The following is a 57671-nucleotide window of genomic DNA, read 5'->3' on the forward strand; positions in this document are numbered from 1 at the left end:
TCAATACTTTTTTGTTCTATCATAAGCAAGATTATACAATCGTTTAGCTATAATTGTGCTTTAAAATTTACAAAGAGTTTGAAATGGATATATTTTTTATAGGTCATAGAGACCCTATTTTTGGGCTTATTGTGCTGTTTGGTATTATTTTTATAGTTGCGTTTTTTAGCTATGCTTGGGGGCTTTTTAGAACCAAGGATGAAAAACGTAGAATAGAAAAATTTATCAAAAAATTTGATAATTCAAACTCATTAAGCTCAGAACACAAAGAGCTTTTAAAAGGGCTGGAGCTTGAGATCTCAACTCTTTGTTTTTTAGGCAAAACATTTGCCAAAAATGGTGATTTTGAAAAAGCCATAAGCATTTATCTAATCACTCTATCAAAAGCCAAAACAAAAGCCGAAAAAGAAATTGTCTTAACCGAACTTGGAGTAGTGTATTTTAAAGCTGGTTTTTTGCAAAATAGTGCAGAAGTGTTTTTACAAGCCGTGGAATTAAGCCCTAGAAATACTATTGCTTTACGATTTTTAACAATGATATATGAAAAACTAAAAAGATACAACGAGGCACTTGATACGCTTAACTCACTTGAAGCACTTGGTAGTGACGTGACATCAGCACGAGCATATATAAATGCAAATATCGCCATAAACAATAAAGAACTAAGTATAGACGAAAAAACACAAATTATTTTGCAAGAGAGTAAAAATTTTAAACTTTTAAAACGCATGGCTATGCAGTTGTGGTTAAAAAATGGCATGAGTTTAGATGATTTTGTTGATTTTCCGCCATTAAGCGATGTCATAGATATAATCTATCACGAGACTCGCCCTATAAATTTAAACAATGATGCATATAATGCATTAGCTAACGCAAAGGGATTAATACAAAGCGACAAACAAAGTGAAATTTTTGAAGTAAATGTAATTCACAGCTTAAACAAATCAGGATTTAACAAGGCTGAGCTTAGTTTTAGTTACGTGTGCGATAAATGCAAGGGGTCTTTTCCTATGCATTTTTACAGATGTCCTATTTGTCATGAGTTAGGAAGTGTTAAAATTTTACCACATGTTACGGAAAAGTCATTTGAAAACAGTATGCCTTTTTAGTGATGGTTCATGCCTAAACAATCCAGGTCCTGGCGGATGGGCGTATATTTTAGAATATAACAAGGCAGTTAAAAAACAAAGCGGTGGCGAGGCAAATACTACAAACAATCAAATGGAGTTAAGAGCTGTTATAGAGGGTTTAAAGGCTTTAAAAGAGCCGTGCAATGTTATGCTATATACAGATAGCTCTTATGTTGCAAACTCGATAAATGAGTGGCTTGATGGGTGGATACGTAAAAATTTTAAAAATGTAAAAAATATACCGTTATGGAAGGAGTATATTCAAATATCTGGTGTTCATAACGTAAAGGCTGTATGGGTCAAGGCTCATAACGGACACCCACAAAATGAAGAGTGTGATGAGATGGCACGCAAAGAGGCAATGAAAATCAAGGAAAAACATGAGTGAGTTAAAACAATTAGAGAAAATTTTACAATACGAGTTTAAAGATATTCAAAAACTAAAAGAAGCACTAACGCATAAAAGTTCAAAAGTAGATTACAATAACGAGAGATTGGAATTTTTGGGCGATGCGGTCATGGATCTTGTTGTTGGAGAGTATTTATTTAAAGAATTTTCACAAAAAAATGAAGGTGATATGAGCAAATTGCGTGCTGCTTTGGTAAATGAAAAAAGCTTTGCAGATATGGCAAGAATGCTAAATCTTGGAAAATTTATATACCTATCTGCATCAGAAGAAAACAATGGAGGCAGAGATAAGCCTAGCATATTAAGCGATGCGTTTGAAGCGATAATGGGTGCAATATACTTAGAAGCCGGACTTGAAATGGTGCAAAAAATAGCCATCAGGATACTAAAAGCCTGTCATCCAAAAATAGACGCAACAAGTTTAGTAAAAGACTATAAAACAGCACTTCAAGAAATCACTCAAGCCAAACTTGGTGTGACACCAAAATATGAGCTTTTAAGGAGCTTTGGACCAGATCACAAAAAAGAATTTGAAATTGTTTTAGTGATAAATGATATTGAAATTTCAAGAGCAATTGGAAATTCTAAAAAACAAGCCCAACAACTAGCCGCAAAAATAGCGATTGAAAAGATTAAATAAGGGTTTATTTAAAATATGCTTTAAATTTTAAGGAATAAATTTGAATACTTTTGGCACAAGATTAAGATTAACAACATTTGGTGAAAGTCACGGCGTAGCAGTAGGTGCAGTGTTAGATGGTATGCCTTGTGGTGTGCGTATTGATACTAAGTTTTTACAATCTGAGCTTGACAAACGTCGTCCTGGACGAAATAAATACTCAACAGCAAGAAACGAAGCAGACAAGATTGAAATTTTTAGTGGAGTATTTGAGGGTGTAAGCACTGGCACACCGATCGGTTTTGCTATTTTTAACTCAAATCAAAAATCAAACGATTATGATAATTTAAGAGAAATTTTCCGTCCAGGTCATGCTGATTTTACATATTTTGCAAAGTATGGCATACGCGATCATCGTGGAGGTGGGCGTAGTTCAGCAAGAGAAAGCGCTGTGCGTGTGGCAGCTGGAGCATTTGCACAAATGTTGCTTAATGAGTTTAATATTAGTGTTAATAGTGGAGTTTTTAGCGTAGGCGATATCAGTAGTGGCGATGTGCTTGATTGGGACTTAGCAAATAAATCTGAGATATTTTCGCTTGGCAACGAAGACGCTATGAAAGAGCTTATTATGAAAACAAGAGATGAGCATGACAGCATAGGAGCTTGCGTGGTAAGTGTCGCAAGTGGCGTTATGGCTGGACTTGGAGAAGGACTTTATAATAAACTAGATGCCGCATTTGCCGAGGCACTCATGGGAATAAACGGTGTTAAAGCGGTCGAGATAGGACAAGGCACAAATGCAAGTCGCCTAAAAGGCAGCCAAAACAACGATCAAATTGCCATAAAAAACTCATCTAAAAATTTAATTAAAAACGTAGAGTTTTTAAGCAATAATTCAGGTGGAATACTTGGCGGCATAAGTAATTCAGACGATATAGTGTTAAAAACGCATTTTAAGCCAACGCCTTCTATTTTTAAATCACAGCAAACCATAAATTTAAATGGCGATAAGATTGATTTTGAGCTTCGTGGCAGACACGATCCTTGTATAGGCATAAGAGGCTGCGTTGTAGCAAATGCTATGATTAGGCTAGTCATTGCTGATATGCTGCTTTTAAATGCCAGTTCAAACATAAATAACCTTAAGAAAATTTACAACTAAGCATTAAACATGATGTATTTTAAGGACACAAAGCGCGAAAAAATCATAATAAAAACAGCAATTATTGGCATAATCGTAAATGTAATACTTGCAAGTATTAAAATTTTAATTGCATTTTTTTCAGGCTCCATTGCTATTGTAGTAGATGCTATTAATAACCTAAGCGATGCATTTTCAAGCGTTATAACGATATTTGGCTCAAAATTATCATCAAAGATGCCAGATGAAAATCACCCATACGGATACGGCAGAGCTGAGTATATTGGCGGTCTTGTGGTGTCTGTGATAGTATTAATACTTGGAATTAATTTTTTAAGCACATCTATTGAAAATATCGCAACTCCAGCACAAACTACGTTTAGTCTAAGTATGCTTGTTGTGCTATTTATAGCAATATTTGTGAAATTTTTTATAGGATTTTATTACAAAAAGATAGGCAAACAAACAAACTCAATCTCATTAAAAGCTGTTGGAGCCGAGGCTATTGGCGACGCGATAATCTCATGCGTGATACTTTTGTGTGCAGCACTTTCGTATTTTTATGAAATTTACGCAGATGCATATGCTGGTATTATAGCATCGCTTTTTATAATTATAAATGGAATTTTGCTAATTAAAGAAACCTTTGATGAGATAGTTGGAAGGCGCGTTGATAAAAGCGTAAGCGATGAGCTTTATAAAGCGATAAATGAGTGCGAGATAGTCCTTGGCTCGTATGATTTGACACTACATAGCTATGGCATGATGAGATATAGTGGATCTGTAAATGTCGAGATTGATGAAAATTTAGGCTTAAGCTATGTAAGTAGTAGGCTAAATCGGCTTCAAATTGAAATTTTTGAAAAATACGGCATTTACTTAGTTTTTGGCATATATAGTATAAATTTAGGACAAAATCCTATTAGAGATTATGTGCAAAATGCACTATGTAATATACAAAATATAAAAAGCACTCATGCGTTTTTCATGGATGTAAGCAACAAGAGCATTAGAGTAGATATCGTGATTGATTACGCCCAGAAAGATATAGCATCACTTAGAAACGAGGCACAAAATTTACTTAAATCAATGTATCCTGAGTATAAAATTTTTATAGTTGTTGATAGAAAATTTTATTAATTTTATTTGATTTAATCTCAAAATCGCTATAATTAAATAAATTAAAATGAAAGAAAAATGTAATAAATGAGTAAAAAAAAGTGCGAACATTGCAGACTTAGCTTTGATGAAAATTTAATGCTATCTGATGATAATGTGAAGTTTTTTTGCTGCACTGGTTGCAAAAACGTCTATGAAATAGTGCATACTCAAGGCTTTGATGAGTTTTATTCTCGTCTTGGTAAAACTACACTAAATCCAGTAAATAGCAACCAAAATATTAGTGAAAATATACAAAGCCTGTATCAAAACTACGTCAAAAATGATAATCAAATTTGTAAAATCAACCTAATAATTGAAGGCATTCATTGTGCGGCTTGCATCTGGTTAAACGAAAAAGTTCTATTTGCTACAAAGGGTATTTTGCAAGTAGATATCAACGCTACAAACAATAAAGCCATGATAGTTTGGGACGATACCGAGATAGGACTTGCTGAAATTTTAGCACGAATTAATGCAATAGGCTATCGTGCTTACGCATATGATGCACAACGCGAAGATAGTAGGCTAACTACAAAACGAAGAGAATTTTACACAAAGCTTCTTGTTGGCGTGTTTTGCGTGATGAATATAATGTGGATAGCCGTGGCTCAGTATTCTGGATATTTTATGGGCATAGACGCACAAACACGCGATATTTTAAATTTTGCCGAGTTTATTTTGGCTACTCCCGTGCTTTTTTATACTGGTTCTAGCTTTTTTGCTGGATACAAAATCGCCATTAAAAGCAAAACACCAAATATGGATATGCTAATAGCAACTGGGGCAACACTAGCTTATATATACTCTCTTTATGCGATGTTTTCGCGCAAAGGAGAGGTTTATTTTGATTCGGTTGCGATGATTATAACCTTTGTTTTTGCTGGTAAATTTTTAGAAATTTTAAGCAAAAAACGAGCAAATGACACGATTGATGCATTAAATTCAATGATTATAAGCCAAATAAACATTAAAGATCAAGATGGCATAAAAACAAAACAAATTGATGAAGTAAGAGTGGGCGATATAGTTGTATTAAAAGCTGGAGATAAGGCATTAATAGATGGAGTGATTGTAAGTGGCGAGGCGGAATTTGATTATTCTTGTTTAAATGGAGAGAGTTTGCCTGTGGAGCTAAAGGTGGGCGATGAGTTAAAAAGTGGCTCGATATGCCTGGATGGATATGTTGAGTATGAGGCAAAGGCTGAGTTTAAAAACTCACTTTTAAACAAAATCATAACAATGCTAGAAAACGCAAATTTAAAAAAACCAAACATCCAAACTCTAGCCAATCAGCTTTCGGCTAAATTTTCTATTACAATTTTATCAATCGCACTTGTAACCTTTTGCGTTTGGGCGTATTTAGATGGATTTGAGATAGCCTTAATCACGGCAATTTCTGTTATTGTTATCGCTTGTCCTTGTGCTTTGGCACTTGCTACGCCAGTTAGCACATTAGTAGGGCTTAGCGTTGGGCTAAAAAATAGCGTGATATTTAAAGAAGCACGCATGATAGAAAGCCTAGCCAAGTGCGATACAATCGTGTTTGACAAGACAGGGACATTAACAAAAGGCAAACTATTTGTTACACATGCTGAAATTTTTAAACCTGAGCTTATAGACTTAATAAAAGCCATTGCAAACGTGTCAAATCATCCAGTAAGCAAGGCCGTTGCAAGGCATTTAACAAATGACAGCAGTTTAAAGCTAAGTCAAGTAAAAGAGATACCAGCACGTGGCGTAAGTGGCATGTATAACAACAAGCAAATTTTAGCAGGAAACGCAAAATTGCTTATGCAAAATGAAATTTTTACAAATGAAAAAAATGGCGTAAGTGAATATTTTGTAGCGTTTGAGAAAGAGATTATAGCTAAGTTTGATTTAAGCGATGAGTTGCGTCAAAACGCAAAAAAAGTCATTGATGAGATTAAAAACCTAGGATATGATACGCATATCTTAAGCGGAGATAAAGCAGATGTCGTGCGTAGCGTAGCTCATGAGCTTGAAATAAATCAATTTAAAGCCGAAGTTATGCCAGATGAAAAGGCGTTTTATATACAGAATTTAAGCAGCAAAAATGTCTTGATGGTAGGCGACGGCATAAATGACACTTTAGCCATGAGTTACGCTAGTGTAGCTGTATGCATGGGAAGTGGAGCTGATGTGAGTTTGCAAAAAAGCGATGTGGTGCTTTTAAACGATGATTTGGCTTCGCTTTTGATGGCTATTAAAATTTCAAAACGCACATTAAAAACTATAAAGCAAAATTTAGCGTTTAGCCTATGCTACAACGCCCTTACCATACCGCTTGCAGTGCTTGGATATGTCATACCGCTAGTTGCTGCAGTATCGATGTCTCTTAGCTCGATTATTGTTATCTTAAATGCACTTAGAATTAAAAAGTGCAATTTTGTAAGCAAAAGGAGAAATTAATGGAGAATTGGGTTTTATTGATAATGCTTAGCATATCTATTATCTTAGGTGCTTTTGCGCTTTTTGGGTTGATTTGGGGGATAAAAACAAGACAATTTGAAGATTATAGAAAATTTTTAGATGGCAACAAATACGATGACGAAGATGCCTTAAATGACGCTGCTATGCTAGAGCAACGCAAAAAAGATGCTATGAAAAAACGACAAAATTATATGCCACCTGATTGATTTTAAAATTTATAGTAGAGATTTTAAAATCAACTTTTTTAATAAATTAAAGGAAAAATATGTATGAATTTTTAGCTGGTTTTGCGTTATCCTTTTCGCTTATTTTAGCAATTGGCGCACAAAATGCTTTTGTTTTAAAGCAAGGAATTAAGCGTGAGCATGTATTTATAGTGTGCTTGTTGTGTGCTTTAAGTGACGCTTTGCTTATTTTGGCTGGCGTGTTTGGCTTTGGTTATTTTGTTTCGCAAAATCCACTTGTTTTAAAATTTGCTTTATGGGGCGGTTTTTTATTTTTATTTGCATATGGAATAAGAAGTTTATGGAGTGCATATAAGCACGAAAACGCTTTGATTGTCGATAACAACACACCAAACAATCTATTAAAAACCATCTTACTTACACTCTCTTTTGCGTGGTTAAATCCACATGTTTATCTTGATACAATGGTGCTTATTGGCTCTGTTTCGCTCAAATACGATAGCAACTTTGCTTTTGCACTTGGTGCTATTAGTGCTTCTTTTGTATTTTTCTTTACACTTGGATACGCCGCTAGAGTGCTTACACCACTTTTTAAACAGGCAAAATCATGGAAAATTTTAGATACAATTGTTGGTATAATTATGCTAATTTTGGCATTTGCTTTAATTAAATTTTAAAATTACCATATAAAAATACCGCTTATTTATAGTAAATTTTATCTATATTTGTGCCAACAAAGATACTAAAATGCATTATTTTAATCTCACAATAAACAAGAACTATAATCTATTAAACTCAAACCCTAACAAAAAGCTTTAAGTTATGATTTTACATATGAAAATAAGCATATAATCCGTTCAAGAATTTCTGAAACAAAATTTAGAGAAATTTTAAGATATTTTTGCACAGATATAAAGGCTAGTAAAATCTCTAAATTAACCAGAATTTCAGAGCGAACTTTATGTGAAATCTTTAAAAACTTGGGATTTTTAATAGCACAATAATATGAGAAATATCAAAGTTTGATGGCAAAATTTCTAGTTTGATAAGCTCACCTAGAAGCTACGCTTTAAAATAAGCGACTTCACAATCCTTTAGATAAGGTCAAAAGAGCAAGAGAAAGACTTATGGTCGTGAAGCAAAAAATAAACAACCAGTGTTTGGCATGACAAAACAATATGGCAAAGCAATTAAAACTAGTAAGTCAGTACCAATATATCTCAAAGATGACGACATGGTCGCAAGAGTAAGTTAGAAGACTCTATTGTTTATAGCAGCAGTTAGAGAGTTTTGATAGATTATGAAACTAAAGCTTATCATAGATAAATACTGTAAAAATAAATTTTTACTTCACTACGCTCGTAGTTTTACAAGAAACAAATGGTAAAAACCATATAAATGGCATAGGAAAATTTTTGTGTTATGCACTAAACATAAACTAAGCAATTTCATTGTGTTTATACTTTCTTTGAGAAAGACATAAAAAAGAGATTTTATACCATACCTAAATTAATGTTTGATAACAAAAATCTATATCGTCTGCTTACAACTACGAGCGTTAGCGAAGTAGAAAATCAGCTTAAGTTTAATTGAACTAATAGATCTTTTAAATTACATGAAAACAAAGCTAAGATAAAATTAAAATATCTCAAATCAATTTATAAAACATATCATAAAAGTATTTTTATTATCTTCATACTTGTATTTTAGAGTGTGATTATGTTTTTTAAAAATTTGGTTTGCTATATAAAGTCCAAGACCAAGCCCTGAATTTGACGTCTCTACCTTTCTGTTAAAAGCTCTTTGAAAATCAAGTCTTTCAGGCTCAAGCTCATCTCCTATACTACTTATGCAAATTGCGGTTTTGTCTATATTTATTAAAATTTTATCACTAGAGTATTTTAGGGCGTTATCGATTAGATTTTTAACTGCTGTTGCATAAAGCTCAAAATCAACCTGCACCGCACTTATTTCATCGTCACAATGCACATGTATGCGACTTGTGTCTTTTAATAAAAGCAGATCGATTGAGTGATCGATGATGTCTATAATTCGGTGTTTATTTTTCTTAAGACCCCATTCGTTAGATACAAATTTTTCCACCTTTACAACCTCGCCTAGTATGATTTCAAGCCGTATAAAGACCTGTTTTAATCTGTTGTTAAATTTATCATCTTGCAAAATATCAGCTATCATATCCGCCATGATCCGCCCTTTCATTATCGGATTGCGAAATTCATGCAAAATATTACGCAAAAATAATGCCCTAGCCTCTTTCATTGCATTTACCTTTTGCATTGTTGTGTTAAATTCACTAGCGATTTGATCTATTTCATCATTTGCTTGTATTTTTATTAGTTTAAACTTATCTCTTTCTCCTGCTTCTCTTATCATATTTTTTAAATTTCTAAGTTTAAGTAATTTTCTTAAGACTGTTATAAAAAATGCCGTCATTACGGTATTTACTATAATCCAAAGTATCCAGATCCTATGCGTAGAAAAATCTTGTAAATTTTCTAAAACCAGCTCGTGTATTGCGATATCGTTTTTTGATGTCTTAAGCCCTGCTGCAGCCATAATGCGAGATAACATCTTGTCATCTACAGAAGAAATTCTAGGCACAAAATAAAGCTTTTTGTTATATCTTATCATATCAGCATACGAGTCGCTAAAAATTTTCTCGCCATTTTGTCTGATTTTGCCAGGCTCAAGCTCACTATTTTTAAGCCCTATTTGCTCTAGTTGTGCAGTTGTATTGTCATCTTCTTGTGAGCGTATTCGCATACCTAACATAAACCGCTGATAGGTAAAATACTCCTCATCTCTTATTTGCCGTTTCGTTTCTATAAAAAATCCCAAATTTACTATGATTAAAGCAATAATAAAGAAAAATGATATTAGTTTGATTATAGATATACTACGCATTAATAAATTTATATCCTATACCACGCACAGAGTGGATAAATCGTGGATTTTTAGGATCGTCTCCGATTTTTTGGCGTAAGCGTCCTATGGCTACATCGATACTTTTTAATCCGCTTTGAAATTTTGACTGACCTAAATTTATTAAAATATCTTCTCGCGGTATAACTATTCCCTCTTTTTCATAAAGATAGATAAAAATATCAAACTCCGCCTTTGTTAGTGCTATTTTTTCTTTGTTTTTTATGATAATACGCCTTTGTTTATCGACTAAAAATGTCTTAGCTTCATTGCTAACTTGTATGCCTCGGCGCAATATTGCTCTTAATCTAAACACAAGTTCTATTGGCTCATATGGCTTTGAGATATAATCATCCGCTCCAAGCTCAAAACCTTTTATCTTATCTAGTGTTTCAGTGCGAGCCGATGAGATGATTATGGGTAGCGACGCATAGCTTTGTCTGACATTTTTACACACTTCAAGACCATCCATATCAGGCAAACCTAAATCAAGCACCAATGCATCAAAAGTGCTTTTCTCATTTAAAATTTTAAGCCCTTCAAGCGGATTTGTGGCTATGCTTACGCTAATATCACTCTTTGCTAATGCGTATTTTAAAAGCTCAGCTAGATCAAGATCATCTTCTATAAGTAAAATTTCTATCATACTATGATTATATCAAAATTTTAAAAATTAAAACTAAAATTTATTTTTTAGCTAATGTTACCAAAATCTTACCGTTTTTAATCAACACTCATGTTATGATTTCGTTAATAATTAAAAAACGCTTTAAACAAATAGGGCTTTTAGCACGTTTGCAAGGAGTGTTTCAAAACAAAGGAGGTTATGATGAAAACACATTTTTTAACAACGAGTAAGTGTAAATTTACTCTTAGTTTAGCCACACTTATGGCTATGGTATCTAGTACAAACGCTAGTGACAACTTAGCACAAGCACTGCAAGCAAGCACAATGAGTGCGACTGTGTTTTCATACTACGATATGGACAAGACTGAATACTTTCCACCAGCTAGTAGCACAAATCCAAATCGCCAACATATCGGTGGCGTCGGTGCTGAGCTTAGATTTTTAACAGGCTCTTACTATGGCTTTAGGCTTGGTCTTACAGCTCAGGGCTTGGTAAATTTTGCTCCATCAAGCAGTGCAAAAGATTTTTATGCATATGATTGGAATAGTGAAGGCATAGCACTTTCAGAAGCTTATCTAGGGTATGAAAATGAGTATATCGATCTTAAAATCGGTCGTCAATACTACAACTCAAAATACACCGGCTTAGTCCCTCCGATCGTCGCTACAAACACAGACGTAGGCTACAAAGAGGCATTTGAGGGCGTGAGCGCTAGGATAAAGCTTGATAGCATTGATACGGTTATCGGCATAGCTGATTTTTGGAAATTTGCAGGCAGATCTAGTGCTGTAACTGGTGGTGATCACGGGGCACCAAATTTTAAAGATAGAGTTATCATCGGTGGCTTTGGACCTTATGGCTATAAATTTGATAATATCTTTAACTCATTTGTAACATACAGCGGACTTGCTGGAGTATCACTTACGGCTGCTTATGCAAATGTATCAGGTATTGAGTACGATGATGAGACCAATTCAAAGGGTGATATAAATTTTTACTTCGCACATGCTGGATATAAAACACCTATGCTTTTTGAAAATGCAGTAGTTGGCATAGACTTTATGTATAAAGGCTCAAGAACAAACGGCACTTTAAAAGAAAATTTTGACTTTAACGGCAACTACTACACAGGTATGATAGGGCTTTATAATACTTATGGCTTTGATTTTAGATATGCATATTCAACCGTTAGCAAAAATCAAATGGCACTTCAAGGCGTAGGCAACGATGTTGGTGCATTTACAGCTACTCCGATTTATGGTCCATTTTTGTTTATGTCATTTGCTGGTATGAATTTACATAAACTTAGCGTGGGTTATAATCTTAGCAATGTAGGTATCAACGGACTTAGGCTAGATGCTGATTATTGGTATGGCAAACAACACAACGGTAGCAACGTCCGTGCGGGTGGCTTACACGGTCAAGCACCAGGCACTAGGATAGATGTAGAGGGCTGGGATGTACAGGTTAGCTACAATGTCCCTGCGGTGAAGGGCTTAAAACTATCTGCCATCTATGAAACTATGGATAGAAAGCTAAAATACACTGACGGCAGGTCTGATGGCAAAACAACGGACGAGGAACTTTGGCTAAGAGTATCTTATGATTTTGATATATTAAAATAGGAGCATGAAATGTTAGAAAAAAATGAACTATCGCGTCGCTCGTTTTTAAAGCGTAGTAGTGCGCTCACACTTGGCTCAGTAGCTGCTACATCAGCACTATTAACAGGCTGTGAAAACCCAAACAACCATCTTATCCATTTAGAAAAAGAGGTTGCAAAAGAACCCGAAGTACCAAAGTGGCTAGGGATTGAGCCACAAATTTCAGACAAAGATATCACAAAAACACTTGATACTGATGTGCTTATCATCGGAGCTGGAGTTTCGGGTCTTCATGCCGCGCGCGCCGCTAGTGAAAGGGGCGCAAAAGTCATCGTTATAGAAAAAGCTGGTCGCTTTCAAGTTAGAAGCGGTCAGTACGGCACTCTTGGGAATAAATTTCAAAGAGAGCTTGGCATCACGTATGATAAGCATGCAGCTATAAATGAGCATTTAAAACAGATGGGATATCGTGCCGATCAGCGTGTGTGGAACTATTGGGCAGATCATAGTGGCGAAGATTTTGACTGGATGTTAGAGCTTGCACCTGCTGTGCATTTTATGATGGAAACCGACACACAACTTGATAGAAGTAAGATAAATTTGATGCTTATGCACTATCCTCTTCCGGCAACGTATGATCCAAACGAAGAAAATAGCCCAAGCTATCCAACTGTTATGACATTTTTACCTTCTCAAGAGCCGATGATGGAACTAGTTTATCAAAAATCAATCGAGCAAGGAGTGAAGTACATCTTTAAAACTCGTGCACAAAAGCTACTTCGTGATAAAAAAACTGGCAAAATGCAAGGAGCGATCGCTCAAGATATGGCTGATGGCTCGTATATCAAAATAAATGCTAAGTCGGTGATTTTAGCCACAGGCGATTATATGAATGATCCTGAAATGGTAAAAACATTTGTGCCGTGGGTGGCAAATTTCTTCTGTCCATTTCCAAATGTGGATTATAAAAACAATCCAACAAACACAGGAGACGGACACAAACTAGGCTCATGGATAGGTGCAAAGCTAGAAGACGGACCACACGCACCAGTGGCTCATACCCTTGGTGGACCACTTGGCGTTGATGCATTTTTGCTAACAAATGCAAAGGGAGAACGCTTTACGAACGAGGATCTAAGCGGACAGCAAGTCACTCAGCCACTGTCTCGTCAGCCAGGAGGCTTTGGATGGCAAGTATTTGACTCTAAATTTCCAGAGCAAGTCGAGTTTATGGGCGTATCGCATGGTAGCGTAAATCACTGCGTGGCACCAGAAGACAATCCAAAACTTCCGCCTGATTGCCAGTGGGCGATAGGCAAAACATCGTATATATCAGTAAAAGATCTTGAAGAGATGCCTGGTGTCTTTAAGGCAAACAGCATAGAAGAGCTTGCTGGCATGCTCTATCCTGATAACAAAAAGGCACAAACGCAGTTTCTAGCGACTATAAAACGCTACAACGAGCTATGCGATAAGGGTCACGATGATGACTTTGGCAAGACCGCAAAAAGGATGTTCCCCGTCCGTCATGCGCCATTTTATGCTGGAAAGATGGATGTTGGCGCAAGTCTAGTTGTCATGGGTGGTTTTAGTGTTGAACCAAATACAGCAAATGTGCTAGATACTGACTATAATGAAATTTCAGGGCTTTATGCATGTGGTAATGTCATGGGCGGACGCTTTTTAGGTGATTATCCTGTAGTATTAGCCGGAACTAGCCACGCTACATGCCTATGCTATGGGCGATTAGCCGGATATCAAGCTGCAGCAAATGCAAAAGGAGAAAAAGCATGAGCAAAAAAAGGAAATACGCGCTAATAGGACTAGCAATAGCCACTATCGTTGGTTTTATAGTGTTTCATCAAGTACAAAAAGCTAGTCACAAGGCTGAATTTTGCATTCTGTGCCACAACATGCAGCCAGAATATGACTCTTTTGTCAAGGGAGATATGCTAGCTAAAAAGCATAATGACGCAAATGTAACTTGCCATGACTGCCATATCCCAACCCTAGCGGAGCAGCTAAATGAGGTTAGGATGTATGTAACTGGCGACTTTGAGATGCCGGCACACCAAAGAGGCTTTAAAAACGAGCAGTGCATAGGCTGTCATAAAATAGACAAAATCAGACAAAAAACTGCACACTACGGTATGTCTAATCCACATGAAAGTGTTCATAATAAAGATAATGAAATGCTAGAGTGCCAATCATGCCACGCCGTACATCACCCACAAAGACTAAATACTTGCACATCTTGCCACCCAATAGACTGGAAAGTAGATAGTAGCTGGAAGATGTTTTTACCTAGTGAAAAATAGTCTTAATCCGCCTTGCTTGAGGCGGATTATTCCGATATTACATAGATAAGATATAAAAACTTTTACTGCACACATTGGCCACTATATAATTTTAAGTTATTTTTTAATTGTCCTTATCCGTGATATAGATACCAATATTTGCTTACTTTTTAAATTATTCAACATAAAAAATCAAAATTAAGCGTCTAAAAAATAATTAAGCCAAAATTATATATAAACAATAAACAAAAAACTGCGTCATAAAAATAATGCCATAATGCCACCAAATTTTTACACTTTTGTAATGTGAAATTTATCAAAAAAGATAGCTTATGTATGCCCTTATGCTTATAGCAAATCTTTTAGACCTCACACTCCATCATAGGAGCCTAAGCTTCATCTAAAAACACACAAACAAACACTCCAAAAACCACAACGAGATACAAATTAATGCTATCAAAAAGCGGTACGCGACGCTTTTACTAGCTTGTTTCATCAGAGTGGAGTATAAAAAATGCCTACATCATCACACTAAGTAGTGAGAAAATTTACGACTTTAAGCAAACACACTTCATGTGCTTAACTACTCAGAGCCTATAAATTTTAACCTTAGTCACCCCCCCTCTCCTTAGTCTCAGGAGCACCTTTGCTAACTATCTGATGATATGTCAGATGCCATGCTGTATGCTACTATCAAAGGTGTTAAGGCTTTTGTATATCCCAAAGCAAACAAGATAAGATACAAGACGGTGAATATCAAGTCTTTATAGATAGTAAGCTTAATAAAAATAGCGAACTAAGCAATCCAGTCATTTGGAGCAAACTATACATCTATCTGTCAAATCTCAAAGAAATAAAATACAACTACCGCTTCATGATCACACCATGGACCATAGACTCCATTGTCTATATCAGTCAAAATTTTAGTGTCTTAAAGGTAAATGTTAAAGCTGGATTTGTGCTAACTTGTATAGGTGATGTACTGACTAATGTCCTTAGAGATAAAGTATTGTTTCATACCATCAAATACCTTACAAATGAGCCAAAATTTACCGTGACTCATACAAAAAACAGTTTAATGCTTCTTCTTTAAATTTAGGTGTTACAACGCTTTGCAGGTCAAAATTTAGTAATTATAAAGAGCATCATACGAGCCTTAGATAATCTAAAATTAGTCACATAAAAGGGTTTAATGGTGGTTTTTGTTTATCAAAAACTGCATTTTAAACCTATAAGTCAATGCCAAAACCATATATAAGCCAAATCTAGGCTCACGTGGACTCATGCAAATCATAAACACCAATCCAAAATACCAAACCAACATAATGCGTCTTAGAAATTTCTTAGCACTTTGCAATAGAGGCTATAATGTGATAGAGATAGCTGAAATTTTAGGAATTCAGACACTTGAGCTAGGCATATCATAGAGAGATTAAAAAATTTAGGTCCATTAAGAATGTAAAATGAGCCTAAGAAAATAGGCTAGACAATTATCACAAACAATGAAAAAGCATACTAGAAGACATAAAAGATGTAAGGCAGGCGATAAACTGATTGTGTATAGCAAGATATTTGATCTTTGGGTTGCATTGCTACCTATAAATACTTACTTAAAGTGCTTGTGTAAAATAATTTTACTACAGGGCATAGGACAACAGCACCTTAGTCATACCAACACACACTTATAACTTTTGCAACTCTAAATTTTATGACACTCAAAACTCATCAAGCAAAATGGGTGTCTTAAACAAATACTTCTATAAAAACTGTCAATTGCATACTTGATCTAAATTTTAGACACGCCATGTATGGCAAGAACGCCAAAGCTACACTAAATACAAATCCTTACTATAGCTTTGACAAAGACAACATTTTGCTTTACTAAATTTAACTTAATCAGTAATTTTACTTGCAATTATACTTGATGATATAGATTTTTATTTTATGTAATGTCTAAATTTATGCTCTTTTAAATATATAATAAATTTATTTAGTGCTCTAAAATTTGCCATTTATCTTTACAATAAAGCCACAAACAAAGAAAAGATAAAAAACACAACACCGAAATTAAAAACCAAATTTTAGTTTGTTTTGCTTTAAAAAATGCATGACTTATGGTTTAAGTATGTTAAAAAGATGATAAATTTATATACAGTCTGCTTGAAATTAACTAGTTAGTAGAGATTTAATGATTGATAATAGTATGATATACAAAAGACAAAGGTTTATATTAAGACACAAGATCTCATTACCCAGCAAAGCACTACAAGAATTAATTTACTAATAACTATAAAAGGGTTTATTATAAATTTAAATTAAGTAAATTTCTTGTGTTTGCACTCTATTTAAAAACATAATATCTTTATTAAAAGACATATTATTAAAATAACAAATAAAATTTTACTAAAATTAGCAAGAAAATCAAAGTTAATTTACTTAAGATAATATAAAATTTAATATAACACTTTATAAAAGCTATCTTAAGATAAAATCATAAAATTCAGGCTTAAAATCCGTATTGCCAACTTTATTGTATTGTATTACTGCGGCTTCTATATTGTCTATCTCGTGATACAAATACCCAAGTGCTATGCGGTTTTCTATGGCATTTTCATCGCTTACCCTGGTTAGCTCAAGTAACGCAATCGCACTAGGCACATCACCAGCACCAATAGCAGCCACTGATGCCAAAAACAGCGTCACAGCATCGTCTTGCTTATAATCATCTATCAAGCGATTGTAAATTTCATAGCTATGCTTAAAGTCATTTGTAAAAAGTTCAATATATGCTAAAGTTTGCAATAAATTTATATTTGCCGGAGCCGACAACAAGGCGTTTCTAAGCTTATCTCGCTCATAATAAAGCAATCCAGAAATTTGAAGCAATTTAACATATTGTTTTTTGACAATATTTGCACCATTATAAAAGCTGTCTTCATTTAAATCAAGCGATTTAAAATACTTTTGCACATTTAATGCATATGTTTTTACATCATTTGAATTATCATTTGCTATGAAATTTAGCACATTTGCCACGATATCGTCTGGTAGTTTTTGAACCAAAGTAGCACTTAGCTCTTTCATTTTGCTATTTTGAGATAAAGCTTTAGCTATTATCGTTTGATAAGCTATGCTTAAGATACCATCATCGCTTGGCTCTTCAAGATATCTAATAAGAGATGAGTTGTTTTGAGATATCAAATCAAGCAACGAATTATACAAGTTAGGCGTTTTAATACTTGTATCTAGCCCTAAACTCTCACTTATATCAGCTACAAATTTTGGGTTTAAATTCCCCGTAATGTCAGTGCTGATGGCATGAAACACACCAGCTAAATAATTTGTAGGATCCAGGTGATAGCTTGTAGCAAAGTGCTTAGCCGACATGGTAAAATTGCCAAGTTGTGCGTATGTTAAAGCAAGATTGTAATGAAGTATCGAATGCTCTGGATAATCACGCACAAGTGTGGCAAATTCAGCATTTGCAGCTTTTAGCTCGTAATTTAGTGCTTTTGCTGTCGCATGAGTAAGTCTTGCATTTACGCTAGATAAAGCGGACGAATTACGCAAAAAGGCATCAGCTCCGCTCGTATCGTCCAAAAACACACTCATGCCACCCTTTCGTATCTGACTCATAGCCTGAGCAGCATTAAAGACCTTATAAGGTGCGAAATAAAATAGCGTCTCGTAGCGCCTAATTTTATCAAAAAACATATCATTATTAAAACGCATTTGAGCGATATTTACATCAAAAATTTCAGGATTTAGCACGGTTTTTAGACGGTAAATTTTGCTTGGGATTAGCGGATCTTGCTTAAAAACTTCTGCTATAAAAGCACCAGCATCACCATAATAGCTAGTCTTTAAATCAATCATACCAGCTGTCATTTTTATAAGGTCTGGATTGGTTGTATTTTTAGCCGCCCTTTGTAAATAATCTCTAGCTCTAGAATAATCAGCAATCCTTGCATATAACTGCGCTAGTGTGAAATTTGCATCAAATTCACGTTGTGCCTCTAGTTTGACTATAGCTTCACTATCCCTGCCAAGAGAGGTTAAAATTTTGCCACTTAAATATAAATATTTATCTTTATAGTGCTGACTACTTGGGTGATTTAGTGCATGTAGCGCCTGTGTATAGTTACCTTTGTAATAATTTATCAAAGCGTAATAATAGCTATAAAGTGGCGAGTCTGCTTCGTCTGGCAAAAATGTATTTGCTAGTTCAATATAGTAGTTGAAATTTTTAGTATTGTTTAGATCAAGCGAACAAATAGCCGCATTTATAGCACTTACAGCACCGTTTTCTTTGTTTGATATAGCCTTAGCAAACGAATCAACAGCCTCTACGCAATTACCCTGCTTCATCTGCGATACGCCAAGATTATAATTTGATAGCGACTGACTATGCGTTGCAATGCTTTCATATATCTTTAATGCTTGGAATTTATCTCCACGCTCATAGAGTTGGTTTGCCTTATTTATCATCTCATCTACACGCGAAGCAAGAAATTCTTGCGTCGGATAGCTCTGCTCTATCCGTCTTGCCAAGTCATTGCCAATATCTTGACTTTTTTTACCACTCTTTAACACCAAAATCAAAACAATCAAAACAACTATAATCACAGCGACAACTGCTGCGATTATGATAAGTAGTCGTTTTTTGCTTTTTTTAGTGTTTTGTGGCGATATCTCTTCGTCATCTATCTGCTCGGATTGAGCATTATCATTGCTTGGTAACTCTTCGATAGATACTATTTCGTCAGGCTTTTCTTCTTCGCCTGCTGGTTTTAGTATAACCTCATCATCAGCCACTACATATACCTTTTAAGCACTTCTGGTATTGCGATACTTCCATCTTCTTGCTGGTAGTTTTCAACTATCGCGATTAATGTCCTGCCTACAGCTAGACTTGAGCCGTTTAGTGTATGAACTAATGCATTTTTCTTGCCATCTTTATAGCGGATTTTGGCACGTCTAGCTTGAAAATCACGAGTATTTGAGATAGAGCTTATCTCTCTGTATTTATTTTGCCCAGGTAGCCAAACTTCTAAATCGATAGTCTTTGCTGCTCCAAAACCCAAATCCCCACTGCACAAGAGCATATGTCTGTGTGCTAGACCAAGCGAAGTAAGCAAATCAGAAGCACAATCAATCATCTCTTGCAATACTCTATCGCTATCTTGTGGCTTTGTGATACTTACAAGCTCGACTTTTTCAAACTGGTGTTGGCGTATCATGCCACGAGTATCACGCCCTGCACTTCCAGCCTCTTTTCTAAAACAAGCAGAATAGCAAGTAAATTTAATAGGCAATGCACTCTCGTCTAAAATCTCATCATTGTAGATATTTGTAACCGGAACCTCACTTGTAGGGATTAAATACAAATCCTCATCTGCAACCTTATATAAATCATTTTCAAATTTTGGTAATTGTCCGGTGCCATATAATGTGTTTGAATTAACAAAAAATGGCACATTTACAAGCTCAAACCCACGTGATTGGTTAAAATCAATCATATAATTAACCAACGCTCTACTAAGCTTTGCCATATCTCCACGCAAAATTGTAAATCTCGAACCTGAAATTTTTGCACCACGCTCAAAATCAAGCTCACTAGTTAGTTCATAATGAGCCTTTGGTGTAAAATCAAAACTAGGTGGAGTAAGAACTGTCTTTATGCAAACATTATCGTTTTCATCATCGCCAAATGGCACATCATCATCGATGATATTTGGGACGTTATCTGCGATTTTGCTTAGTTTTTCATCCAGCTCTCGCACGACTTCATTTTGCTTTGCTAAAGCTTCTTTATTTTTACTTAACTCATCTTTAAGACCACTTACATCAGCACCTTTTCTAGTTAGCTCACCTATCTCTTTGCTTTTGGTATTTTGCATAGCTTGCAAGGCTTCTAGTTCTTGTCTTTCTTTGCGTAAAGTAACAAAAGTATCAACCAAATTTTTTAGCAAAATTTCATCTATTTTTTTAGCTTTTAGTTTTTTATTAAACTCGTCAAAATTACTCTCAAGTAGTTTTAGATTAATCATAATATTTCCTTTAAATTTTAGATTATTTTATCAAAAATTTGCTTAAGAAATTTAACGAAAAGTTTTTAGTTTTTATTTAAAAATATATCAAAATAAGTAAGTTTTATGAGAGAAGTCCCCGCTTTTGCGGGGAATGGTATTAAAATGAGTATTTAGCCTCAAATCTGTATCTGTGGTTTTTGTCTTTCTCGCCACCTTTTTCTTTATCAGTTAGATAAGAGTACCAAGTTGTAAATTTAAGCTTTTTGCTGTAGTCATATCCAAGTCTAGCAACACTCTCTTTAACATTGCGTTTTTTGTTTTCTTCTTTGATTGTTCCTTGAACATAGTCAGCACCTACAAAGAATTTATCATATGTATATCCAGCTGTTACAAACCAGAAGTTACCTCTACCTTCGATTAAAGTATAATCAGCTACATCTGCAAATTGCTCACCTGGATCGATTAAAGAGCCTTGATCTTCTAGAGTAAAGCTTGTAGTTCCTTTATTTTTAGCCTTCCAACCGATATAACCAGCACTTAGATCAGCACCAAATAGTGATGTGCCAAGCTCAGTCGCATAGAAGTTACCATCTGTTGTTTTAAAAGTATCTTTTGCTTTTTTATCTGCGTCTGAGTTTACATACTGAGCTACAAAGCTAAATGCCACATCGTCATTTAAAGCTATATCAGTGTTAAACTCTACAGCTATTAAATCAACTACTTTATCTAAGCTAGCATACCATAGCTGGAAGCCAATTGGATCGTATGAACCGATAGCTGCTACGCCGTATAAGTTGCCAGTTTTGTAAAATTTAGTATTTGCTGTAGGTATTAAACCACCATCTACTTCAGCTGTATTTTCTAGTGCATCAGCATAAAGAGCAGCCAGAGTTAAGCCCTCTACATCGCTATTTACTATCTTAACACCAGTACCAATTAGGTCATCAGTAAAGTATGTACCAAGCACTTGCTTACCAGCTGTGATAGTTGTATTGCCAACTGTATAGCCTAAATATGCTTGATGTAGTGCAAAATGCTTATCTACATTTGTCTCTCCACCAATACCATTGTTTCCTTTGCTTGATAGGTCGTTTGCATTGTATCTTAAACCAATAACACCAAAGAAGTTATCGTCAATAGCTGCTTTGAAGTTTGTGATAATTTTAAAATTGTGTTTGCCATCGTGTATTTTTTTACCAGATTCTTTTCCGCTGTTATATGTATAGCGGTATCTTGCCATTCCTGATACATCTACGTCTTTTATAGCTTCTTCAAGTGGTGTAGCTGAAGCCATGCTTGTGAATGCACCAAGTGCAACAAGTGCTGCTAAACTAAGTTTTGCTATTTTCATTTGTTCTCCTTTTGAAAAATTGTAGTCGTATCTTAAAGCATTTAGCCTTAAATACCACTTAAATTTCACTAAATAGTTACCAATTATTTACCAAAAGAAACGAGAATTTGCAAAAAGATAGTATAAAATCGCCATTTATTTACTATCGCACAAATTTAAAATAATCACTTTAAAAGCACTTTAACCAAAACTATACAAAGCAGATAGTTGGCAAAAATGCGATAAAACACCGCAAGAATGAGTTTAAGCTTTGCTTGTTGCATTACAAAAACAAATAGCTCTTTTTAATCAATTTATTATGGGTTATGCATTTTGACTTTTGATACTTTTAAGCTAGATTTTTTGTTGGCTCTTGTTTTTTGGCAATTTGACGCTCGTTGTTGTGTTAGGATTTATGTTTTATCGATATTACTTGCTTTATTTATCATTTTTGTATTGTAGTGTGAAAATAAGCGACTTAAAATTTATACAAAATCACAGGCTTAGTTATAAACCTGTGATTTAAGACAAAATTAAAGCTTTGTAGTTGTGCCCTTTTTAAAGTATGCTAAAATGCTAACGCCAAGCATAACGGCAACTATAACGTATATGAAATTTGGTATAGGCAGTGGATCACCAGCGGCATATGAGTGCATACCAGCTAGATAGAAATTTACGCCAAAATACGTCATTATAATCGCCCAATATGAAAACATAGACAATACAGCAAAGGCATATTGATTGTTTAGTTTAGGCACAAAACGTATGTGTAGCACTGCTGCATATACTAAAATAGACACCAGTGCCCATGTTTCCTTGCTATCCCAGCCCCAGTATCTACCCCAGCTCTCATTTGCCCAAACGCCACCTAAGAAGTTGCCAAGAGTAAGCAAACTAATGCCAAGTATCATAGCCATCTCGTTTATACGTGTGGCTTCGATGATGTTGCGAGTAATTGCATCTTTTGGTGATTTTGAGTTTTGCATAATCAAAAGCACAAGCACAAAAAATCCAAGAAGAGAACAAAGCCCTAAAAATCCATAACTAGCTGTAATAACAGACACGTGGATAGTTAGCCAATAGCTTTGAAGCACTGGCACTAAAGTGGTGATTTGCGGATCCATCCAGCTAAGATGTGCGACAAATAGCGTAATTCCAGCCAATATAGATGTAAGCGCCATTGATATAGGTGAGCGACGAGAAAAGAAAATACCAGATAAACTTAAAGCCCAAGCGATATAGACCATAGACTCATATGAGTTGCTCCATGGGGCGTGCTGAGCGATATACCAACGAAGCCCTAAACCAACAGTATGAACAATAAATGCCAAGATGTTTATAAAATAGATAAATTTAAACACTCCATTAATACTAGCACTAGGGGCTAACATCTTAATAAATACAAATATAAGTAGTATAAAACCAGCGATTAGATAAACTGGAGTAAGGCGATCAAAAATTTTAACTTTATTAAATAAAATTTCCATATCAATGCGAGATTTTGGCGGCATAATATCTAAACCGTGCTTGTTTTGATAATCAGATATAACTTCAAGTGCCTTGTTTGCATTGCTCCACTCACCACTGCTTATGGCTTCATCAACTGCTAAAAAATAATCTCTCATCATGATAGCAATGCCATCAGCTTCGTCGCCATCCATGCTCATCATCGCATTTGCTGGAGTGTGCCAAGTGTGATTTGGGTCGTTTTGTTTTGGAAAAATTTTAAATATCTCACCCATAAACGCCATGTAAAAGACGTTTAATCTCTCATCTATCTTAATCACATCTTTATCAAATGTCCCACGTGAGCCTGGATGTTTGCGATTTGCTATCTCTGCAAAGCGTGTTAGCTTGTATTCATTGCCCTGCTCTTTTGTGGTGAAAAAATCTCTAAAATTAGCATATTTTGCATTTTCATCAACGCCTAGCTCTTTTTTTAGCTCTTTGTTTGTGCCAAGTGCGATGATGTTTTGGTTTCTCCAGTATGGAGGATCAACCATTATAGATAGTAAGGCCTGATTTGAATCTAGCTGTGCTATACTCTCTTTTTTGTGAATTTTATTAAGCACTTCCTTGCTTACAGTATCAAATGGCTTAACTCTACCATCGGCACTTTGCACCATTATCCTGCCTAGTTTTGCGGCGTGTTCTTTGTCAATTTTTGGTAAAAAATTTAAATCATTTGCATTTGCATCTATGCTAATTAACCCAATAAAAGATAGTGCAACAATAGCTAGTGGCTTTTTAACGCTATCTTTGTCGATTAAGGCGGCTAATTTTCTAAAACGAGAGTTTGGATTTATGACATTTAACAAAAATCCAAGACCTAACAAAAAGTAACTGATGTATGTAGGTATTTTGCCTGGGTCTTTATTGACTGAAAGTATCGTACCGCGCTCATCTTTGTCATATGAGCTTTGAAAAAATCTATATCCATTGTAATCAAGCACATGATTCATGTAAATTTTGTATTCAAACTGCGGTTTATCGCCGTCTATGACAACAACATCGCTTGAGTAGCTCATAGGTGAGTTTGAACCAGGATATCGCTTTAACTCAAAATCTTTTAAATGCAAACTAAAAGGCATTTTTACCTGAGCTAGTCCCCAAGATGCGACAAATACCTGAGTGCCTATCACAGCACGTGCTGGTTCGATTAGGTTGTGAAATAGCACCATCTCTTTGCTCTCGCCTTTGTAGTTTAACTCAGCTATTATCGCATCAAATTGGCTATCTTTTTTAGGTATGAGTTTTCTAACGGCTGATGTTGATAAAAATTTAGCAGAAAAATTTACATCTGAAATTGTTAGCAATTCAGCCTGTGCTAGTTCGTTAATGCTATCTTTTTGCAGTATTATTTTTGAGTTTTCACTCATGTTAAATTTTGAAATTTCAACGTTTGAAGTGTAGTAGAATTTATCATTTTCTAGTGTGAATTTTACATATTTACTGCCCTGTTTTGGTTCAGCATTAAATAAAAAGCTAACATCACCAGCAACTATCTCTTCGCCATCAAGCAAATCAATCTCTTCGCGCTCACTTGCATTTGAAAGCACAAGTTCAATAACTGGTTTGCCACCTTTGGCATCAACAAATTGATAAATAGCATTTGGCACGTATTCAGAGTATTTTAACGTAGCTTTGCCATCTGGCAAATCAAGCTCTAAATTAAAGCCGTGCTTGCCAAGTGTCTCAAGCTCTCTTGGTATGCTTATGCCATAATCTTTGCCATCAAGTCTAGTCTCAAGCGTGATATAAGAACCGCGTGTAGTTATAATGTTTGTTTGAGTATTTTCCCTGATATGAACGTTGCCCTCAAATCCATAATATCGCGTAATTGCAGCACCTATTAATATACCTATAAAACTTAGATGAAATAAAAAAGACGGAAGCTTTTTAATGTCTAATAAACGATAATGAAAAATATTGTAAGCTAAATTTATCCCAAGTAATAACTGAATCGCCGCAAACCATCCAGCACCATATACATACGCCCATGCCGTTGCTGTTGAATACTTACTCTCAATAATAGTAGCAGCACCACTAGCTATGGCAAAAAGTATTAACAATAATATAGCCGAAGCCATGGAAAAAAAAGTCTTTTGAAGCATAATTAACCTTTTATATATTTTAACGTGGCTGATTATATAACAAAAATTTTTAAAAACAGTAGAATTTTAGGACGGTATTTCAAAATTTTATTTAAAAAATATATTTAACTTTAATAAATTTTAATAATGTAATATTTTAATTTTTTATTTTTAAACTCGATTATCAAAGTCAAATTTTTGTTATTCTAATCTTATATTTAACTTAATTTATAAAAATTTTATTCTATTTTTGTCAAATTTTGACACAAATTTTACATTTTTTATAAAAATATTAGTATTTTGGCAATAAAAATTAAATTTTTTAGTTTAATTTAATTTTTAAAGTTATATCATTGTATCCAAATAACGTTATTAACAATTTTCTAACAAAGGATTAACAATGGAGTTTTTACAGCTACTATTTTTCCTTTTTTCGGCTTTGGTGCTTTATTTTAAGCCAGAGTTGAAATTTTTGGCGGTTTGCTTTGCGGTGCTTGGGTGTTTGTGTCTGATTGCACTTGAGTTTTATGTAAATCTATGGGTTGTTATACCAATAGGCAATTTATAAGGAGTTTGTCATGCAAAATAATGAAAAATGCTTTATAAATATGATGTCAATCGCAGTCATCGCTCTTATCATGCTTCCTGTTGGTATAGCCTGTGTGATTTTAGGCTTTGGCATGGGAGATAGTCCATGTGTAATGTGCTGGGCTGAGCGTATTACTATGATAGCTATAGCACTTATAGGGTTATTTATAGTGCGATATGGTCCTAAACGTGTTTATCTAGCTTCGCTGATATTTATGGCTTGTTGGGGCATGTTTAATGGTTTTATTCACTACTCTATCGATGGCACTTTTGGTGGATATTTGGATATCGGACAAGGTTTTGGGCTTGAAATTTTTGGTGCACATACTCAGTTTTGGGTGATTGTGGTTGATTTTTTTGTTCTTGTATTTTTGGCACTGATTTTATTTATGAGTAGAAATTTTGGTGAGATTATGCATAAGAGTGAAAATAAAGAGTTTGGCAAATACATACCATTAACACCAACTAGCAAATTTGCACATCTAGCTTTTATAGCGATAGTTGCATTAAACTGCTTACAAGCATTTATCACATCTGGTCCCCCACCTCATCTAGGTTCATCTACTCCACCACGCATGAGTCTAAATCCAGATAAGTGGTTTTGGGAGCAAGATCACTGGGAAAGTCCATTTGATTTTAGGTTTGATTGGGATGTAGAAAAGCCTGAGCTAGTGACATCTAGATCTAATGATTTGGTTTTACAAGCGGACGCTGGTGCTATAAAAAATATAAAATTTCTAACTCAAAGTGAAAAAATCACGCTTAATCTTGGCAAAAAACCACTAACTGGTTTAGATTTAAACAAAAAAACAGGCACTTTTGCCATAAGTGCTAATAATAATGGATTTTATGTAACTGATGCAAATTTTAATGCCTTAAGATACGCTAGACACGATAAGCACTTTATCATGGAGATGGAAGATAGTGTAGGTGCAACATGGTATAAAGATGAAGTGTCAATTATAAGCTATAACAAAACATTTGTGTCATATCTGCCAACAGATATAATTGATAAAGATGAACAAAATAGCCAATGGCGACACCTAATAGATGGTTATGATAAATTTAAGCTTACAGATTTTGGCAATAAAAATCGCTTTTTCACACTACGTGCAAAACAACAATACATCTTGGATTTTGATTATGACGAAGCCACAAATAAATATTTAATCGCTTCAGTTCCTAGTAAAACTAGACCAAGTTGGAGTGTTGCAATTTTAGATGGTGATGATAAGATGATAGTTGAGGAGTATGTGCCAAGTATAGGTGTAGAGCTAAAAGACGGCAAAACATTAGATGATTATTATATTACTGGTGTTGAGCTTGACACAGACTATGCATATTTACTAAGCAAGAATTATTCTAGTATATTAAAACTTGATCTAAAAGCAAAGCAGATAGTTGATGCGTTTGCATTCACTGGGGTATCAAACCCAAGAGCCATAACTATAAGAGATAATAAATTTTTAATTTTATCTCGTGAAAAAGATGAAAATATTGTGTTTGTTTTTAATATGCCTGTGCAAGAAACATTACCAGCAAAAGAGCAAGATGAGCAAATACAGTCAGATATGCAAAATTTATAATAACAAAAGTGTGTGAAATTTTGACTATGGTTAAAATTTCACAAAAAGGAGATTAATATGCAAAGACGATCTTTTTTAAAAGGCATGGGAGCGGGACTAGCTGTCGCTGGTGCAGCACCACAGCTTTTTGGCATGGAACAATTTAAGGTGGATTTTAAGCCAAAATCCTATAAAAATGAAAAGGGTGTAGAGTATCATTACCTAACCTGTCCTAGAAATTGCCGCGATGCCTGTTCTATGATTGCAGAAGTTAAAGACGGCAAAATGGTAAGTATCAAAGGCGATCCAAAACACCCACTCACTCAAGGCACAGTTTGCGTAAAGGGTCATACCTATGCTATGCACCTATATAACGCCGATCGCATTATGTATCCGATGAAGCGAGTTGGCAAAAAGGGAAGTGGGAAATGGGAGAGAATAAGCTGGGACAAAGCCCTAAAGGAGATAGCCCAAAAACTTACAAAAATCAAAGCTGAGTTTGGAGGAGAGGCACTGACTGAGTTTGTTTATTCTGGCAATGAAGGACATATATCAAAGACAATCTCAAGCGGAAATTTCTTTGAAAAATATGGCGCGACAAGACTTGTTAGAAACCCTTGCGACTGGCCAAGATATGCTGGAACGCCAAGTGTTATCGGCACGGACTTTTCAAAAGACGCTCTTGAGATTGATGAGAGTGATATGTATATTAGTTGGGGTTCAAACGAGTCTTATACTGCAGTTCACTGGGTTAAATTTGCTCACCGTGTTAAAAAAAGAGGTGGTAAGATAGTAGTTATAAACTCAGTGCGTGTGCCACTAGCAAATCAAGCTGATATGTTTATCCAGCTTCGACCATCAAGCGATCCAGCATTTTGTCTAGCGGTTTGCAAGGTGCTTATCGAAGAAGATCTTTACGATCATGAATTTATAGAAAAATACACAATGGGCTTTGACGAGCTTGTTAAAGAGTGCTCACTTTACACTTACGGCGAGTTAGCTGCGATGTGTGGTGCGAGTGTGGATCAGATTAAGGTATTTGCTCGTGAATACGCTCACGCAAAAGCACCAGCCATAATGCACGGCGATGGCGGTCAAAGACATTTTAATGGCGCAAGACTTGTTCGTGCGGTTACATTCTTGCCGGTTTTAGTTGGCTCACTTACTAAGCTTGGTGGCGGACTTTTCTGGGCATATGTGCATGTTAAGGGCTGTTTTAATTTTGAAAATTGTATGCCAGATTTATCGCCAAAAGACAAAGACGGCAATAAAATACAGCGTCAAGAAATAAGCTATGTTGAGTTTGGCAAAGGCATACAAAAAGAGGGCGCTACGTATCTTGGCAAGCCCGTTCCTGTGCCAATTAAAGCATGTATAAATTATAACTCAAATTTAATGGTAACTGCACCAAATACAAATTTGATTAAAAAACGCATTATGGACGATGACTTTTTCTTAGTTGTTATTGATCCATATGACATTGATACTTGTGATTATGCTGATTATGTGCTTCCAGGCGTTACATTTATGGAGAGCGAAGATATACAAAATGACCAAATTTCAGGCTATGTCTGCTACAACGCCCAAGCCGTTAAACCACTTGGCGAAGCTAAGACAAACTTAGAGTTTTTTAACGCTTTAGCAAAAGCTATGGGTTATACAGAAGAGTGCTTTAATTGGGATAGTGAGACGGTTTGCCGTCGCTTTTTAGATACAGAATTTGCCAAAAAGCAAAATATCACTTATGAAAAGCTAAAAAGTGTTGGCTGGATCAAGCCATTTAGGACGCCAGAGACGATGAAAGATCAGTTTCCTTACTATCCTTATACACCAAAAGATAAGCTAGTATTTGGAACTGAAAGTGGTAAAGCGGAGCTATACTCTAAAACATTTAAAGATGCTGGTTATCATCCTGTAATTGATTTAAATGACGATTGGGATTATTACAATGAAAAATACGGCAAAGACTATATTAAAAAGTATCCGCTTTATTTTATGACACCAGGAACACAGCTACAAGATAACTCAAACTGGGGAAATATGCCATATATCGTTAAGCGTGTGATAGTAAAAGGCAATGCTGAAATTTTCATGACAAAAGAGGATATGGATGCTCGTGGCATCAAAGACGGCGATACAGTCGAAGCCACAAACGAAAAAGGAACGGCTGTTTTTACGGTAGTGCAAACAAATCAGATGCAACCTGGAATTTGTTACGCATGGAATAACATCTGGTTAAAAGTTACAAAATCTCGCACAGGTGCAAATTTCCTTTGCTCTGATGGAGTTAGTGATCTTGGTAATGGTTCTACATATACAGCGACATTTGTAGAAGTCAAAAAAGCATCAAAACAAGAAAAGTAGTCGCACTAGTCTTGTGAGTTTTTGTGGGGCTAGAAAATTTGCATTTGATGGGCTATATGCTTAGCATTTGCTTAATTTTGGTAACTTTTGTTTGCAGGTGTTAGCCTGTAAAACAGAGCCGCAAATATCTTGCAATACTTTGTGTTAGCGTTAAATTTAAACGCTTAGACGCTCTTGTTTTAAGTAGAAAGGAACAAAAAATGAAAACACAAAGAAAACTTGGATTTTTATTTGATTATAATTTTTGTATCGGATGCTTAGCATGTGAAATATCTTGTCAGGTGTATCACAATCAACATCCAGATATAAATTGGCGTAAGGTTGATTTGGTACCTATTATAGAAGATGGGCTACACAAGGACGTGTATATAACACACTCATGTCATCATTGTGATGATCCAGCTTGTATGAATGTCTGTCCAGTAGGTGCATATGAAAAGCTAGACAATGGCATAATCCAACCTATACACGATAAATGCATAGGTTGTGGGTATTGCTTCTTAGCTTGTCCTTATAATGCTATAAGCAAAGGCAAAGATGGCAAGGCTCAAAAATGCAACATGTGTGCTGAAAAAGTCGAGCGTGGCGAAGAACCAGCATGTGTAGCAGGATGCCCTTGTGATGTTTTACGCATAGTTGATATTTCAGTCGCTGATAGTGCTGATATGAAAAAAGAGATGCCAGGATTTAAGCATTTCTTTACCAAGCCAAATGTTCGTTTTTATCCTAGAATGAAAAGAAATAGCTTCATACTATAAAGGATAAATTATGAAAGAGATGATGAGTGAGCTAAAAATAAGTCTAGCAAAAGAAGATATGCTAAGACGAATATTTTTGATTGAAATTTCAGATGAAAATTTTGCTGAAATTTTAAAAATTTCAAACGATTTTGATGAAATTTCAAAAAACCATAAACTATTAAGCGATATTAAAAATACAATAAATACTAAAAACACAGACGAAACTAGATATGAATACAATAGGCTTTTTGTAGGGCCTCGTCGTCCTAAAGCGGTGCCATATGAATCAACATATTTTGATTACAAAAATATGTTTGGCACACAAACCATGGATGTAAGGGCTTATTATCAAAGCGTTGGATTAAAGATAGATAGTGAGCTGTTTGACAAAATCCCTGACGATCACATAGGCTATGAGTTTCAGTTTTTGTATTATTTAAGTTATTTAGCTTTAGACAAATTAAGCCAAAATGAGCTAGATGCAGTGTATGAAATTTTAGAGCTTAAAGCAGAGTTTATAAATGCTCATCCATCAAAGTGGTTTGATAAATTTACTCAGGCTATCACAAACGAAAGCAGCTTTGAGATATTTTGTAGTTTAGCCTCGTTTTTAAATAAATATTTGCAAAACGAGATAAACAAACTTAAGAAAATTTTGGCAAAAAACAAGTAGTACTTAAATGTATTAACAAATAAATTTAGGTGTTTGTGATTTAAAACTCACAAAACAAAAGAAAGGATATAAAATGCAACAAGAAATCTGGGGCTGGCTCATAGTCATATATCTATTTTTAGGTGGCTTAGGGGCTGGAGCATTTATAGCAGCGACGTTGGCATATAAGGGATATTTGGGTAACTTAAATGAAGTGTTTTATAAATATGGCTTTGTAACCGCACCTGTAACGGTTATAGTAGGCACTGTGCTTTTGGTGCTTGATTTAGCGACACTTAATCCATTTAAAATTTTAAATCTTTTTACAAATCCACTATCGATGATGAGCTTAGGAACGTATTTACTTACGTTTTTTATCATCGTTAGCTTCTTGGTTTATAAAAGCGTTAAAGAGGGCAAGAAAATATGCGATCACATGCTGATACTTGGCACCATACTAGCAATAGGCGTAATGGGCTATACAGGATTGTTACTATATGCTGTCAAGGCTATACCGCTTTGGGCTAGTTTGTGGTTGCCTATATTATTTAGCATATCAGCACTATCAACAGGTCTTAGCCTAAACTCATTAGCTGTAATTAATACAGGTCAGATGCTTACACATAAGATTCATAAGCTACATACTATTTTGCTTGGTTGTGAAATAGTGGCTGTTATAGCATTGTTTGCTATGGTTTTTGGGCAAGATGCGGCGATGATGAGTTTAGAGAAAATTCTAGCTGGTTCTTTGGCGTTTATATTTTGGTTTGGCTTTGTGATACTTGGCATTATGTTGCCGTTTGTTGGCGGAGTAAAACACATGCTAAGCACATGCGATGGGATAAATGTATGCAACGAAAACGTAAGTGGTTCAAAATTGCATGAAATAGGAGTATTAATAGGTGGCTTTTGCCTAAGGGTATTTATTATATTTGGTGCTTTTTATATATTTTAAGTTTAAGTAAGGTAGCTGTATAATGCTACCTTGTAATTTGAAATTTTAGGGTTTTTATGAAATTTAAAGAGTATAAAAAGCAAAATTTTAGCAGTTTTGATTATTTTAAGGCTGATGAGATGAGCTTTAAAGGCTTTATAAAATTAAGCTTTGATCAAGCACTAAATGATAATAAATTTGATGAATTTATGCTAGATATAGACAATAAAGCTCTAAACTCAAGCCCAAATTTTACTCAAAAACATCCAGTTTGTATATCGCATTTAAAATTTCAAAACAATACATTTCAATTTAGAATTTGCTGTGAAAATAAAGTAAATTCACTAGGATATAGGCTATTTATAAAACGTGAAGATACGCTTGATTATCTCACCCAAGATATCAATGAAGTCGATAAAATCGCACTATGGCTAAAAGATGAAATACTAACCGAGCATAGCTGTATATCAAAGTGTGGCTGGTGGATAACTGATACTTGGAGAGATATGTTTGTCATAAATGACACAAGTGAGAGTGAGAGCTTTATACGTGAAATTTTGACACATCCATACACAAGCGAAATGATAAAAATCAACGAAAAATTACACAACCTAAGCTTTAAATTTTAACCGCCTAACTCAACGCACTTTCACTCATAAGCCTTTTGATTTTTAATCGTTTCATAATCAACACCTTGCATTATACGTTTGCGTAAGGTATTAAAATTTGGGCTTATTAGACTCCGACTTTCATCATATTCAAGCGGTTTTACACCTATAATATCAGCCAAGGTGTGTGGCAAGTCATCAGTCATAAATGGCTTATCTTTCGCCTCTTGTATCTTTTGCCAAAGCTCACTATGTTTGGCTTTAAACTCATCACTTGCAATAAACATAAGTGGAATTTCACAAGTAAATCTACTAACAAATCCATGTCCTAAAAGCCCCTTAAACTCAAAAAGACTTTCGCCATGGTCTGAAAAATAAAGTATCAAGCTATCATTATCTTTAAAAATTTTATAAATTTCATTTATAATAAAATCATTATAAACTATGCTGTTTAGGTATTGCGATAAAATTTCTTTTTGCTTTTCGTCTATCGGCTCATCTATCTCATCTTTTTTAAATTTATTAAACTCACTTGGATAACGTAATTTGTATTTTATATGATTTCCTAAAAGATGAACGATATAAAATCCGCTCTCGTTTTTAAACTCAAGCAAAAATGGTAACAATTCTTCATCATAAATTGATGCATTAGATCTAGCATGAGTTTGAAGTCCGCCTGTAAATTTCATACTATCAGCACCTTTTACTACTGCGGTTGCAGCACTTTGATAGCTACTAAAAATTTCTTGATTGCTTATCCAAGAAGTATTGTAACCTGCTAGTTTGAATAAATCTATTATATTTAAGCTATCACTATAGTGCTTTGAATTTTTACTCTCATAATTATTAAAATTTAAAGCATATTCAAGAACGGGATTTGTAGCAGTATAGGGAGATATGACATCATTAAATTTAATTAGATTATGAGAATTTTCTAAGTTTTTAAGAAGTGGTGTTGTGGGAATTTTATAATCATACAAAGACATATAGTGCCTTGACAGACTTTCTCCAATGATTAGCACTACATTTTTTACCCTGTTATTACTCTCTCTCTCTCTCTCTCGATTTTTGGCTATTATATTTTTATTTAATTCAAAGTGTTTTTGATAGTTTAGCTCTGCCATTTTTACCCCATTAAGTGGGTTTTTATCTGTAAAATACTCATTTATACTAAAACTAAATCTAAAAAATGATAATTTTTCTAATTGTTTTGTGTTAAATTCGCCATTTTTGATACTTTTATTTGTAAAAATAATTGTTGATATTATAAAAATAAATAAAAATATCATCATTGATTTTTTACTAAAATTTGGCGATTTTAGTTTTTGCAAAAATATTATAAACAAAATTATAGCTATACTTAAAAATAAAAATTTCAAATCAAAAAAAGTTTGAATAAATTCTATCGTTTCACTCTTGTTTGTATGCATAATCGCATCTAAAATAAAAATTGAAAAAGGCGAATGAAATTTCATTAAAGTAAAAAGTTCAAAAATAAATGTAAAAATATTTATGCAAAGTAAAATTTTTAGCATAAATTCTGCCAATTTTTCTGATATTAAAAATAGTGTCATAAAAACTAAATTTAATACGCAAAAAACAATAATCAAACTTGTTATATTAGCGTCAATAAGCCTTAAAACAAGACCTAAATCATTAAAATTTACAATAGATATAATTAAAAAATTTAATATCAAAATTGATAAAAATGAGTTAAAATTTGGCTTTTTTGTTAAAAACTCAAAAAACTTGGTATAAATTTGTAAAACTGGTAAAATTCTAGATAAAAATTTATTTACCATTAGTATATCCCAGTTGCAGTTCTTACATTTTGCATTATAGGCATAGCGATTTTTCGGGCTTTTTCAGCTCCTTGGCTTAGAATTTGCTCGACCTCTTTAGCATTGTTGCAATAATACTCAAATTTCTCTCTCGCGTCCTTAAAATACTCCCAAACAAGCTCGTTTAGATACATTTTAAAATGCCCATGTCCCTCACCGCCACGCTCGTAACGAGCTTGCAAATCACGCTGCGCACCTTCATCTAAAAACAACTTTGCGATGTTATAGACATTGCAGTTTGCCCACTCTTTTGGGGCCTCAAGCGGTGTTGCATCGGTTACGATAGATGAGATTTGCTTTTTTAGAGTTTTTGCGTCGGCAAAAATATCTATAGTATTGCCGTAGCTTTTGCTCATCTTTGCACCGTCAGTTCCTGGCACAGTTGCGACATTTTCATCGACTTTATGCTTTGGAAGCTTTAAAATTTCACCGTGTTCGTTGTTAAATTTTATCGCGATATCACGTGCGATCTCGACATGCTGGATCTGATCCTTACCAACAGGCACAACATCAGCACCAAATAGCAAGATATCCGCTGCCATCAGCACTGGATAACTAAAAAGCCCATGATTTGCAGCGATGCCTTTTGCGGTCTTGTCTTTGTAGCTGTGGGCGCGTTCAAGTAGTCCCATTGGCGTGTATTGGCTTAGCACCCAGTAAAGCTCAAGTACCTCCTTTACATCGCTTTGCACCCAAAATGTAGATTTTTCTGGATCAATTCCTAGTGCTAAAAACGCAGCCGCTGCTTCAAGCGTATTTTGGCGTAAAATTTTAGCTTCACTAACTGAGGTCATCGCATGATAATTTGCGATAAACATAAACATTTCACTTGAATTTTGTGCATCTACCATCTGTTTAATCGAGGCAAAATAGTTGCCAAGGTGTAGCTTTCCGCTAGGTTGAAGCCCTGTTAATACTCTCAATCTCTCTCCTTATTTTTCTAAACTTAATTTATCAATTATCTCATCTGATATCTGTTGTGGTGTTTTATTTTCAACATCTATAATGATGTCAGCCTTGCTTTCATATAAACTCTCTCTAGCATTATGAAGCTCTTTTGCTTTATCTAAGTCTCTTAAAAGCGGTCTTTTTGCAAATTTTTTATCGCTGTTTTCGCTGTTTTTTAAGCGATTTATAATCGCTTCAAAGCTTGATTTTAAATAAATTACTTTGCCTATTTTGTTTAGTTTTTTTACTTTAGCAAAGCCGCCTCCAGTTGAAATGATGGCATTTTTAACGTTTTTAGATAAAAATTTTGCCAAATCTTTTTCAAGATTTCTAAAATACTCTTCGCCGTTTTTAGCAAAAATTTCAGATATTTTTAAATTTTCTTTACTCTCTATCAAATCATCACAATCAAGCGTAAATCGCCCAAGCTCTTTGCTTAGCTCACGCGCAATAGTGCCTTTGCCAACGCCCATAAAGCCGATTAAGACTATATTTTCACGGCTTTTTTTAGGTTTTTGCTTTAAATTTTCACTCATTTTCGCTACTCTCATCGCTATTTTCACCGCGTTTTTTCGGCACAAAAACAAGTGGCACACCGCTTAACTCAAAACTATCTCTAAGCTTATTTGCAAGATAGCGCTTATAGCTAAAATGCAAAGCTCTAGGGCGATTCATAATAAGTGCTATACGTGGCGGAGCAAAACCAAACTGCACAGCATAGTAAATTTTAACGCTTCTGCCTTTATCGTGTGGAAGTGGATGTGTTTTTGTGGCTTCATTTATTGCTTCATTTAGTTTTGATGTCTGCAATTTTTGTGTAAAATTACGATAAACACTTAGTATCAAATCATAAAGTTTATGCACTCTTTTGCCGCCAAGTGCCGAAACACTAATAATTGGCGCGTAAGCTAAAAATTTAAACCTATAGCGTATATCTTTGCAAAGCTCATCAAACTCAATCTTGCTCTTATCCCACTTATTTAGCACAATTATCATACCAAGCTCAAATTTAGACGCAACTCCAGCTATACGCTCATCAAGCTCACTAAGCGGCTCTGAGCTATCTAGCACAAGCAAAGCGATATCTGTTTTTTCAAGCACTTTTTGTGTGCGATTTAACGCATATCGCTCGATGCCATCTATCTTGCCACGACGCCTAATCCCAGCCGTATCGACAAACTCATAAATCCGCCCATCATGCTCATAAATTTCATTAACCGGATCTATCGTCGTTCCAGCTACATCGCTAACTACTGCTCTTGAATCCTTTACAAGTGCATTTAAAAGGCTTGATTTACCGACATTTACGCGCCCTACTATACCTACACGGATATTTTTATCTTCGTAGTTTTCACTCTTGCTAAGCTCACCATCATCATCAAAATTTTCTAAAAAATCATCAAAATCATCATTGCCATCATCTGGCTTTATCAAATTGGTTTTTAGGTGCTTGTGTATCCACTGCACAAGCTCATCAACGCCAGTAGCATGAGAAACTGATATATGAAAAACATCCTTTGCACCAAAACTTATAAATTCCCACGCTCTAGCTTCATCTTTTTTGCTATCTACCTTATTTATAACAAGTGCAATTGGTAGATTTAATCCGCTTAGCGAATAAAAAAGCTCTTTATCTTCATCGCTTGGCATAAATTTAGCATCAACCATATAGATGATAATATCGGCATTTTTAGCCTCGTCAAGTGTTTTAATCTTTACATTACGAAACAACTCAGAGCTATCATCAAGTCCGCCACTATCTATTAAAATGCAACTTTTATCATATATTTGAATCTGAGTTTTATTAGTATCTCTTGTGGTTCCTGCTACATCGCTAGTAATAGCTATACGCTCACGAGCCAGGCGATTAAATAACGAGCTTTTGCCTACATTTGGCTTTCCGACTAATATTACTTTTTGCATATTTTTCCTTTTATTTATGCATTAATTATACATTAACACTTATAAAATTAAGCAAAATTTCACTAAAATATTGCCTTTTTAAGTTAAAGGTAAAATTTCATTGCACAAATTAATAATTAAAAACTTAGGCATTTATTATATGCTAATTGCTTGTATGATGTTTGCTTTCACTGGTGCTTGTGCCAAAATTTTAGGCTCACACATGCCATCAATTGAGGTTGTGTTTTTTAGAAATTTAGTAGGACTTGGCATAGTCGTATATGCGTTGTTTAAATTTAAACAAGCTCATGTCGGCGGACACTTTTGGCTACTTATGTTTCGCGGATTTATCGGCACAATGGCGATGTTTGCTTTTTTTTATAACGTCGCTCATATCAACCTTGCAGCGGCTTTTACATTTTCTAAAACTAGTCCTATTTTTACAGCTATAATAGCTGCGATCGTTTTTAAAGAAGCATTAAGCTATAAGGGTTGGAGTGCGATATGTCTTGGTTTTATAGGGATTTTGCTAATAATTCAGCCAAATTTAGGCATAAGCAAAACAGACCTGATTGGCATATGGAGCGGAATTGGTGCAGCTATGGCATACACAAGCGTTAGAGAACTCAAAAAAAGCTACTCGACAAATACAATCGTGTTTGTTTTTATGTGTTGGGGGACGGCGCTGCCTATTATTTTTATGAGCATGGCTGAATTTATCGCATATGAGCCACTTGATTTTTTACTATCTAAATTTGTTATGCCAAGCATTCATAGTATTTTTTTTATAGTGCTTATGGGCGTTAGTGGGTATTTTTTTCAAGTGTATATGACTAAGTCTTACGCAGTCGCAAAAAAGGCTGGTGTAGTAGCAGCCGTAAGCTATGCGGATGTTATTTTTACCTTAATTATTGGATATTTTATGGGCGATAGTTTGCCAAATTTAGTTGCATTTTTTGGTATAATGCTAGTCATTTTAAGCGGAATAATCGTAGTAAGGGAGAAGTAATGATACTAATAGCAGGACCGTGTGCGATAGAGAGCGAAGAGCTTGTGATGACAGTCGCTGAGCGGTTAGTGAAATTTAATGAAGATAGCAGGATAGATTTTTATTTTAAATCAAGTTTTGATAAGGCAAATCGCACAAGCATTAGCTCATTTCGCGGTCCCGGTCTTGAAAAGGGTTGCGAAATTTTGGCTCGTGTGAAGGAAAAATTTGGCTTTAAGATAGTTACTGACATTCACGAAAGCTATCAAGCATCGCCCGTGGGCGAGGTGGCTGATGTGGTGCAAATACCAGCGTTTTTGTGTCGTCAAACCGATCTATTGGTAGCAGCAGCAAAAACAAAAGCGGTCGTAAATATCAAAAAAGGGCAGTTTTTAGCAGCATCGGCTATGAAGCACTCGGTTAAAAAGGTTCTTGAAACGCGTGGAATTTCAAGTGATGGATATGATGTGGCGAAGGAAAATGGCGTATGGCTGTGTGAAAGAGGAAGCACATTTGGGTATGGAAATTTAGTCGTGGATATGCGAAATCTCGTTCTTATGCGTGAGTTTGCACCTGTGATTTTTGACGCAACTCACAGCGTGCAAATGCCATCGGCCTTAGGTGAAAAAAGTGGCGGAGACGCTAGATTTGTGCCATATCTTGCTAGAGCAGCAGCAAGTGTGGGCGTGGATGGATTTTTTTACGAAACGCATATAAATCCTTGCGAAGCGATGTGCGATGGACCAAATATGCTAAATCTTGATGAGCTTGAAAAAGTAGTCGAGCAGACACTAAAAATAGAAGAAATTTTAAAGGAAGCAAAATGAAAAATATTATAACATTTATCTTTGCTACAATATTTTTAGTTGGTTGCGGACAAAACCAGCCAAAAGTGCCAACTGCAAGCGCTTTTAAATTTGATAAGATAGACTATACTCATATCCAATATCATCAGCCTACAAAATTTACATATCAAAGCCCACAAGATGTTGAAAAAAAATATAACGAGCAAATTTTAGATGCATTACAAAATAACAATTTACTAGATCAAAACTCGACAGATGAGCTTAAAATTTCAATAAAACATCAAAGAGAATTTGGTGGTGAGGCAACACCTTTAAAAAGTGACAGAATGGGAAATATCTGGCTTTATTACAATATACAAATTATCAGAAATGGTGAGATTTTAAGAAATTATACATCATCAAGAGAGCGCTACGATCCGGGATTTTTTGGTAATTTAAAAACAATAGCGATGCAAAATACAGATGACAAGCTAGAAAATGATGCTATATCGGCTATGGCACGTCATATTATAAAAATAATTAAAGAAAAATTTTAAAGGAAGCAAAATGAACATAATCGAAGGAAATTTAGCCCTAAACGGCAAGGAAAAGATCGCAATCATAAACGCTAGGTTTAATCACATCATCACAGATCGCTTGGTAGAGGGTGCAAAAGATGCGTTTTTACGCCATGGCGGCGATGAGAAAAACTTAAGCCTTATTTTGGTGCCTGGTGCTTTTGAGATACCAATGGCACTACAAAAGGCACTTGAGAGTGGAAAATTTGACGCTGTTTGCTGTGTGGGAGCGGTGATTCGTGGCTCAACTCCGCACTTTGACTATGTATCGGCTGAAACCACAAAAGGTATAGCAAATGTAACGCTAAAATACGGTAAGCCAGTAACATTTGGTGTGCTAACAGTCGATAGTATCGAGCAAGCGATAGAGCGAGCAGGCTCAAAGGCTGGAAATAAGGGCTTTGAAGCGATGACTGGCGTTATAGAAATGCTAAGTCTTTATAGAAATTTAAAGGCGTAAAATGGCGACACGTCATCAAGCAAGAGAGGCAATAATATCCCTTTTATACGCATATGAAATGGGCACAAATAGCGATGAATTTACAAGTGAATTTTTAGAAGAAAAAAAGATACGAAACGAAAGAAGAAATGACGCCATAAAAGCTTTTGACGAAATTTTAGCAAAACAACAAGAAATAGATGAGATTATAAAAGCAAACTTAAAAGATAACGACTTAGAAAAAGTTGGCATGGTTGAAAGAGCAATACTTAGGTTAGGCATTTATGAGATGAAATACTTAAAAATCGATAGACCAGTTATCATAAACGAAGCTATTGAGTTAGCAAAAGAGCTATGTTCAGACTCAAGTCCAAGATTTATAAATGGCGTACTGGCAAATATAAAATAATTAGGATAAGATGTGGATTATTACGAAATACTTGAAATACCGCGTTCAGCAAGTGCTGACGAGATAAAAAAAGCATATAGGAAATTGGCATTAAAATATCATCCAGATAGAAATCAAGGCGACAAAGAAGCCGAGGATAAATTTAAACAAGTCAATGAAGCCTATCAAGTGCTAAGCGATGAAGAGAAGCGAAGTATGTATGATAGATACGGCAAAGATGGCTTAAATCAGGCTGGTGGCTTTGGTGGGTTTGGTTCGGCTGGATTTGATTTTGATGATATTAGCGATGTGTTTAGCTCATTTTTTGGGGGTGGCGGACGCACTCGTGCAAAAAGAAATCTTGATAAATATCCAGCCGATTTAGAAATTTCAATAACGATTGATTTTAACGAAGCGGTTTTTGGTTGTGAAAAAGAGATACAATACACCAGTAAAACGCCATGTAAAAAATGTAACGGCACAGGTAGCAAAGACGGCAAACGAACAACATGTCCGCACTGTGGCGGCAAGGGTAGGATAGCCCAAACACGTGGATTTATGCAATTTGTGCAAGACTGTCATCATTGTGGCGGAACTGGCGAAATTATAAAAGAAAAATGCGATAGCTGTAAGGGCAAAGCATACGAAGAGCAAAAACAAAGTCTTAAAATCAACATTCCAGAAGGTATTGATGATGGAATGCGTATGCGAGTAAGTGGCAAAGGCAACAAAACAACAAGTGGTGCGATGGGCGATTTGTATGTGGTTATAAATGTAAAACAAGATGAATTTTTTGTAAGACACAATGACGATATTTACGTGGAAATTCCAGTATTTTTTACTCAAGCTGCACTTGGCGAAAGCATAAGCATACCAACATTAAGAGGCGAAAAAAAGCTAGATTTACCAGTTGGAGCAAAAGACAAACAGCAATTTGTTTTTGAAAATGAGGGCGTAAAGAGTGTAAATTCTAAATATTACGGAAATTTCGTAGTGCAAATATCAGTTCAAACACCTAAAAAACTAAGCGATGAACAAATAGAACTTCTAAAAAAACTACAAGAAAGCTTTGGGATTAAAAGCGGCGAAAGCACCAAAAATCATGAAAGTGTATTTGATAAAATTAAAAGCTGGTTTAGCGGTGAATAAATTTAAGGGATTAAATATCCCTTAAATTTAAATCAAACTAGATAATTTTTAGCCACTCTCAATCCCAACCCAATCTTAATTTATTCTTGCTATTTTAATAAAACTTTATACAAATTTTATTGATTTTGTATTAATTTCATATCTTTTAAATAAATATAAATTTTAATAAATCTTTATATTTAAATAGCAAACAAGTAAAACAATAGATTTATTTATTGTGCTTTAGCACCATTTTTAAAAAACTTGGTAGCAACTGCAAGAAAAGCCAAATAAAGCCACTCACAAAGTGATGCTTATTTAAACTTCTTAAGTTTAAATAATAAAGATAGCCACCGTAAGACAGACTAAGTAAATACTTGCTAAGCAATAAAGTATTTTAAGCCATAACAACAAAATTTATAAAAATATTTTAAAAATGTTTAAAATTCTTCAAATTTTGTCTTTTAAATTTTAAGTTTTTATATATTTATTTTCATCATTATCATAGCAATTAAAAGTTTTTAATTATACTTTTGTTTGGCATAAAGCTTGCAAAAACTTTTTTTTAGACGACTTTAAAGCATATTAAACACAATTTTTCATCTTTTGCCATCTAAATTTTAAACTATTTAATTTATCTTAGTTTTGTAAATTTAACTAGCACCTATTAAGATAAATACTAATTATTTGCTTACGTATTTGCTTTAGTCTCTTGCATAACCAGCGTCAATGCAATTTTAATCAAGCTCAGCTTTGCAAATTTTATAAATTTAGCCATTTAATATGAGTAAATTTATAAAAAATACATCCAATTTCCAAGACATATAAAGATAAATGTGTATTTATGACACAAAAACAGTAAAAATTAAGACATGAGTAAATTTTTGAATAAATTTAATGTTACATTAAAGATATGTTATTTTATAATTATAATGTTATATTAATACAAGGAGCAAATCATGAATGCCTTAGCGTTAATGACAATAGGATTTGCGTTTTTTGCTTTTGGCTTTTTCTTTTATTCTCGTTATATTGCGGATAAAATTTTAAAGCTAGATCCAAATTTTACCCCACCATCAAAAGAGTTTGAAGATGGTGTGGATTTTGTCCCAACAAACAAATTTGTCCTTTGGGGGCATCACTTTACATCAGTGGCTGGTGCAGCACCTATCGTAGGTCCTGCTATAGCTGTGATTTGGGGTTGGGCACCAGCTTTTATATGGGTTTTACTCGGAACAGTTTTTATCGCTGGTGTGCATGATATGAGTGCCATTTGGGCAAGTGTGCGAAACAAAGGCTACTCTATAGGCACAATCTCAGGACAAATTTTAAGCAAACGAGCTAGAAGCCTTATGATGGTTGTTATTTTTTTACTGCTTCTTATGGTAAATGCCGTATTTGCAGTGGTTATCGCTGGCATGATGATTAAAACTCCTTCATCGGTCTTGCCTGTATGGGGAGCGTTGGTTGTAGCGTTTTTCATAGGTCAAGCGATATATAAATTTAAACTAAACTTACCATTAGTTTCGTTAGTTGGCGTTATCGCACTATATGCCTTAATCTACTTAGGGCCACAATACCCTATTGCTTTACCAGATACGGTTATGGGCTTAGACGCAAATGCTGCATGGATTATTTTGCTATTTATTTATGCTGCGGTTGCATCGTTGCTTCCTGTTTGGATGCTACTTCAGCCACGCGATTACATAAATGGCTTACAACTTTTTGTCGGACTTTTTGCACTATATTTTTCGTTTATAGTAGTGTCTCCAGATATCGTTGCACCAGCATTTAACAGCAACGTCCCGGCTGGAACACCTTCGCTTTTTCCGCTGCTATTTGTAACAATTGCTTGCGGTGCGATATCTGGTTTTCACGGACTTGTTTCAACTGGCACAACAGCTAAACAAATCAAGTGCGAACCAGATGCTAGATTTGTCGGATACTTTGGTGCTGTTGGCGAAGGATTACTTGCATTAGCGGCTATTTTAGCTGTTAGTGCTGGGTTTGCGTCAATGGCCGAATGGGAGAGTGTTTATACGAAATTTGGTGCAGGTGGCATAGGTGCGTTTATAGATGGAGGCGGTAAAATTTTAAGCATGGGCATCGGCATAAGCCCTGAAATTTCAGCAACAATGCTAACAGTTATGGCGGCACTTTTTGCAGGCACTACTATGGATACAGGCGTAAGACTTCAACGATATATTTTTCAAGAATGGGGCGATGTTTATAATCTAAATTTACTTAAAAAAGGTTGGGTTGCGACACTATTTGCTGTTGGTTCATGCTTACTTTTAGCTTTTGGAGCTGGTGGTGCAGATGGCAAAGGCGGTATGATTATATGGCCTTTATTTGGCACGACAAATCAACTAATGGCAGGTTTAACACTGCTAATTATCACTGTTATGGTAATGCGACAAAAAGGCAAAATTCGCTACACGTTAGTGCCGCTTTTGTTTTTGTTGTTTGTCACGACATACGGCTTGTTGCTTCAATTAGTCGATTTTTACAACAAACAAAACTGGCTACTTATCGTGCTTGATTGTGTGATTCTAATAGCGACTATAATGGTGTGCTTGGAGAGTTTTTCAGTGCTTAAAAAGGCGTTTAACAAAGATGAGTTTAAGTGAAAATTTTAAGGCATTTTTGCAGGGGCTTGATGAGTTTTACAAAGCCCCTTACAGAGCCGCACTAACCAAAAGTTATCAAGAAGAAGGCGACTTTTTCATGATATTAGCATTTGCTGAGAGCTTGGGTGTAGAAAATCCAGCGAGTTTTTATACGCTTGAGCTTTTGCCTTTTTTACTTGAAGAATTTCATGCATGGCACAAACGTGCTGGTATGCAAAACTCGCCAATAGAGCATTTTGGATGTTGCTAATGAACCTAAATACGCTAAGTCCGATAATATTTGTAGGCGGCAAGGGCGGAGTTGGAAAAACCACTCTATCATCATCAATCGCCGTCAAACTAGCCAAAAGTCGCAAAAAAACGCTCATCATCTCAACCGATCCAGCACACAGTTTAAGTGACGCATTAGACGTAAAGCTAAGCTCAAAAATTAAAAACGTGTGCGAAAATTTAGACGCCATGGAGCTAGATCCTGATGAGATAGTAAATGAGCATTTTAATCAGATAGAGCAAACTTTACGCACATATGCAAAACCAGAGATGTTTGCAAAAATCAAAGAGCATTTAAGACTTTCAAAAGACACTCCAGGAGCTTATGAGGCTGCAATGCTAGAAAAAATATGCCGCCTAATAAGCGACAGGGGCGATTATGAGCATATTGTGTTTGACACAGCACCAACAGGTCATACGATGAGGCTACTCTTTATGCCCAGTGTAATGTCGGCATGGACTGATGGTTTGTTAAAACATCAAAAAAAGCGTGAAGAAGTAGCTGATGCGGCTAAAATTTTTTGGCAAAATAAGCCTGATTATGAGTTTAATCCATTTGCTCCAAGTCGTGAGCAAAGGTGGCAAAAGGCGATGGTTAAACTAAATGAGCGAAAAGAGCTATTTTTAAAAGCTAATGAAATTTTAAAAGATAGCAAGATGACGCAGGTTTTTTTAGTAATGATTCCAGAAGCGTTGCCACTGTTTGAAACGATTAGAGCTGTAAATATACTAAATGAGTTTAAGATATCGCTTGGCTCAATTTTGATAAATCAGATTATACCTAACTCTCAAAATGATGAGTTTTGGCAGATAAAAGTAAAAAAACAGGGCGAAATTTTACAACAAATATCAAGCCAACTAAGCCATGTAAAAAAACATAAAATTTATCTAAAAGCAGATGATTTGCGTGGCGAAAAAGCATTAAATGATATTGAAATTTTGGCGTTTTGATAAAGAGATGGCAAATAGCATATTTAGCAAAACAGCCAAACTCACACTAGCCCCAAAGCTAAAAACGGCATGAGTGCTACTAAGCATAAGCAAAGCAAAAGTAATAATCGTAGTAGCACCAGCCACGCATATACTAAAAACTCTAGCATTGTGATTTATATCTTTAAAACCAATCAGTAAATAATCAATCCCAACAGCACTAGCCAAAATCACACCAAAAATAACAAAAATATTTACATCATCAAACATAGCAAAAAATCCGATTGTAATGACTGAGCTAAGAAATGTTGCTAAAATAATAATGGCTGAGCGAATTAATCCCACAAAAAAGCTCAAAATCACAAAAGCTACTAAAAAGCCTAAAATTTTAAGCTTAATTGCAGAAGCTTTTATCTGAGTAAAATTTTCATTTATCATTGCAATTAAATCGTAAAATTTAGCATCATATTTTTTAGCAATATCACCAATATCACCATCACCACTTACAAAAATCAAATCAGGGTTATCAAACAAAATCGCAAAATTTCTAAAAATTTCAAATTTTTTAAGCTCATCAACACCAAGTGTTGGCAATGTAGCTAATTTTTCAAACTCATCATTTATACCAAGTTCATCAAGCATAGCTAAAATTTCATCATTTTTTGCGTATTTTAATAGTTGTTGCTTTATTTTTTCTTGAGTATGCTTACTATTTATAAGTGAGTAAAGCGAGTTATGAGATGATATTAGCCCATTTTCATAAAGCTCATTTAGTAAATTTTCTTGATTTTTTACATCAGCTTTTATTAATTTAAACTCGCTCATATTTCCACTCTCTCGTGCAAAAATCATACTTTGCTCACTAAGTTGGACTGGATTTTGCGAATAGTTTTTAATATTATCACTAAAATCATTTTTTGCTATAAAAAATATTGCCAAGCAAAAAGCAATAAAAATAGCATATTTATGCCATTTTTTTAAATTTAAATCAAAGTTAAAATACTCAAATTTATAAAAACTCACTCCATCAAGTAGTTTTGGAAGCAAAAAATAACTAAACAAAAATGAAGCTAAAAGTGCAAATATTGAAAAAATAGCTATTTGATGCAAAAACTGCATGGGCGAGAGTAAAAATAACGCATATCCGCTCACGCCAATCACCAATGCTAATAAAAACAGTCCTTTAACGCCACTAACGCTATCTTTTTTAATCTCTTTAGCATAGTTAAATCCTAAAAAAGATACTGCAAAATCAAGCATAAGCCCAACCAAACTAAGACTGATAACCACACTTAAAATATGGACTTTTTCAAAAATCACAAAACAAGCACTAAGTCCAAACAAAAAGCCAAAAACAGCCGATAAAAATATGTAAAAAACTCTAAAATTTCTAAACACAAACAGCAAAAATAGTATTGTCAAAACAGAGCCGATTATGCCGATTTTAAAGCCTTCGTTTTGTGCATTACTCTTAGCTACAGCTTGATATATGGCTGGTGCGTGAAGCACTGCATTAATGCCTCTAGCCTCACTATAAAATCTCATCAACTCATCACTATCATATCCTTGTTTAAGCGTTAAATTTACATAATAATAGCCACTTTTGCTAATCAATCTTGACGTTTTTACATCTAGTTTAATATCGCTATTTTGTTTTAAAATAGATGAGTGTGATGCTAGTGACAGCACATCATCAGATATACTTAAAATTCTCTCAGATATTGAAAAATAAAGCTCAGATAAAGCATTTTTGATAAACAAATCATCTATCTTGCCCTTAAAAGTGGCTAATTTTACTAAATTTAACTCTCTTTTAAAATCATCGATGTTTTTAATGTCTTTTGTCACATTATAAAAAATTTCATATCTTTTTAATATCTGCAAAAACTCATCATAAGCCTTATCATCAACAAGCAACACATGCACCACATCAGATGCCTGAGTTTGCAGTCGTTTAAAAATTTCATCTTGTTTAATGTTTAGCATACTAAACATGTCGCTTGTGATTTTATGTTTTTGAGCAAAAACAAACCCACCTAAAACAGCCATCACAATCAAACACAAGATAATGTATTTTTTCATCTTATGCTAAACTCATTTATGGTTTCATCGCCATTTATTTCATTAAGTTTTATAACTTGCACATATTTTGAGCCGTAAATTTGTATATTTTTAAATATTTTTGATATAACTATCCCTTTTGGTTTTAAATCAACTTCCCAGCTACGCTCATCACCACTTAATAAAAGCTCAAACTCTTTGCTTAGCTCGTTTATATCTAAATTTATCAAACTCAAAAGTAGCTTCATGTCACCAACTCTTTCATTTTTTACCCACTCGTTATTTTTTAAGTTAAATATGCCATCTTTACTCACTTTAACGCTGTGTTTAACTGGTTTTAAGGTATTTAATACAAACTCATCATTTCTTAAGCTAAACTCTCCACTACTTTTTATAGCTCTATTAAATCCAACAATATTTTTTGTCTGGTTAAAATCTCCAACAACATCATGTTTTAACGATGTTGCAAGCTCATTTATATCAAAACAATAGCCAAAAATCATAAAAAGTAGCAACAAAACATTATATCTCATATCTGCTCCTTAAAGCTTTTAAAAACGGCTCAGGCACACTAAAAAGGGTTAATTTATTGTCTATATCAACATACGCTTGAGCCGTACTAGCTTTGGCGATTAAAGTATTATCTTTATAAATTTCATAATTTAGCTTCAGCGTCGTTTCATACTCGTTAAGCCTTACTCTAATCTCACACTCATCTCCAAAAAACAGTGGCTTTATAAACTTAAACTCCATTTTTATAATAGGCAAAACAACACCTATATCGCGAAAATTCATATACTCAAAACCAACATCACGCAAAAAAGCACATCTGGCTGCTTCTAAAAATTTCACATAATTGCCATGCCAAACGACATCCATACTATCTACATCATAAAACTCAACCCTAAACCTATACCTAAACTCTCTCACTTTTTACCTGCCAAAAATCATAAAAATTAAAAAACTGATTTGGATACTTCTCGCACATCGCTTCAAACTCATCTAAATATTTATGCAAATAAACCCTTGCGTCATTTATCTTATCTCGTCCAAGCACCACCTCATCGGCTAGTAAATTAAATGAAATTTCATACTTTTTATCATTTTTTACAGCCCAAAATGTGCTTATTTTACACTTTAAAATTGATGCTAAAACAAACGCACCAACGCTAAACTTACACTCACGTCCTAAAAAATCAACACTCACGCTCTTATCACCATGAACAGGTACCCTATCGCCCATTATGCCTATGTGCTTTCCACTATCTATTATGCGTTTTAGCTCAAGCATCTCATTTATACCAAGCTCACTCACTTCTAAAATTTTAATCTCTCTAACACTTATTTGATTTATCAATTTATTAAAATTTGCCGAATGCTTAGAGTATAAAAGTATCGTTATATCAAGCCAATCAAGCTCAGTTGAAACTGCTCTTGCAGCATCGATATTGCCAAAATGACTAACCAAAAACAAATGCCCCTTTTTAGTATCTTTAAGCTCATTTTTTATCTTACGCTCATCAACTATCACTAAATCGTGCTGTGTTATTTTGCCCTTCCAAACTAAAATTTTATCAACTATACTCTGTGCAAAATTATAAAAATTTAAAAATGCAAAGCCTGTTTTTACCCCACGCCGCTTTAAAAGAGACAGATAAAATTTCACATTTTCTCTCTCGTTTTTAGAAACTAAATAATAAACCAAGCTTACAAAAAACACTATCACATCAAGCAAAACTCTAGGCAAACAAGCAACCAAAAAGCAAGTTAATCTAAGCGTAAGCATGCCAGCTTTTTCTTTATGTTGCCACCACTGCTTAATCAAGACATCACCTTTTTAAAAAAATATTTTGGTAAGCTTAAAAAGTATTTAGCGTGAGTTTTAGATATGGCTAGATTGTCCCTAAAAGCTCTAAAATGCGAAACCCCATCGCTATCATAGCAGACCTTTACATCCATCCAAATGACATTAGCATCACTCCTTAACAAAAGATACAAAATCTCTATATCAAAATCCATCCTATCAGCCCTACACGCACTAATAACCCTTAACGTCAAATCAACAGGATATATTCTAAACCCACACATAGCATCTTTTATGCTCATATTTAACGTATTTATAGCAACCCAAAAATTTGTTATTTTTCTACCATATAGTCTTGATTTTGGAGCGTCATTACCATATTTTGGAGCACCGCAAACCAAACTACATGGATTTAATTTACTTAGTTTTATAAACTCATCTATTACGCTTAAATCATGCTGCATATCAGCATCGATTTGCAACACATGGGTAAAGCCAAGACGCGATAAATGCCTAATACCATCTTTAAAAGCAGCACCTTTGCCACCGTTATTTTGCCTGTATAACACACTAACATTAAGCTGATTAAGAGCATCTTTATGCTCATCTTTTGAAGCATCATCTACGATTAAAATGTCACACTCATATTTTTTTAAAATTTCAATCATTTTTGCAAGTTTTGTGCTGTGGTTAAAGTGTGGTATTAAAAAGGCTAATTTATACATATTCTCCCACTCGCACAAATTTTTGTATCATTTTTTATACTAAAATAAAGCTTGTTGTTTTTAATCTCCAAAAAAAATGTAGCCACATCTAAAGGACGCAAAAAGCCACTAAATTTTATGGCCTCAAACTTTTTTGACCTAGTTAAATCAAGCCCAAAATTTCTAGCTAATTTTACAACACACTCTAGCTGAATAAAACCAGGCACAAGAGCAAAATCATAAAAATGCCCATCAAAATAAAAAAGTGACGGCTCTACATCTGCTTGATACTCAGCTTTTACTTCATCTTTAAAAATTTGTCTAAACTCAAAAATCTCATTTTTATTAAAGAGCTTTTCAATCTCGCTTTTTAAAACTTTTCCTTGAGTATTTTTTGGTATATTTTTTACTATTTTTATAAGACGAAGATTGTTTTGATACTCATCTTTTACTAGATTTTTTATAGTCTCATTTATACCTTTTTTGCCATGATCTCTTAACGCCCTTGCCCCAATTTCACTTAAGACAATAGCCACGCCTATTCTTTGCTCTATCTGAATACAAGCACACTCATTTATAAGCTCACTTTGAGATATCAAACTCTCAAGCATATCAAGGCTTATTCGTTTTTCATTTATCTTTACCACTCTATCGGCTCTGCCTAAAATCACAAGCTCACGCTCGTTTAATCTAGCCATATCACCCATAATAAACTCATCACACCACGGAGAAACAACACCAAGTCGCTCATTAGCAATAAAAGCATTAACACCGTCAAACAATCTAAAACCAAGCCCCTCATCACACGCAACAACGCCTGTTTCAGTGCTTCCATATACGTTTATATAGCCTACTAAACCACAAAGCTCTTTTTTTAACTCATCGTCTAGTTTTGCACCAGCCGTAATTATATTTTTTAGCTGTGATAACATCTGTTTTTTATCCGAACTTAACAATGCTTTTAGTAATGTTGGTGAGCTTATTAGTGTTTTATTTTTTAAATTTTGCTCGTATATAAACTCTGGATAATTTAAAAACTTTGGCTCAATTTTTGCCCCTAAAACAAGTGGTAAAAATATCTTAAAAGTCAGCCCAAACATATGCTGATGCGTAACACTAGCTATAAACTCATCACCAAATTTATAACACTTAGCCAATGCCTTTGCTTCAAGTATCATTTTATGCAAAGATTTGCTTATCAGTTTTGCCTCGCCGCTACTGCCAGATGTTAAAAGAAAAAACTCAGCATCATCACCTATGATAAACTCACTCTCATCGCCCAAAATGTCATTAATATTATTTATAAAAAAACTATCGTTTTTTGCTAAATTTTGACTTAGCACAAGTGGCTTTAAATCAAGTGCCAAACATGCAAAAAATGCAACTATAAACTCATCACTATCCTCTAAATAAATCTGTGCATTTTTAACATTTTTACTTTTTAAGCCACCAACTGCTTTGGATATTAAAGTATTATATTTTTTTAACATTTTTTATAAATTTTCTCCTATATATCATCTCGCCGACTATAAATAAAGCTATTAAAATATACGAAATCACACCACAGTAAATAGCCCACGCCGTCTTGTCATCAAACATCGCCAAAACAAAGGATATAAGAGCATTTATGATAAAAAAACCTATCCAAAGAATAGTTAAATTTCTAGTATAATTTAATCCGTGCTTATCCAAACCAGGCTCTTTTAAAAGGGCAAATTTTGTTATCATTGGTGTGGTTTTAAGGCTATATAAAAAGATTATACTTAAAGCCAAATTTACCAAAATCGGATAAGCATACTCAAGCCCTCTAACAAAAAAAACCACGATAAAAAATAGCGACAACACAGCATCAAAGCTATCTTTACTAAAAAGATACTTAATCCCCCAAAGCATTGCCAAAATAGACACAGCAATAAATGTAAATTTTGGCATAAAAACAATCGTTAGCGGATACAAAACACTAACAATGCTTAAAACAATTTTAATTAGCTTCAAGTTTTTTTACTACCGCTTTAACTATATCATCTATCGTTTTTACAGCCTTAAAATCCTGCGGCTCTAGCCTATGTCCGGTTTTTTTCTTAATGTGATCAACCAAATCAACAGCATCAATGCTATCAATTTGCAAATCTTCATATATCAAACTCTCTGGTTTAATCTTGCTCTCATCTATCTCAAACAACGTAACAAGTGCGTTTTTTAAAATCTCATATATCTCTTTTTCGCTCATTTTTTATTCTCCTTTATAAACTCGCTTAAATTTCTTACATTTGCAAAAATTTCTTTTAAATTCTCATTTTTACTATCTAGCGTTATGCCATACTGTTTTGAAATAGCCAAACCAAGCTCGAGTGCATCAACGCTATCAAGCCCTAAGCCATCGTTAAAAAGCGGTGCATCAGTATCTATATCGCTAACTCTAATATCGCTTAAATTTAAACTTTTTATAATAAAATCTTTTACCTCATCTATCATTTTAACTCCTTATAAATTTCACTTACTTCATTAAATAAAAGCCTTACCCTAATAGGATCTGCCCTATCTAAATTGTATTGTTTTATATCATAATTTTTTATATTTTTAAACTCATAGTTTATTGTTTTTGTTGGCACATCATACCACTTTTGCCATCCTTTTAGACATTGTGGCTTCATGATTATGTGCATAACCCTTAGTGTTATGGCTTGTTTTATAGCTATATAAAATGACGCCTTATGTAGAGTTATAGTGTCTTTTGTGCGAGTTCCTTCTGGAAAAATAAGCAAACTCTCGCCACTTTGCAAAGCGTTTAAGCAGTTTTGCAAAAGCTCTTTATCATCTTTGTTTGAGATATATCCACACGCCTTAATAGCAAATGTTAAAAAAATATTTTTTCCAAGCTCACCTTTTACAACACAATTTAGATGCCTAATCTTGCTTAAGAAAAATACAACATCTAAAAGAGATGGGTGATTTGCGATGATAAGTTCGCCTTTTTTACCTAAGTTAAAATCATCAAATTTAAAGCTTAAATAACCAGAAATTTGACAAATTTTTATAAAAAATGCCCACGACACTCTAACCAAATCTCGACAAAAATTTCTAACAATTTTAAATTTATTAAAGCAAAAAACAACAATAAAAATAAATATAAAATCACCCAGCAAACAGATAAATCCAAACAGCAAATACAAAAAAGCAACTCTAATAATTGCTAAGCTCTTTTTTGCCACTTCCACTCAAGCTCTCCATCACTGTAAGACCACTCATTTAAATTGTCAAAATTTTCCAAAAAACAAACTTCACTAATACCTGAAATTTCATCACTTTTACTAAAACTTAGCTCATATTTATCGCCTCTTGATACCATCATGCCAATTGCTATATTAAATGGCTCGTGTAAATAATACTCTTTTTTAACGCCCTCAAAATAGCTTATCACATACGCTTTTTGAAATTTCAAAGCATTTAAAATAGCATACTCAACACTAGCTCTAGCCGATATTGCTAAAATTTCACTTGTGTTTTTATGCTCTATGCTTAGCATCGCTGCAACGGCATTTAAAACAGACAAACTAAAACTAGCCGGAGAAACTTCATTTTTTAAGTTGCTTAATAAATCAAAACAGCGATTTATCTCTGCATAGTGCGAGCTAAACACAACAGGCACATCTATATCAAGACCAGCACTCACGCCATAACTTAGCTTAGCACACTCGCCCAAACGCCTCCTAGCAACTGGTGCTACGCGGCTGATATCTGGTGTCTTGTCATAATTATGACCTATGCTAATCGCACAAATATGATCTAGATCAAAACAAATACTCATCTTGATTTATTTAGCGATATCGCCCTTTAACGCAACACCAACCATGATGTTACCAACAGCACATTCAAACTCTTTTTTGCTATCAAAAGTATTTTTCTTAAAATAGCTCACCAAATTTACCACCTTGCGTCCGCTCTCATCTCTTGCTGTCTTTTCAAAAGATATAAGTGCTGATATAAAAGCTCTTTGACAAGCTACAACTTTATCTTTACCAACAGCATTTGCCTTTTTGTTTGAGACTAAACCCTTTCGAACAATACTGGCTTTAGCACCGCTTCCAAAATAAAACTTAATATCTTTACTAAGCTTCTCTTTTGCCAAATCAGAATTTAACGCATCAGCAATCGATAGCTTTAAAAACTCATCTTTTGCATTAGCAACACACACTAAACAACCAAAAATTAAAACAGATAAAATTTTCACTATCACCTCTTTAGCTTAAAATTTCAAACTTTGCAAATACTCATGCATATGCGTTAGCCCTTTTTTCTCGGCTATATCTTTTAAAAACTCCAAAGATAGTGTAGGTTTTGCACCCAAAGATACTAGATATTTTAATACATCAATCCTATCATAAACGATAGAGTAGTAAATAGCATCATGATGTTTTTTATTGGCAAAATTTATATTTGCACCTTTATTTATAATCTCTTGTATAGTTTGCATACTAGCTCCAGAATATATAGCATACATCAATGCTGTCATGTTTCTACGAACATATCTATTAACGTTATCAGACGTTATTTTTTCATCTATACTTACATGATCATTTGTGCTAATGGCTTTTGTTATCGCCCTACCCTTGCCACCACATCCAGTAAGCAACAGCATACAAATAGCCGTAATTGTCAAAATTTTCTTCATATATTCTCCTTAAAATTTTTAAATATTAAGCTTGTATTAACTCCGCCAAAAGCAAAATTATTACTCATAACATACTCTGTATTAATCGCGGTCTTGCTCATTAAGTAGTTTAGTTTTGCACACTCGCTATCTACTTCATGTAAATTTAGAGTTTCAAAAAACTCGCCATCTTTCATCATCATGATACTAGCTATCGCTTCTAAGGCCCCACAAGCACCAAGTGTATGACCCAAATGTCCCTTAAGTGAGCTTATAGCCACACTATCACCAAAAACCGAGTTTGTTGCGATACTTTCAGCTATATCGCCATGCTTTGTAGCTGTAGCATGAGCATTGATATAACCTATCTTATCGCTTGAGATATTAGCGTCACTTAATGCTTGTATCATCGCCCTACTCATCGTAACTGAGTTTGGACGCGTTATATGAGTGCCATCACACGTCGAACCAAAGCCAACAACCTCAGCTATCAACTTCGCACCACGACGTTTTGCACTGCTCTCACTCTCTAATACAACATAAGCACCGCCCTCGCCAAGCACCAAACCATCACGATTGGCATCAAATGGGCTTGGCGTTTGTTTTGGGGTATTGTTTTTCGTGCTTGTAGCATAAAGCGTATCAAAAACATACGCCTCACTCACACACAACTCCTCAGCCCCTCCAGCTATCATCGCATCACACATGCCATATTTTATACTCTCGTATGCGTGGCCTATAGCGTGAGATGCTGAAGTACAAGCACTTGAAGTCGGTATAAGACGACCGGTTAAACTATAAAAAATAGCGATATTTGCCGCTGTGGTATGTGGCATCATTTTTATATACGTATTTGCATTTGCGTCACTTTCGCCTTGTAAAATCAGCTTTGCCATAGCCGCCACCGCATCAGTGCTACCAGTGCTAGAGCCACTAGCCACCCCAAAATGCCCTATCTCATCTAAGCTAAGCCCAGCATTAGCAAATGCCATACCAGCCGCTTCAACAGCATATTGGCTTACTCTACCTAGGCTTCTAAGTTGCTTTCTATCCCACTGTTTTGGCGGCAAATATCCATCAATTGGTGCGGCTAATTTCGTAGCTAAATCCTTATAGCCATCCCACTCACTCATAACACGAACGGCTGAGCGTTTAGCTTGTAAATTTGCTCTAAATTCACTCCAATTTTTGCCAAATGCCGATACAAATCCATACCCCGTTATAAAAACTCTATTTAACATAATCCACCATTTACCCCAATAACCTGCCTTGTAATATATCCAGCCTCGTCGCTTAGTAAAAATTTAACCAAAGCCGCCACTTCATCTACACGCCCAGCACGACGAGCCGGTATATTTGTGCGGATAAACTCATCATCTATGTCCTTTGTCATATCTGTTTGTATCAAACCGCATGCGATAGAATTTGCCGTGATATTACGACTTGCTAACTCAACCGCCAAGCTCTTTATAGCGGCATCAAGTCCAGCTTTTGAAGCAGCATAATTGCTCTGTCCGCGATTGCCAATCACACCACTTACTGAAGTGATAGCAATAACACGTGCTGGCTTTTTGGCTCTTATCATAGGCATTAAAGCCGGATTTAACACATTATAAAAACTATTTAAATTTACGTCTATTACATCTCGCCACTCGCTATTGCTTAATGCAACAAATGTATTATCAGCTGTAATTCCTGCATTTAAAACAACACCATAGTAAGCACCGTATTGCTCTATATCGGCTTCTATCGCACTTTTTGCACTTTTTGTATCTGCTACATCAAATATCAAACTAGAGCTAAAATTTTCTCCAAGCTCTTTTTTTAAGCTCATTAACTCATCAGTATTTTGCCTTGCGTTACAAGCTATTTTATATCCTGATTTGGCTAAATGAAGTGCCAAAGCACGTCCTATGCCACGTGTGCAACCAGTTATTAATACTCTTTTTTCACTCATTTTTTAAACCTTCAAACATCTCTTTGCTAGGACTTAAAACGCTTAAACTAGCACTTGCAACAAGCTCATCTTTAACTCTCATACTGCTTTGCCATACACCAAATCCATTATCATCTTGCATTGAAACCTTAGAGCTTACAACCACTTCATCGCCAATACCAAGCTCGTGCTTGAAAATTTCAAACTCTCTAATGCTTATTAAAAAACCAAGACTAAAATCATCACTTGAGTTTAACCCCTTAAATGCTCCCAAGCTCTGTGCCATCATCTCAATGCCTTTATAAGTATAAAATTTATCATTTTCCAAAAAAGCATTATCGTCTTTTATGACACTTCTTACTTTTATGCTATCGCTACTATACTCTAAAATTTCATCTATTAAGACCATTTTTCCGCTATGGGGTAGTTTAACTAACATCTGTTTTTCCTATTATCATACCTGCATTATCGCCGCCAAAGGCAAAACTTAAGTTTAGGCAATTATTTACCTTTAAATTTTGAGTAGTTTTTGCTAAGTTGATACGCTCTATCTCGTCATCATAGTTATCTAAAATTTGCATACAAACCGTATCATTTAACATACTCATCACACACACTCCAGCCTCTATCGCCCCAGCCGCACCAAGCGTATGTCCGATGTTTGCTTTTATGCCACTTGCTAAGACGTTTGGTAAAGTTTTAGCTATTGCTGT

The 57671-nt window shown here is 34.8% G+C and carries 57 protein-coding genes (2 of these 57 cut by a window edge); 29 read left to right on the plus strand and 28 right to left on the minus strand.

Going from position 1 to position 57671, the window contains the following annotated elements:
• Positions 1-23, minus strand: partial view of a DNA primase gene (dnaG, locus tag LQU93_RS00575; protein WP_229931940.1) — the beginning only. It extends 1615 nt beyond the left edge of the window; 23 of the gene's 1638 nt are visible here — the first part of the coding sequence; the start codon lies at positions 21-23; the stop codon falls past the left edge of the window.
• Between the two features lie 60 nt (positions 24-83).
• Here dnaG and LQU93_RS00580 point away from each other — a divergent pair, with 60 nt between their 5' ends.
• The 8 genes from LQU93_RS00580 to LQU93_RS00615 all read left to right on the plus strand — a co-directional run bounded on the left by LQU93_RS00580 (position 84) and on the right by LQU93_RS00615 (position 7773).
• Positions 84-1109, plus strand: a complete 1026-nt coding sequence (locus tag LQU93_RS00580; RefSeq protein ID WP_229931941.1) for a hypothetical protein — start codon at positions 84-86, stop codon at positions 1107-1109.
• The gene (rnhA, locus tag LQU93_RS00585; protein WP_229931942.1) at positions 1087-1518 is read left to right on the plus strand and encodes a ribonuclease HI; all 432 of its coding nucleotides are present in this window, start codon (positions 1087-1089) and stop codon (positions 1516-1518) included. Before LQU93_RS00580 ends, rnhA begins: the two co-directional genes overlap by 23 nt.
• Positions 1511-2179: a ribonuclease III gene (rnc, locus tag LQU93_RS00590; RefSeq protein WP_229931943.1), complete on the plus strand. Its 669-nt coding sequence runs from the start codon at positions 1511-1513 to the stop codon at positions 2177-2179. Before rnhA ends, rnc begins: the two co-directional genes overlap by 8 nt.
• Before the next feature lie 40 nt (positions 2180-2219).
• Positions 2220-3320, plus strand: a complete 1101-nt coding sequence (aroC, locus tag LQU93_RS00595; RefSeq protein WP_229931944.1) for a chorismate synthase — start codon at positions 2220-2222, stop codon at positions 3318-3320.
• Positions 3321-3329: 9 nt separating this feature from the next.
• Positions 3330-4439, plus strand: a complete 1110-nt coding sequence (locus tag LQU93_RS00600) for a cation diffusion facilitator family transporter (protein WP_229931945.1) — start codon at positions 3330-3332, stop codon at positions 4437-4439.
• A 66-nt stretch (positions 4440-4505) separates the two neighbouring features.
• Entirely contained in the window at positions 4506-6890 is a 2385-nt protein-coding gene (locus LQU93_RS00605; RefSeq protein WP_229931946.1) for a heavy metal translocating P-type ATPase, read from the plus strand.
• Positions 6890-7117 (plus strand): cbb3-type cytochrome oxidase assembly protein, encoded by a 228-nt coding sequence (locus LQU93_RS00610; protein WP_229931947.1) that lies wholly within the window; start codon positions 6890-6892, stop codon positions 7115-7117. Before LQU93_RS00605 ends, LQU93_RS00610 begins: the two co-directional genes overlap by 1 nt.
• Before the next feature lie 59 nt (positions 7118-7176).
• Positions 7177-7773 carry a LysE/ArgO family amino acid transporter gene (locus LQU93_RS00615; protein WP_229931948.1) on the plus strand — a complete coding sequence of 199 codons (597 nt, stop codon included), beginning with the start codon at positions 7177-7179 and terminating at the stop codon, positions 7771-7773.
• Positions 7774-8749: 976 nt separating this feature from the next.
• Here LQU93_RS00615 and LQU93_RS00625 read toward each other — a convergent pair.
• Positions 8750-10021 (minus strand): ArsS family sensor histidine kinase, encoded by a 1272-nt coding sequence (locus LQU93_RS00625; protein ID WP_229931949.1) that lies wholly within the window; start codon positions 10019-10021, stop codon positions 8750-8752.
• Entirely contained in the window at positions 10014-10685 is a 672-nt protein-coding gene (locus LQU93_RS00630; protein ID WP_229931950.1) for a response regulator transcription factor, read from the minus strand. The genes LQU93_RS00625 and LQU93_RS00630 overlap by 8 nt, the downstream gene beginning before the upstream one ends.
• 183 nt (positions 10686-10868) lie before the next feature.
• Between LQU93_RS00630 and LQU93_RS00635 the strand changes: the two genes are divergently transcribed.
• From LQU93_RS00635 to LQU93_RS00650, 5 genes are all read left to right on the plus strand, one after another.
• Positions 10869-12293, plus strand: coding sequence for a metalloid reductase RarA (locus LQU93_RS00635; protein WP_229931951.1), 1425 nt, complete (start codon positions 10869-10871; stop codon positions 12291-12293).
• A gap of 9 nt (positions 12294-12302) precedes the next feature.
• Positions 12303-14066, plus strand: coding sequence for an FAD-dependent oxidoreductase (locus tag LQU93_RS00640; RefSeq protein WP_229931952.1), 1764 nt, complete (start codon positions 12303-12305; stop codon positions 14064-14066).
• Positions 14063-14590 (plus strand): NapC/NirT family cytochrome c, encoded by a 528-nt coding sequence (locus LQU93_RS00645; RefSeq protein WP_229931953.1) that lies wholly within the window; start codon positions 14063-14065, stop codon positions 14588-14590. The genes LQU93_RS00640 and LQU93_RS00645 overlap by 4 nt, the downstream gene beginning before the upstream one ends.
• A 745-nt stretch (positions 14591-15335) precedes the next feature.
• Positions 15336-15662 carry a DUF4910 domain-containing protein gene (locus LQU93_RS10060; RefSeq protein ID WP_418884050.1) on the plus strand — a complete coding sequence of 109 codons (327 nt, stop codon included), beginning with the start codon at positions 15336-15338 and terminating at the stop codon, positions 15660-15662.
• A 157-nt stretch (positions 15663-15819) separates the two neighbouring features.
• Positions 15820-15996 carry a winged helix-turn-helix domain-containing protein gene (locus LQU93_RS00650; protein WP_336245558.1) on the plus strand — a complete coding sequence of 59 codons (177 nt, stop codon included), beginning with the start codon at positions 15820-15822 and terminating at the stop codon, positions 15994-15996.
• Positions 15997-17044: 1048 nt separating this feature from the next.
• Here the strand turns inward: LQU93_RS00650 and LQU93_RS00655 are convergent.
• The 4 genes from LQU93_RS00655 to LQU93_RS00670 form a co-directional block, all read right to left on the minus strand.
• Complete coding sequence (locus LQU93_RS00655) at positions 17045-19384, minus strand: tetratricopeptide repeat protein (protein ID WP_229931955.1); 2340 nt, start codon at positions 19382-19384, stop codon at positions 17045-17047.
• Positions 19384-20619: a serine--tRNA ligase gene (serS, locus tag LQU93_RS00660; protein ID WP_229931956.1), complete on the minus strand. Its 1236-nt coding sequence runs from the start codon at positions 20617-20619 to the stop codon at positions 19384-19386. Before serS ends, LQU93_RS00655 begins: the two co-directional genes overlap by 1 nt.
• A gap of 139 nt (positions 20620-20758) precedes the next feature.
• Positions 20759-21952, minus strand: a complete 1194-nt coding sequence (locus LQU93_RS00665; RefSeq protein WP_229931957.1) for a major outer membrane protein — start codon at positions 21950-21952, stop codon at positions 20759-20761.
• Between the two features lie 512 nt (positions 21953-22464).
• Positions 22465-25545: a cytochrome c biogenesis protein CcsA gene (locus LQU93_RS00670; RefSeq protein ID WP_229931958.1), complete on the minus strand. Its 3081-nt coding sequence runs from the start codon at positions 25543-25545 to the stop codon at positions 22465-22467.
• A gap of 379 nt (positions 25546-25924) precedes the next feature.
• On the opposite strand from LQU93_RS00670, the gene LQU93_RS00675 reads away from it, so the two are divergent.
• From LQU93_RS00675 to LQU93_RS00705, 7 genes are all read left to right on the plus strand, one after another.
• Positions 25925-26092 (plus strand): hypothetical protein, encoded by a 168-nt coding sequence (locus tag LQU93_RS00675; RefSeq protein WP_229931959.1) that lies wholly within the window; start codon positions 25925-25927, stop codon positions 26090-26092.
• Positions 26093-26102: 10 nt separating this feature from the next.
• On the plus strand, positions 26103-27698 hold the full coding sequence (locus LQU93_RS00680) for a disulfide bond formation protein B (RefSeq protein WP_229931960.1): 1596 nt from the start codon (positions 26103-26105) through the stop codon (positions 27696-27698).
• A gap of 57 nt (positions 27699-27755) precedes the next feature.
• Positions 27756-30041 carry a molybdopterin-containing oxidoreductase family protein gene (locus tag LQU93_RS00685; RefSeq protein WP_229931961.1) on the plus strand — a complete coding sequence of 762 codons (2286 nt, stop codon included), beginning with the start codon at positions 27756-27758 and terminating at the stop codon, positions 30039-30041.
• A gap of 200 nt (positions 30042-30241) precedes the next feature.
• Positions 30242-30799, plus strand: coding sequence for a 4Fe-4S dicluster domain-containing protein (locus tag LQU93_RS00690; RefSeq protein WP_229931962.1), 558 nt, complete (start codon positions 30242-30244; stop codon positions 30797-30799).
• 10 nt (positions 30800-30809) lie between these two features.
• Positions 30810-31454, plus strand: a complete 645-nt coding sequence (locus LQU93_RS00695) for a TorD/DmsD family molecular chaperone (RefSeq protein WP_229931963.1) — start codon at positions 30810-30812, stop codon at positions 31452-31454.
• Between the two features lie 73 nt (positions 31455-31527).
• The gene (gene nrfD, locus LQU93_RS00700) at positions 31528-32388 is read left to right on the plus strand and encodes an NrfD/PsrC family molybdoenzyme membrane anchor subunit (RefSeq protein ID WP_229931964.1); all 861 of its coding nucleotides are present in this window, start codon (positions 31528-31530) and stop codon (positions 32386-32388) included.
• Between the two features lie 56 nt (positions 32389-32444).
• Positions 32445-32996, plus strand: a complete 552-nt coding sequence (locus LQU93_RS00705; protein ID WP_229931965.1) for an effector protein — start codon at positions 32445-32447, stop codon at positions 32994-32996.
• A 20-nt stretch (positions 32997-33016) separates the two neighbouring features.
• Here the strand turns inward: LQU93_RS00705 and LQU93_RS00710 are convergent, their stop codons facing one another.
• The 4 genes from LQU93_RS00710 to der are packed head-to-tail and all read right to left on the minus strand — an operon-like array spanning position 33017 to position 37687.
• The gene (locus tag LQU93_RS00710) at positions 33017-34777 is read right to left on the minus strand and encodes a phosphoethanolamine transferase (protein ID WP_229931966.1); all 1761 of its coding nucleotides are present in this window, start codon (positions 34775-34777) and stop codon (positions 33017-33019) included.
• Complete coding sequence (gene trpS / locus LQU93_RS00715) at positions 34777-35739, minus strand: tryptophan--tRNA ligase (protein ID WP_229931967.1); 963 nt, start codon at positions 35737-35739, stop codon at positions 34777-34779. Before trpS ends, LQU93_RS00710 begins: the two co-directional genes overlap by 1 nt.
• Positions 35740-35748: 9 nt before the next feature.
• Positions 35749-36315, minus strand: a complete 567-nt coding sequence (locus LQU93_RS00720; protein WP_229931968.1) for a shikimate kinase — start codon at positions 36313-36315, stop codon at positions 35749-35751.
• On the minus strand, positions 36293-37687 hold the full coding sequence (der, locus tag LQU93_RS00725) for a ribosome biogenesis GTPase Der (protein WP_229931969.1): 1395 nt from the start codon (positions 37685-37687) through the stop codon (positions 36293-36295). Before der ends, LQU93_RS00720 begins: the two co-directional genes overlap by 23 nt.
• Before the next feature lie 100 nt (positions 37688-37787).
• Between der and LQU93_RS00730 the strand changes: the two genes are divergently transcribed.
• From LQU93_RS00730 to LQU93_RS00770, 9 genes are all read left to right on the plus strand, one after another.
• Complete coding sequence (locus LQU93_RS00730) at positions 37788-38675, plus strand: DMT family transporter (protein WP_229931970.1); 888 nt, start codon at positions 37788-37790, stop codon at positions 38673-38675.
• Positions 38675-39481, plus strand: a complete 807-nt coding sequence (gene kdsA / locus LQU93_RS00735) for a 3-deoxy-8-phosphooctulonate synthase (protein ID WP_229931971.1) — start codon at positions 38675-38677, stop codon at positions 39479-39481. The genes LQU93_RS00730 and kdsA overlap by 1 nt, the downstream gene beginning before the upstream one ends.
• Positions 39478-39996, plus strand: a complete 519-nt coding sequence (locus LQU93_RS00740; protein ID WP_229931972.1) for a hypothetical protein — start codon at positions 39478-39480, stop codon at positions 39994-39996. The genes kdsA and LQU93_RS00740 overlap by 4 nt, the downstream gene beginning before the upstream one ends.
• A gap of 10 nt (positions 39997-40006) precedes the next feature.
• Positions 40007-40477 (plus strand): 6,7-dimethyl-8-ribityllumazine synthase, encoded by a 471-nt coding sequence (gene ribH / locus LQU93_RS00745; RefSeq protein WP_229931973.1) that lies wholly within the window; start codon positions 40007-40009, stop codon positions 40475-40477.
• Position 40478: 1 nt separating this feature from the next.
• Positions 40479-40865: a transcription antitermination factor NusB gene (gene nusB, locus LQU93_RS00750; protein WP_229931974.1), complete on the plus strand. Its 387-nt coding sequence runs from the start codon at positions 40479-40481 to the stop codon at positions 40863-40865.
• Between the two features lie 12 nt (positions 40866-40877).
• Positions 40878-41993, plus strand: a complete 1116-nt coding sequence (dnaJ, locus tag LQU93_RS00755; RefSeq protein WP_229931975.1) for a molecular chaperone DnaJ — start codon at positions 40878-40880, stop codon at positions 41991-41993.
• A 938-nt stretch (positions 41994-42931) separates the two neighbouring features.
• Complete coding sequence (locus tag LQU93_RS00760) at positions 42932-44602, plus strand: carbon starvation CstA family protein (protein WP_229931976.1); 1671 nt, start codon at positions 42932-42934, stop codon at positions 44600-44602.
• The gene (locus LQU93_RS00765; protein WP_229931977.1) at positions 44589-44852 is read left to right on the plus strand and encodes a cory-CC-star protein; all 264 of its coding nucleotides are present in this window, start codon (positions 44589-44591) and stop codon (positions 44850-44852) included. The genes LQU93_RS00760 and LQU93_RS00765 overlap by 14 nt, the downstream gene beginning before the upstream one ends.
• Positions 44852-45823, plus strand: a complete 972-nt coding sequence (locus tag LQU93_RS00770; protein WP_229931978.1) for an ArsA family ATPase — start codon at positions 44852-44854, stop codon at positions 45821-45823. Before LQU93_RS00765 ends, LQU93_RS00770 begins: the two co-directional genes overlap by 1 nt.
• On the opposite strand, the gene LQU93_RS00775 is transcribed toward LQU93_RS00770, so the two are convergent.
• The 17 genes in view from LQU93_RS00775 to LQU93_RS00855 are tightly spaced (at most 15 nt apart) and all read right to left on the minus strand, a layout consistent with a single transcriptional unit that may run on beyond the window.
• Positions 45794-47884: an MMPL family transporter gene (locus LQU93_RS00775; protein WP_229931979.1), complete on the minus strand. Its 2091-nt coding sequence runs from the start codon at positions 47882-47884 to the stop codon at positions 45794-45796. The two genes, LQU93_RS00770 and LQU93_RS00775, sit on opposite strands and share 30 nt — an antisense overlap.
• On the minus strand, positions 47881-48396 hold the full coding sequence (locus LQU93_RS00780) for a LolA family protein (protein WP_229931980.1): 516 nt from the start codon (positions 48394-48396) through the stop codon (positions 47881-47883). The genes LQU93_RS00775 and LQU93_RS00780 overlap by 4 nt, the downstream gene beginning before the upstream one ends.
• Entirely contained in the window at positions 48386-48793 is a 408-nt protein-coding gene (locus LQU93_RS00785) for an acyl-CoA thioesterase (protein ID WP_229931981.1), read from the minus strand. The genes LQU93_RS00780 and LQU93_RS00785 overlap by 11 nt, the downstream gene beginning before the upstream one ends.
• A complete protein-coding gene (locus LQU93_RS00790; protein ID WP_229931982.1) occupies positions 48780-49688 on the minus strand; it encodes an LpxL/LpxP family acyltransferase in 909 nt (302 codons plus the stop codon). The genes LQU93_RS00785 and LQU93_RS00790 overlap by 14 nt, the downstream gene beginning before the upstream one ends.
• A complete protein-coding gene (locus tag LQU93_RS00795; RefSeq protein ID WP_229931983.1) occupies positions 49685-50392 on the minus strand; it encodes a glycosyltransferase family 2 protein in 708 nt (235 codons plus the stop codon). The genes LQU93_RS00790 and LQU93_RS00795 overlap by 4 nt, the downstream gene beginning before the upstream one ends.
• Positions 50380-51861 carry an AMP-binding protein gene (locus tag LQU93_RS00800; protein ID WP_229931984.1) on the minus strand — a complete coding sequence of 494 codons (1482 nt, stop codon included), beginning with the start codon at positions 51859-51861 and terminating at the stop codon, positions 50380-50382. The genes LQU93_RS00795 and LQU93_RS00800 overlap by 13 nt, the downstream gene beginning before the upstream one ends.
• On the minus strand, positions 51845-52366 hold the full coding sequence (locus LQU93_RS00805) for a COG4648 family protein (RefSeq protein WP_229931985.1): 522 nt from the start codon (positions 52364-52366) through the stop codon (positions 51845-51847). The genes LQU93_RS00800 and LQU93_RS00805 overlap by 17 nt, the downstream gene beginning before the upstream one ends.
• Positions 52353-52601, minus strand: coding sequence for an acyl carrier protein (locus LQU93_RS00810; RefSeq protein ID WP_229931986.1), 249 nt, complete (start codon positions 52599-52601; stop codon positions 52353-52355). The genes LQU93_RS00805 and LQU93_RS00810 overlap by 14 nt, the downstream gene beginning before the upstream one ends.
• On the minus strand, positions 52598-52846 hold the full coding sequence (locus tag LQU93_RS00815; protein WP_229931987.1) for a phosphopantetheine-binding protein: 249 nt from the start codon (positions 52844-52846) through the stop codon (positions 52598-52600). Before LQU93_RS00815 ends, LQU93_RS00810 begins: the two co-directional genes overlap by 4 nt.
• Positions 52843-53589, minus strand: a complete 747-nt coding sequence (locus tag LQU93_RS00820; protein ID WP_229931988.1) for a lysophospholipid acyltransferase family protein — start codon at positions 53587-53589, stop codon at positions 52843-52845. The genes LQU93_RS00815 and LQU93_RS00820 overlap by 4 nt, the downstream gene beginning before the upstream one ends.
• Positions 53565-54179 (minus strand): beta-ketoacyl synthase chain length factor, encoded by a 615-nt coding sequence (locus LQU93_RS00825; protein ID WP_229931989.1) that lies wholly within the window; start codon positions 54177-54179, stop codon positions 53565-53567. Before LQU93_RS00825 ends, LQU93_RS00820 begins: the two co-directional genes overlap by 25 nt.
• A 6-nt stretch (positions 54180-54185) precedes the next feature.
• Positions 54186-54602, minus strand: coding sequence for an excinuclease ABC subunit A (locus LQU93_RS00830; RefSeq protein ID WP_229931990.1), 417 nt, complete (start codon positions 54600-54602; stop codon positions 54186-54188).
• Between the two features lie 15 nt (positions 54603-54617).
• A complete protein-coding gene (locus tag LQU93_RS00835) occupies positions 54618-55043 on the minus strand; it encodes an ankyrin repeat domain-containing protein (RefSeq protein WP_229931991.1) in 426 nt (141 codons plus the stop codon).
• Positions 55040-56263, minus strand: a complete 1224-nt coding sequence (locus LQU93_RS00840) for a beta-ketoacyl-ACP synthase (RefSeq protein ID WP_229931992.1) — start codon at positions 56261-56263, stop codon at positions 55040-55042. The genes LQU93_RS00835 and LQU93_RS00840 overlap by 4 nt, the downstream gene beginning before the upstream one ends.
• Positions 56257-56979, minus strand: a complete 723-nt coding sequence (gene fabG / locus LQU93_RS00845; protein ID WP_229931993.1) for a 3-oxoacyl-ACP reductase FabG — start codon at positions 56977-56979, stop codon at positions 56257-56259. The genes LQU93_RS00840 and fabG overlap by 7 nt, the downstream gene beginning before the upstream one ends.
• Positions 56972-57397 (minus strand): hotdog family protein, encoded by a 426-nt coding sequence (locus LQU93_RS00850; RefSeq protein ID WP_229931994.1) that lies wholly within the window; start codon positions 57395-57397, stop codon positions 56972-56974. The genes fabG and LQU93_RS00850 overlap by 8 nt, the downstream gene beginning before the upstream one ends.
• Positions 57387-57671, minus strand: the 3' portion of a protein-coding gene (locus tag LQU93_RS00855; RefSeq protein ID WP_229931995.1) for a beta-ketoacyl synthase N-terminal-like domain-containing protein. Its footprint extends 855 nt past the window's final position; the window shows 285 of its 1140 coding nt (coding positions 856-1140); its start codon lies beyond the right edge, outside the window; it ends in the stop codon at positions 57387-57389. The genes LQU93_RS00850 and LQU93_RS00855 overlap by 11 nt, the downstream gene beginning before the upstream one ends.

Origin of the sequence: Campylobacter majalis, from assembly GCF_905120465.1 — a bacterium.
GTDB lineage: Bacteria > Campylobacterota > Campylobacteria > Campylobacterales > Campylobacteraceae > Campylobacter_A > Campylobacter_A majalis.

What these genes read in the sequence shown, in the direction of transcription:
- LQU93_RS00580 (WP_229931941.1), top strand. Translation starts at nt 84, where the DNA reads ATGGATATATTTTTTATAGGTCATAGAGACCCTATTTTTGGGCTTATT.
- rnc (WP_229931943.1), top strand. Translation starts at nt 1,511, where the DNA reads ATGAGTGAGTTAAAACAATTAGAGAAAATTTTACAATACGAGTTTAAA.
- LQU93_RS00600 (WP_229931945.1), top strand. Translation starts at nt 3,330, where the DNA reads ATGATGTATTTTAAGGACACAAAGCGCGAAAAAATCATAATAAAAACA.
- LQU93_RS00605 (WP_229931946.1), top strand. Translation starts at nt 4,506, where the DNA reads ATGAGTAAAAAAAAGTGCGAACATTGCAGACTTAGCTTTGATGAAAAT.
- LQU93_RS00610 (WP_229931947.1), top strand. Translation starts at nt 6,890, where the DNA reads ATGGAGAATTGGGTTTTATTGATAATGCTTAGCATATCTATTATCTTA.
- LQU93_RS00615 (WP_229931948.1), top strand. Translation starts at nt 7,177, where the DNA reads ATGTATGAATTTTTAGCTGGTTTTGCGTTATCCTTTTCGCTTATTTTA.
- LQU93_RS00625 (WP_229931949.1), bottom strand. Translation starts at nt 10,021, where the DNA reads ATGCGTAGTATATCTATAATCAAACTAATATCATTTTTCTTTATTATT.
- LQU93_RS00630 (WP_229931950.1), bottom strand. Translation starts at nt 10,685, where the DNA reads ATGATAGAAATTTTACTTATAGAAGATGATCTTGATCTAGCTGAGCTT.
- LQU93_RS00635 (WP_229931951.1), top strand. Translation starts at nt 10,869, where the DNA reads ATGAAAACACATTTTTTAACAACGAGTAAGTGTAAATTTACTCTTAGT.
- LQU93_RS00640 (WP_229931952.1), top strand. Translation starts at nt 12,303, where the DNA reads ATGTTAGAAAAAAATGAACTATCGCGTCGCTCGTTTTTAAAGCGTAGT.
- LQU93_RS00645 (WP_229931953.1), top strand. Translation starts at nt 14,063, where the DNA reads ATGAGCAAAAAAAGGAAATACGCGCTAATAGGACTAGCAATAGCCACT.
- serS (WP_229931956.1), bottom strand. Translation starts at nt 20,619, where the DNA reads ATGATTAATCTAAAACTACTTGAGAGTAATTTTGACGAGTTTAATAAA.
- LQU93_RS00665 (WP_229931957.1), bottom strand. Translation starts at nt 21,952, where the DNA reads ATGAAAATAGCAAAACTTAGTTTAGCAGCACTTGTTGCACTTGGTGCA.
- LQU93_RS00670 (WP_229931958.1), bottom strand. Translation starts at nt 25,545, where the DNA reads ATGCTTCAAAAGACTTTTTTTTCCATGGCTTCGGCTATATTATTGTTA.
- LQU93_RS00675 (WP_229931959.1), top strand. Translation starts at nt 25,925, where the DNA reads ATGGAGTTTTTACAGCTACTATTTTTCCTTTTTTCGGCTTTGGTGCTT.
- LQU93_RS00680 (WP_229931960.1), top strand. Translation starts at nt 26,103, where the DNA reads ATGCAAAATAATGAAAAATGCTTTATAAATATGATGTCAATCGCAGTC.
- LQU93_RS00685 (WP_229931961.1), top strand. Translation starts at nt 27,756, where the DNA reads ATGCAAAGACGATCTTTTTTAAAAGGCATGGGAGCGGGACTAGCTGTC.
- LQU93_RS00690 (WP_229931962.1), top strand. Translation starts at nt 30,242, where the DNA reads ATGAAAACACAAAGAAAACTTGGATTTTTATTTGATTATAATTTTTGT.
- LQU93_RS00695 (WP_229931963.1), top strand. Translation starts at nt 30,810, where the DNA reads ATGAAAGAGATGATGAGTGAGCTAAAAATAAGTCTAGCAAAAGAAGAT.
- nrfD (WP_229931964.1), top strand. Translation starts at nt 31,528, where the DNA reads ATGCAACAAGAAATCTGGGGCTGGCTCATAGTCATATATCTATTTTTA.
- LQU93_RS00705 (WP_229931965.1), top strand. Translation starts at nt 32,445, where the DNA reads ATGAAATTTAAAGAGTATAAAAAGCAAAATTTTAGCAGTTTTGATTAT.
- LQU93_RS00710 (WP_229931966.1), bottom strand. Translation starts at nt 34,777, where the DNA reads ATGGTAAATAAATTTTTATCTAGAATTTTACCAGTTTTACAAATTTAT.
- LQU93_RS00720 (WP_229931968.1), bottom strand. Translation starts at nt 36,315, where the DNA reads ATGAGAGTAGCGAAAATGAGTGAAAATTTAAAGCAAAAACCTAAAAAA.
- der (WP_229931969.1), bottom strand. Translation starts at nt 37,687, where the DNA reads ATGCAAAAAGTAATATTAGTCGGAAAGCCAAATGTAGGCAAAAGCTCG.
- kdsA (WP_229931971.1), top strand. Translation starts at nt 38,675, where the DNA reads ATGATACTAATAGCAGGACCGTGTGCGATAGAGAGCGAAGAGCTTGTG.
- LQU93_RS00740 (WP_229931972.1), top strand. Translation starts at nt 39,478, where the DNA reads ATGAAAAATATTATAACATTTATCTTTGCTACAATATTTTTAGTTGGT.
- ribH (WP_229931973.1), top strand. Translation starts at nt 40,007, where the DNA reads ATGAACATAATCGAAGGAAATTTAGCCCTAAACGGCAAGGAAAAGATC.
- nusB (WP_229931974.1), top strand. Translation starts at nt 40,479, where the DNA reads ATGGCGACACGTCATCAAGCAAGAGAGGCAATAATATCCCTTTTATAC.
- LQU93_RS00760 (WP_229931976.1), top strand. Translation starts at nt 42,932, where the DNA reads ATGAATGCCTTAGCGTTAATGACAATAGGATTTGCGTTTTTTGCTTTT.
- LQU93_RS00765 (WP_229931977.1), top strand. Translation starts at nt 44,589, where the DNA reads ATGAGTTTAAGTGAAAATTTTAAGGCATTTTTGCAGGGGCTTGATGAG.
- LQU93_RS00770 (WP_229931978.1), top strand. Translation starts at nt 44,852, where the DNA reads ATGAACCTAAATACGCTAAGTCCGATAATATTTGTAGGCGGCAAGGGC.
- LQU93_RS00775 (WP_229931979.1), bottom strand. Translation starts at nt 47,884, where the DNA reads ATGAAAAAATACATTATCTTGTGTTTGATTGTGATGGCTGTTTTAGGT.
- LQU93_RS00780 (WP_229931980.1), bottom strand. Translation starts at nt 48,396, where the DNA reads ATGAGATATAATGTTTTGTTGCTACTTTTTATGATTTTTGGCTATTGT.
- LQU93_RS00795 (WP_229931983.1), bottom strand. Translation starts at nt 50,392, where the DNA reads ATGTATAAATTAGCCTTTTTAATACCACACTTTAACCACAGCACAAAA.
- LQU93_RS00800 (WP_229931984.1), bottom strand. Translation starts at nt 51,861, where the DNA reads ATGTTAAAAAAATATAATACTTTAATATCCAAAGCAGTTGGTGGCTTA.
- LQU93_RS00810 (WP_229931986.1), bottom strand. Translation starts at nt 52,601, where the DNA reads ATGAGCGAAAAAGAGATATATGAGATTTTAAAAAACGCACTTGTTACG.
- LQU93_RS00815 (WP_229931987.1), bottom strand. Translation starts at nt 52,846, where the DNA reads ATGATAGATGAGGTAAAAGATTTTATTATAAAAAGTTTAAATTTAAGC.
- LQU93_RS00825 (WP_229931989.1), bottom strand. Translation starts at nt 54,179, where the DNA reads ATGAGTATTTGTTTTGATCTAGATCATATTTGTGCGATTAGCATAGGT.
- LQU93_RS00835 (WP_229931991.1), bottom strand. Translation starts at nt 55,043, where the DNA reads ATGAAGAAAATTTTGACAATTACGGCTATTTGTATGCTGTTGCTTACT.
- LQU93_RS00840 (WP_229931992.1), bottom strand. Translation starts at nt 56,263, where the DNA reads ATGTTAAATAGAGTTTTTATAACGGGGTATGGATTTGTATCGGCATTT.
- fabG (WP_229931993.1), bottom strand. Translation starts at nt 56,979, where the DNA reads ATGAGTGAAAAAAGAGTATTAATAACTGGTTGCACACGTGGCATAGGA.
- LQU93_RS00850 (WP_229931994.1), bottom strand. Translation starts at nt 57,397, where the DNA reads ATGTTAGTTAAACTACCCCATAGCGGAAAAATGGTCTTAATAGATGAA.